The sequence below is a fragment of the Pseudomonas sp. R45(2017) genome (assembly GCF_002112305.1).
GTDB classification, from domain to species: Bacteria; Pseudomonadota; Gammaproteobacteria; order Pseudomonadales; family Pseudomonadaceae; genus Aquipseudomonas; species Aquipseudomonas paraglycinae.
On the sequence record NZ_NEHH01000016.1, the window covers coordinates 1 to 57,086 of the forward strand.

General features: G+C 60.0%; 53 protein-coding genes and 1 pseudogene (1 of these 54 running past the window's edge). 37 read left to right on the forward strand and 17 right to left on the reverse strand.

The features are described 5' to 3' along the window. The 10 genes and pseudogenes from CAF74_RS27350 to CAF74_RS27385 all read left to right on the forward strand — a co-directional run. Nucleotides 1-517, forward strand: a pseudogene (locus CAF74_RS27350) (DUF2345 domain-containing protein); the annotation flags it as partial. Next, nucleotides 507-1,250 carry a DUF4123 domain-containing protein gene (locus CAF74_RS27355; protein WP_085748417.1) on the forward strand — a complete coding sequence of 248 codons (744 nt, stop codon included), beginning with the start codon at nucleotides 507-509 and terminating at the stop codon, nucleotides 1,248-1,250. The pseudogene CAF74_RS27350 and the gene CAF74_RS27355, both read left to right, overlap by 11 nt. Beyond that, nucleotides 1,247-6,106, forward strand: a complete 4,860-nt coding sequence (locus tag CAF74_RS27360) for an RHS repeat-associated core domain-containing protein (protein ID WP_085748418.1) — start codon at nucleotides 1,247-1,249, stop codon at nucleotides 6,104-6,106. The genes CAF74_RS27355 and CAF74_RS27360 overlap by 4 nt, the downstream gene beginning before the upstream one ends. 2 nt (nucleotides 6,107-6,108) lie before the next feature. Further along, nucleotides 6,109-6,477, forward strand: coding sequence for a hypothetical protein (locus tag CAF74_RS29145; protein WP_134023982.1), 369 nt, complete (start codon nucleotides 6,109-6,111; stop codon nucleotides 6,475-6,477). Between the two features lie 159 nt (nucleotides 6,478-6,636). After that, on the forward strand, nucleotides 6,637-7,062 hold the full coding sequence (locus tag CAF74_RS27365; RefSeq protein ID WP_256578414.1) for an EndoU domain-containing protein: 426 nt from the start codon (nucleotides 6,637-6,639) through the stop codon (nucleotides 7,060-7,062). Nucleotides 7,063-7,075: 13 nt separating this feature from the next. After that, entirely contained in the window at nucleotides 7,076-7,498 is a 423-nt protein-coding gene (locus CAF74_RS27370) for a hypothetical protein (RefSeq protein ID WP_085748419.1), read from the forward strand. Between the two features lie 93 nt (nucleotides 7,499-7,591). Then, nucleotides 7,592-7,966 (forward strand): hypothetical protein, encoded by a 375-nt coding sequence (locus CAF74_RS27375; RefSeq protein WP_085748420.1) that lies wholly within the window; start codon nucleotides 7,592-7,594, stop codon nucleotides 7,964-7,966. Nucleotides 7,967-8,020: 54 nt separating this feature from the next. Continuing rightward, on the forward strand, nucleotides 8,021-8,641 hold the full coding sequence (locus tag CAF74_RS27380; protein WP_085748421.1) for a hypothetical protein: 621 nt from the start codon (nucleotides 8,021-8,023) through the stop codon (nucleotides 8,639-8,641). Between the two features lie 70 nt (nucleotides 8,642-8,711). Further along, nucleotides 8,712-9,134 (forward strand): hypothetical protein, encoded by a 423-nt coding sequence (locus CAF74_RS29150; RefSeq protein ID WP_139832936.1) that lies wholly within the window; start codon nucleotides 8,712-8,714, stop codon nucleotides 9,132-9,134. Further along, nucleotides 9,131-9,562: a hypothetical protein gene (locus CAF74_RS27385; protein ID WP_085748422.1), complete on the forward strand. Its 432-nt coding sequence runs from the start codon at nucleotides 9,131-9,133 to the stop codon at nucleotides 9,560-9,562. The genes CAF74_RS29150 and CAF74_RS27385 overlap by 4 nt, the downstream gene beginning before the upstream one ends. A gap of 48 nt (nucleotides 9,563-9,610) precedes the next feature. On the opposite strand, the gene CAF74_RS27390 is transcribed toward CAF74_RS27385, so the two are convergent. Further along, entirely contained in the window at nucleotides 9,611-10,432 is an 822-nt protein-coding gene (locus tag CAF74_RS27390; protein WP_085748423.1) for a VanW family protein, read from the reverse strand. Between the two features lie 244 nt (nucleotides 10,433-10,676). Between CAF74_RS27390 and CAF74_RS27395 the strand changes: the two genes are divergently transcribed. Next, the gene (locus tag CAF74_RS27395; RefSeq protein ID WP_085748424.1) at nucleotides 10,677-11,498 is read left to right on the forward strand and encodes a glycosyltransferase; all 822 of its coding nucleotides are present in this window, start codon (nucleotides 10,677-10,679) and stop codon (nucleotides 11,496-11,498) included. Nucleotides 11,499-11,824: 326 nt separating this feature from the next. On the opposite strand, the gene CAF74_RS27400 is transcribed toward CAF74_RS27395, so the two are convergent. The 7 genes from CAF74_RS27400 to CAF74_RS27430 all read right to left on the reverse strand — a co-directional run bounded on the left by CAF74_RS27400 (nucleotide 11,825) and on the right by CAF74_RS27430 (nucleotide 18,939). Next, entirely contained in the window at nucleotides 11,825-12,409 is a 585-nt protein-coding gene (locus tag CAF74_RS27400; protein WP_085748425.1) for a hypothetical protein, read from the reverse strand. 83 nt (nucleotides 12,410-12,492) lie between these two features. Beyond that, nucleotides 12,493-12,672, reverse strand: coding sequence for a hypothetical protein (locus tag CAF74_RS27405; protein WP_085748426.1), 180 nt, complete (start codon nucleotides 12,670-12,672; stop codon nucleotides 12,493-12,495). 11 nt (nucleotides 12,673-12,683) lie between these two features. After that, entirely contained in the window at nucleotides 12,684-12,926 is a 243-nt protein-coding gene (locus CAF74_RS27410) for a hypothetical protein (protein WP_085748427.1), read from the reverse strand. An 86-nt stretch (nucleotides 12,927-13,012) separates the two neighbouring features. Further along, a complete protein-coding gene (locus tag CAF74_RS27415) occupies nucleotides 13,013-14,080 on the reverse strand; it encodes a lipocalin-like domain-containing protein (protein ID WP_085748428.1) in 1,068 nt (355 codons plus the stop codon). Then, nucleotides 14,070-16,541: an FtsX-like permease family protein gene (locus tag CAF74_RS27420; protein WP_085748429.1), complete on the reverse strand. Its 2,472-nt coding sequence runs from the start codon at nucleotides 16,539-16,541 to the stop codon at nucleotides 14,070-14,072. The genes CAF74_RS27415 and CAF74_RS27420 overlap by 11 nt, the downstream gene beginning before the upstream one ends. Further along, nucleotides 16,538-17,191: an ABC transporter ATP-binding protein gene (locus tag CAF74_RS27425; RefSeq protein ID WP_085748430.1), complete on the reverse strand. Its 654-nt coding sequence runs from the start codon at nucleotides 17,189-17,191 to the stop codon at nucleotides 16,538-16,540. Before CAF74_RS27425 ends, CAF74_RS27420 begins: the two co-directional genes overlap by 4 nt. A gap of 50 nt (nucleotides 17,192-17,241) precedes the next feature. Beyond that, nucleotides 17,242-18,939, reverse strand: coding sequence for a sulfatase-like hydrolase/transferase (locus CAF74_RS27430; protein ID WP_085748431.1), 1,698 nt, complete (start codon nucleotides 18,937-18,939; stop codon nucleotides 17,242-17,244). Between the two features lie 382 nt (nucleotides 18,940-19,321). Here CAF74_RS27430 and CAF74_RS27435 point away from each other — a divergent pair, with 382 nt between their 5' ends. The 19 genes from CAF74_RS27435 (at nucleotide 19,322) to CAF74_RS27525 (ending at nucleotide 38,834) form a co-directional block, all read left to right on the forward strand. After that, a complete protein-coding gene (locus CAF74_RS27435) occupies nucleotides 19,322-20,674 on the forward strand; it encodes a UDP-glucose/GDP-mannose dehydrogenase family protein (RefSeq protein ID WP_085748432.1) in 1,353 nt (450 codons plus the stop codon). After that, a complete protein-coding gene (locus tag CAF74_RS27440; protein WP_085748433.1) occupies nucleotides 20,671-21,708 on the forward strand; it encodes an NAD-dependent epimerase/dehydratase family protein in 1,038 nt (345 codons plus the stop codon). The genes CAF74_RS27435 and CAF74_RS27440 overlap by 4 nt, the downstream gene beginning before the upstream one ends. Before the next feature lie 18 nt (nucleotides 21,709-21,726). Then, entirely contained in the window at nucleotides 21,727-22,473 is a 747-nt protein-coding gene (locus CAF74_RS27445; protein WP_085748434.1) for a sugar transferase, read from the forward strand. Further along, nucleotides 22,473-23,120, forward strand: coding sequence for a CpsD/CapB family tyrosine-protein kinase (locus tag CAF74_RS27450; RefSeq protein ID WP_011333467.1), 648 nt, complete (start codon nucleotides 22,473-22,475; stop codon nucleotides 23,118-23,120). The genes CAF74_RS27445 and CAF74_RS27450 overlap by 1 nt, the downstream gene beginning before the upstream one ends. A gap of 21 nt (nucleotides 23,121-23,141) precedes the next feature. Beyond that, nucleotides 23,142-24,167: a polysaccharide biosynthesis/export family protein gene (locus CAF74_RS27455; protein ID WP_085748435.1), complete on the forward strand. Its 1,026-nt coding sequence runs from the start codon at nucleotides 23,142-23,144 to the stop codon at nucleotides 24,165-24,167. 17 nt (nucleotides 24,168-24,184) lie between these two features. Next, entirely contained in the window at nucleotides 24,185-25,777 is a 1,593-nt protein-coding gene (locus CAF74_RS27460) for a Wzz/FepE/Etk N-terminal domain-containing protein (protein WP_085748436.1), read from the forward strand. Between the two features lie 35 nt (nucleotides 25,778-25,812). Beyond that, on the forward strand, nucleotides 25,813-26,865 hold the full coding sequence (locus CAF74_RS27465; RefSeq protein ID WP_371857365.1) for a glycosyltransferase family 4 protein: 1,053 nt from the start codon (nucleotides 25,813-25,815) through the stop codon (nucleotides 26,863-26,865). Continuing rightward, complete coding sequence (locus CAF74_RS27470; RefSeq protein ID WP_085748438.1) at nucleotides 26,862-28,232, forward strand: O-antigen ligase; 1,371 nt, start codon at nucleotides 26,862-26,864, stop codon at nucleotides 28,230-28,232. Before CAF74_RS27465 ends, CAF74_RS27470 begins: the two co-directional genes overlap by 4 nt. Further along, nucleotides 28,229-29,197 (forward strand): glycosyltransferase, encoded by a 969-nt coding sequence (locus tag CAF74_RS27475; protein WP_085748439.1) that lies wholly within the window; start codon nucleotides 28,229-28,231, stop codon nucleotides 29,195-29,197. Before CAF74_RS27470 ends, CAF74_RS27475 begins: the two co-directional genes overlap by 4 nt. Continuing rightward, entirely contained in the window at nucleotides 29,190-30,326 is a 1,137-nt protein-coding gene (locus CAF74_RS27480) for a glycosyltransferase (protein ID WP_085748440.1), read from the forward strand. Before CAF74_RS27475 ends, CAF74_RS27480 begins: the two co-directional genes overlap by 8 nt. A 13-nt stretch (nucleotides 30,327-30,339) precedes the next feature. Next, on the forward strand, nucleotides 30,340-31,341 hold the full coding sequence (locus CAF74_RS27485) for a polysaccharide deacetylase family protein (RefSeq protein WP_085748441.1): 1,002 nt from the start codon (nucleotides 30,340-30,342) through the stop codon (nucleotides 31,339-31,341). Continuing rightward, nucleotides 31,338-32,645 carry a lipopolysaccharide biosynthesis protein gene (locus CAF74_RS27490; protein WP_085748442.1) on the forward strand — a complete coding sequence of 436 codons (1,308 nt, stop codon included), beginning with the start codon at nucleotides 31,338-31,340 and terminating at the stop codon, nucleotides 32,643-32,645. Before CAF74_RS27485 ends, CAF74_RS27490 begins: the two co-directional genes overlap by 4 nt. Next, entirely contained in the window at nucleotides 32,642-34,561 is a 1,920-nt protein-coding gene (locus tag CAF74_RS27495) for a hypothetical protein (RefSeq protein ID WP_085748443.1), read from the forward strand. The genes CAF74_RS27490 and CAF74_RS27495 overlap by 4 nt, the downstream gene beginning before the upstream one ends. Nucleotides 34,562-34,629: 68 nt before the next feature. Beyond that, nucleotides 34,630-35,319, forward strand: coding sequence for a GNAT family N-acetyltransferase (locus CAF74_RS27500; RefSeq protein WP_085748444.1), 690 nt, complete (start codon nucleotides 34,630-34,632; stop codon nucleotides 35,317-35,319). 4 nt (nucleotides 35,320-35,323) lie between these two features. Then, nucleotides 35,324-36,511: a GNAT family N-acetyltransferase gene (locus tag CAF74_RS27505; protein WP_085748445.1), complete on the forward strand. Its 1,188-nt coding sequence runs from the start codon at nucleotides 35,324-35,326 to the stop codon at nucleotides 36,509-36,511. After that, on the forward strand, nucleotides 36,483-37,271 hold the full coding sequence (locus tag CAF74_RS27510) for a ChbG/HpnK family deacetylase (RefSeq protein WP_085748475.1): 789 nt from the start codon (nucleotides 36,483-36,485) through the stop codon (nucleotides 37,269-37,271). Before CAF74_RS27505 ends, CAF74_RS27510 begins: the two co-directional genes overlap by 29 nt. A 117-nt stretch (nucleotides 37,272-37,388) precedes the next feature. Next, nucleotides 37,389-38,081, forward strand: a complete 693-nt coding sequence (locus CAF74_RS27515) for a GNAT family N-acetyltransferase (protein WP_085748446.1) — start codon at nucleotides 37,389-37,391, stop codon at nucleotides 38,079-38,081. A gap of 148 nt (nucleotides 38,082-38,229) precedes the next feature. Next, nucleotides 38,230-38,523, forward strand: coding sequence for a type II toxin-antitoxin system RelE/ParE family toxin (locus CAF74_RS27520; protein WP_085748447.1), 294 nt, complete (start codon nucleotides 38,230-38,232; stop codon nucleotides 38,521-38,523). 2 nt (nucleotides 38,524-38,525) lie between these two features. Continuing rightward, nucleotides 38,526-38,834 carry an addiction module antidote protein gene (locus CAF74_RS27525; protein WP_085748448.1) on the forward strand — a complete coding sequence of 103 codons (309 nt, stop codon included), beginning with the start codon at nucleotides 38,526-38,528 and terminating at the stop codon, nucleotides 38,832-38,834. Between the two features lie 12 nt (nucleotides 38,835-38,846). Here the strand turns inward: CAF74_RS27525 and CAF74_RS27530 are convergent, their stop codons facing one another. Next, complete coding sequence (locus CAF74_RS27530; protein ID WP_085748449.1) at nucleotides 38,847-39,653, reverse strand: class I SAM-dependent methyltransferase; 807 nt, start codon at nucleotides 39,651-39,653, stop codon at nucleotides 38,847-38,849. 163 nt (nucleotides 39,654-39,816) lie between these two features. Here CAF74_RS27530 and CAF74_RS27535 point away from each other — a divergent pair, with 163 nt between their 5' ends. After that, nucleotides 39,817-40,185: a hypothetical protein gene (locus CAF74_RS27535; RefSeq protein ID WP_085748450.1), complete on the forward strand. Its 369-nt coding sequence runs from the start codon at nucleotides 39,817-39,819 to the stop codon at nucleotides 40,183-40,185. Here CAF74_RS27535 and CAF74_RS27540 read toward each other — a convergent pair. The 5 genes from CAF74_RS27540 to CAF74_RS27560 form a co-directional block, all read right to left on the reverse strand. Then, on the reverse strand, nucleotides 40,176-41,612 hold the full coding sequence (locus tag CAF74_RS27540) for a sigma-54 dependent transcriptional regulator (RefSeq protein ID WP_085748451.1): 1,437 nt from the start codon (nucleotides 41,610-41,612) through the stop codon (nucleotides 40,176-40,178). The two genes, CAF74_RS27535 and CAF74_RS27540, sit on opposite strands and share 10 nt — an antisense overlap. Then, nucleotides 41,581-43,074 (reverse strand): HAMP domain-containing sensor histidine kinase, encoded by a 1,494-nt coding sequence (locus CAF74_RS27545; protein ID WP_085748452.1) that lies wholly within the window; start codon nucleotides 43,072-43,074, stop codon nucleotides 41,581-41,583. Before CAF74_RS27545 ends, CAF74_RS27540 begins: the two co-directional genes overlap by 32 nt. Before the next feature lie 106 nt (nucleotides 43,075-43,180). After that, nucleotides 43,181-44,272: an SCO family protein gene (locus CAF74_RS27550; RefSeq protein WP_085748453.1), complete on the reverse strand. Its 1,092-nt coding sequence runs from the start codon at nucleotides 44,270-44,272 to the stop codon at nucleotides 43,181-43,183. Next, nucleotides 44,269-47,076 (reverse strand): multicopper oxidase domain-containing protein, encoded by a 2,808-nt coding sequence (locus tag CAF74_RS27555; protein WP_085748454.1) that lies wholly within the window; start codon nucleotides 47,074-47,076, stop codon nucleotides 44,269-44,271. The genes CAF74_RS27550 and CAF74_RS27555 overlap by 4 nt, the downstream gene beginning before the upstream one ends. 159 nt (nucleotides 47,077-47,235) lie before the next feature. Beyond that, nucleotides 47,236-48,684, reverse strand: coding sequence for an ATP-binding protein (locus CAF74_RS27560; RefSeq protein WP_085748455.1), 1,449 nt, complete (start codon nucleotides 48,682-48,684; stop codon nucleotides 47,236-47,238). Nucleotides 48,685-49,002: 318 nt separating this feature from the next. Between CAF74_RS27560 and CAF74_RS27565 the strand changes: the two genes are divergently transcribed. The 6 genes from CAF74_RS27565 (at nucleotide 49,003) to CAF74_RS27590 (ending at nucleotide 55,380) form a co-directional block, all read left to right on the forward strand. Next, complete coding sequence (locus CAF74_RS27565; RefSeq protein ID WP_085748456.1) at nucleotides 49,003-50,349, forward strand: hypothetical protein; 1,347 nt, start codon at nucleotides 49,003-49,005, stop codon at nucleotides 50,347-50,349. Nucleotides 50,350-50,384: 35 nt separating this feature from the next. Then, nucleotides 50,385-52,619 carry an Ig-like domain-containing protein gene (locus tag CAF74_RS27570; protein ID WP_085748457.1) on the forward strand — a complete coding sequence of 745 codons (2,235 nt, stop codon included), beginning with the start codon at nucleotides 50,385-50,387 and terminating at the stop codon, nucleotides 52,617-52,619. Nucleotides 52,620-52,689: 70 nt separating this feature from the next. Beyond that, nucleotides 52,690-53,154: a curlin gene (locus CAF74_RS27575; RefSeq protein ID WP_007956150.1), complete on the forward strand. Its 465-nt coding sequence runs from the start codon at nucleotides 52,690-52,692 to the stop codon at nucleotides 53,152-53,154. Nucleotides 53,155-53,180: 26 nt separating this feature from the next. Beyond that, entirely contained in the window at nucleotides 53,181-54,632 is a 1,452-nt protein-coding gene (locus CAF74_RS27580; RefSeq protein WP_085748458.1) for a curlin, read from the forward strand. Between the two features lie 267 nt (nucleotides 54,633-54,899). Next, on the forward strand, nucleotides 54,900-55,106 hold the full coding sequence (locus tag CAF74_RS27585; protein ID WP_085748459.1) for an antitoxin: 207 nt from the start codon (nucleotides 54,900-54,902) through the stop codon (nucleotides 55,104-55,106). Nucleotides 55,107-55,134: 28 nt separating this feature from the next. Continuing rightward, the gene (locus CAF74_RS27590; RefSeq protein WP_371857364.1) at nucleotides 55,135-55,380 is read left to right on the forward strand and encodes a type II toxin-antitoxin system RelE/ParE family toxin; all 246 of its coding nucleotides are present in this window, start codon (nucleotides 55,135-55,137) and stop codon (nucleotides 55,378-55,380) included. Nucleotides 55,381-55,460: 80 nt separating this feature from the next. Here the strand turns inward: CAF74_RS27590 and CAF74_RS27595 are convergent, their stop codons facing one another. From CAF74_RS27595 to CAF74_RS27605, 3 genes are all read right to left on the reverse strand, one after another. Further along, nucleotides 55,461-55,652: an antitoxin gene (locus CAF74_RS27595; protein ID WP_085748461.1), complete on the reverse strand. Its 192-nt coding sequence runs from the start codon at nucleotides 55,650-55,652 to the stop codon at nucleotides 55,461-55,463. Nucleotides 55,653-55,723: 71 nt separating this feature from the next. After that, nucleotides 55,724-56,104, reverse strand: a complete 381-nt coding sequence (locus CAF74_RS27600) for a DUF6124 family protein (RefSeq protein ID WP_085748462.1) — start codon at nucleotides 56,102-56,104, stop codon at nucleotides 55,724-55,726. Between the two features lie 838 nt (nucleotides 56,105-56,942). Then, on the reverse strand, nucleotides 56,943-57,086 hold the final stretch of the coding sequence (locus tag CAF74_RS27605; protein WP_085748463.1) for a CsgG/HfaB family protein. It continues 717 nt past the right edge of the window; only the last 144 of its 861 coding nucleotides appear in the window; its start codon lies off the right edge, out of view; its stop codon occupies nucleotides 56,943-56,945.

The following is a 57,086-nucleotide window of genomic DNA, read 5'->3' on the forward strand; positions in this document are numbered from 1 at the left end:
GAACATCGAACACGACCAGAAAATCCGCGTCGGCAACGAACGCCACGACGTCGTGGAAAAGAACAGCTACACGGAATTCAAGGCCGAAGAACACCACACGGTTTACGAAGACCGCAAAGTCGAAACGCGGGCCAACGACCACCTGACCGTGGGCGTGAACCAGCACATCAAGATCGGCACCGGGCAATTCATCGACGCCGGCCAGGAAATTCACCTGAGCAGCGGCATGAAAGTGGTGCTGGAGGCTGGGGCTGAACTGACGCTGGTCGGCGGTGGCAGCTTCATCAAGATCGATGGCGGCGGCGTGACCATGAGTGGGCCGGCGATCAACATCAACTCCGGCGGCGGACCAGGCAGCGGCACCGGCGCCGCCCCGTTGATGCCGGGCGTGTTGAAACAGGCGGATGCCGACAAGGCTGGTGCCGTACTGACCCCGGCGCAAATCAACACCCTCAAACGTAATGCACCGTTCTGCGAAGAGTGCGAAAAATGCAAGGCAGGTGCCTGTGCCATCTAATCGACTGACACCCAAGGATTGGCTGGCACAACAGCCGCTGCAAAAAGATGAGCGTCTGTATCTGGTCATCAGCGCCGCGAGCGATGCAGAAGCGCTCAAGGCCTTGTATCAGAGCGAACCGTCCGTGCAGGCCATTCCCGTCTGGGGCGGAACACCCTACTCCACCTGGCAACCGGTGATGCCATACGTCGCCGAACTCCAAGCCAGCTCGGCCTTCCTGCCCTGGATCACCGAAACCGACGCCCTCGACTGGGGCTGGCTGGCGGTCTCCCGCTCGGAGCCCAACGAAGTTTTCGAACACCTGCGCAGCTTGACCCAAGTGAAGATGCCGGACGGGACCGAAGTGTTTTTCCGGTTCTGGGATGGACGGCATATCTATCCGATTCTTGAGGGGTTGGGTGAGACGGCTGGGGAAGTGTTGCCGGTGTTTGAGCGGTACCTGATTAATGGGCGGAGCCTGGAAGTCGGACCGAGGGTGGTGCCGAAGGTGAGGGATTGGCCGTGGTGGGAGGTGCCGAAAGACCTGCTGGACAGCTTGATGGCCGAAAACCCGTCGACCGTGATCGGCAACATGATGCAGTGGCTGCTGGACGAACATGCCGACCTGTACTTCTCGTTCCCTGAATCGAACCTGCAAAAGAAAGTGGCGCGTTTCGTAAAACGCACGCCACTCACGGAAGAAAATTTTACCGGCCTGCTGAAGGCCCATCTGGAAAGTGAGGTGGCTGTATGAGCATTTTGATGGGTGAGATTGTTGCCAATCTCAATGCAAAACAGCCTGATGCTCAGGCCATCATCAGCGACTTCAAGAAGTGTCTGAAAGATTATCGCGAGCATGCCGAAGCCTGGTACGGCGGTATTCTGGACGCAGAGCAGCAGTTCAAGGTCGGTGACGAAGTCGGCACGGCGGACAAGGACAGCAAAAAGGAAAATACCCTTTATGCCAACTGCCCTGCCAACGGCAAACTCAAACTTGTACATAGTTTTGAGTCTGCGCGTTTTGTACCTATCGGCAATACGCCGGTGCGACTGGTGCCGGTGGAGAATGGCAAGCTCTACGGAAAGAACGAAGTCGGTCAACCGATCAACGTCAAAATCGGTCCAAGCGGGATTCTGGAGGTCACTGGCCTCAAACCGCATCAGCAATATGAAATCACTTTTTTCCCGAATCCCACCAAGGCTCAGATCGATAGCCTGTTCAACTCCTATCAAGGCGTAATCGGGGACCTTAGCGGCTGGCTGCAAACAGAGTGGACCACCGACTTTCTGCCACTTTGGCAAGCGCATACCAATGCATCCATGGCTGGACGGGCATTGCAGCAATTGGAGTCGGCGTGGAAGGGGTTCCTCAAGGCGATTATGGGGCTGTGGGGGGACATCAAAAGTCTGTACGACCTGGTTGCACACCCTCGGGAAAACTACGAAAAACTCAAAAAATTCTTCACCGAAGAACAGATAAAGAAGATCTATAACGCTTCAAAAGAAGCCATTCAAACAGCCCTGCTGATCGCCAGTGACGAGCCACTTATGTGGATCTACGTCGCAGCTATCGTAGCGTGGGTCAAAATGCTGCCTCCGCAGACCTGCACTGAAGTGCTGGCAGAACTGACTACGGAAGTACTGCTGAACATCCTGATCGGTATTGTTTTGACGGGCGGGATCGGTTTGGCCGTCCGTATTGGCACCAAGGGCCTTAATGCTGCAAGGAACAGCGGCAAGGTCATGACACTGATTGAAGACTTCACGTCGATGCTGATGAAGATCAGCAAGAAGAATGCGACAGCACACGCCGATACGGCGAAACCGTTGATGCTCAACGGCAATTCGCCACTGAACCAGGCGAGAAAGGCGAGCGTAGAAATTGCGCCTCCAAAACCCGCAGAGACCGCCACACCACCAAAGAAAAAACCACCCGTTTCCGGAGGTGCTGTAGAGACGGATGCGCAGATTCATGCACGCGGCAAGAAGGAAAACAGCACCCGCGCTCAACAACAGGAAAAAGTAGACAACGCGCCCAACCAGTCCAAAAACCCAGCGGATCAACCTGCTCAGTGCGCCGATAAGACCTGCACTAACGGTGAACCGGTATCGATGGTTACCGGCGAGGAATTGCTGACGCTCACTGACGGCGTATTGGGTGGGCTGCTACCCATTGAATGGACACGTCTCTATCGCAGCAGCGCGGTTGAAATCGACGGGCGTCTCGGCCATGGCTGGAGCCACTCCCTATCCCATCGCCTGCAAATCAACGATGAAGGCGTGTTGTGGACTGATAACGAAAACCGTCAGACCCGCTTCCCGATGCCGACCGAACAACGTCCAGCCATTACCAACAGTCTGGCTCAGGCGGCGATTTATCTGGGCAGCGCGCCGGGTGAACTGATCCTCACCCAAGCAGGAGCAAAACCACGCTTTTATCACTTCCGCGCAGACCGCCTGACGACGGTCAGTGACTCGTACGGAAATCAGGTGCATATCAGCTATGACCTCGTGGGGCGGATCCAGCGCATCGATAACGGTGCTGGCCGCGCGTTGCTGTTGCGCTACGACGATCGCCATATCGTTGCCGTGGATCAGCAACAACAGCGTTCCGAGTATGACGAGCGTGGTGAGCGCCAGGATCCGTGGCTGACCATTCAGACCCTCGTCACCTATCGCTACAACGCTAGCAATCAATTGGTCTCGGCCTCCAACGCTGCAGGCGAAACCGAGCATTACCGTTATAACGATCAGCACGTCATTCTTGAGCGGCAACTGGCCGGTGGCGCCAGTTTCTTCTGGGAATGGGAACGTGAAGGCAAACTCTCCCGCTGCGTACGTCATTGGGCCAACTACTCCCAACTGGAAGCTCGCTACGAGTGGGATGACAAGGGCACGGTAACGGTTCACAACGCCGATGGCAGTGAACAGGTTTACGTGCATGACGAAAATGCACGCCTGATCAGTGAAACCGCTGCCGATGGTGCTGAAACGCAAAACGCCTATGACGCTGAGGGGCGTCTTGTTGCTGTAAAAGATCCAATGGGGGCCATCACCGAGTATCAATACAGCGATGCCGGACGATTGATGGCTGTCATCCCGCCGGAAGAAGAACCGACCCACTACAACTATTTCGATGGTCAACTGATTGAAGTCAAACGTGGCAAGGCCCGTTGGCAGTACGACCGCAATCAACAAGGCGACATCACCCAGCAAATAGACCCACAGGGCAACGAAACCCGCTACAGCTACGACCGCCAGGGCCGCTTGCTAGAAATTCACCATCCTGATGGCAGCCGCCATCAACTGGGCTGGAACAACCTCGGCCAATTACTGGAGGAGCGCCTTCCGGACGGTGGTCAGCGCAAGTATCGCTATGACGCACTCGGACGCCAGATCACCCGGCAGGACGAATTCGGCGCCATTACCCATTACCAATGGGACGCCGTCGATCGCCTGACCCAGATCACCCTCCCCGGCGGTGCCACCCGGGCTTTCACCTACAATCCCTACGGACGCGTCACCGCTGAACGCGACGAGCTCGGCCGCATTACACGCTACGAATACGCCGACAACCTGCATCTGGTCAGCCGCCGCATCAATCCCGACGGCAGCCAGCTGCGCTATCGCTACGACAACGCGGGCCTACTGCTCACTGAAATCGAAAACGAACGCGGCGAGCACTACAAGCTCGACTACTACGCCAACGGCCTGATCCAGCAGGAAACCGGATTCGACGGCCGCCGCACCGCGTACGAATACGATCTCAATGGCCAGTTGCTGAAGAAGACCGAATTCGGCGATGACGGCAGCGAACTGGTTACCGAGTATCAGCGCGATGCTGCCGGTCGACTGCTGGTGAAAACCCTCGCCGATGGCGAAGAGATTCACTACAGCTACGATGCCCTGGGCCGTCTGGTGAATGTCAACGACGGGCACTGGCCGCTTGCCTACGAATACGACGTGCAGGATCGCCTGATCACCGAACACCAGGGTTGGGGCACCACACGTTACGAATACGACAGCGTCGGGCAACTGAGTCACTGCCGCCTCCCCGACGGCAGCACACTCGACTACCGCCATTTGTCAGGCGGACGTCTGAGTAGCATCGACCTCAACGGCTCACGCCTGACCAGCCACCAATTCAATGCCGGTCGCGAGCAGCAGCGCCAGCAAGGACTGTTGCTCAGCCAGTACCAGTACGACGAACAAGGTCGCCTGCAAGCGCACAGCGTCAGCCAGCGTGAAAAAAACCTGTTCCAGCGTCGCTATAACTACGACGCAAACGGCAACCTCGCCGGCATCGACGACAGCCGAAAAGGCAACCGCAGCTTCCACTACGACCCGCTGGACCGCTTGACCAGCGTACGTGGCGCGACACCTGAAACGTTCGCCCACGATCCGGCCGGCAACCTGCTCGGCCAGAACAACGAAGGCACAGCCAACCTCGCCAACGTCAAAGGCAATCGCCTGCTGATGCAGGGCGACCGCCACTACGACTACGACGCCTATGGCAACCTGATCCGCGAACGCCGTGGCACCGGACAGAAACTTGTCACCGAATACCGCTACGACTGCCAGCATCGACTGATCGGTGTCAGCCTGCCGGGCGGCAGCAATGCATCCTATAAGTACGACCCCTTCGGTCGCCGCATCGAGAAAACTGTCGATGGCCATACCACCGAATTCTTGTGGCAAGGCGAACGCCTGATCGCCGAAAGCGCGGACAACCGTTATCGCACTTACATCTACGAACCCGGCAGCTTCCGCCCGCTCGCGATGCTCGACGGCGAAGGCCCGCGTAAGGCAACGCCGTTCTACTATCAACTCGATCATCTGGGCACACCGCAGGAACTCACCGACTACAGTGGCGAGATCATGTGGTCGGCGAAGTACCGTGCGTACGGCAACCTCGCTGCGCTGGATGTCAGTGAAATCGACAACCCGTTGCGATTCCAAGGTCAGTACTTTGATGCCGAGACGGGCCTACACTACAACCGTCATCGCTACTACAATCCGGGTACTGGGCGGTTTTTGACACCGGATCCGATCAAGCTTGCGGGTGGGTTAAATAGCTACCAGTACGTGACTAACCCTACTGGCTGGATAGACCCGCTGGGGCAAACTGAGTGCCCAGGAGGAAACGAAGGTGGGTCTGGATCATCAAAGAAACCAGAGGATGTACCGAAGGTAAAAGAAGGGACGCCAACTCCGCCTATTGCTGACAGAAAATTTAAACCCGGAGAGGATGTACGTCACTTTGAGAAGCATGGAGAGGAAATTGGGCAAACGCTAGGCCACGACAACTACACACTCGAACAGTATGTGGCTGATGCCAACTCCGTTATTCGGAACGGGACGTTTACACCTGAGTTAAACGCTTACGTCGCAATTCCTGGAGGGGTTGGAAGTGCAAAAGGTTTGCTCGTTGGGGTCGATAGGGCTACTGGAGAAATTACTACGATGCACCTCAAACCCATTTCATTCTTTGAAAATAAAGCTCCGAGTTTAGGGTGGAAAGCACAACCGAAATCGGTAAAAACAGACACGATCGGAGCAAACCCTCAGATCGGATGGAAGTCTCCGTACGGATTAAAACCAGAGAAATAGAAATGTTAATAAAGGACATCAGTTGGATATCCAGAGATTCGGCTGAGGCGGAAGTTGAGATCAGCGACGGAAACTTTACCTGCGTTGCATTTTCTCAACCATGCAGCGCGAACATTGGAGAAACAATAAATGATCCATTGCATGTTTTTTCGTTGAAAGAAGCAATGATCTGCGAAAGCGAGTCACCAGTAGGGATCTGGAACACAGAAAAACCTGGACTATCTCGAAAAGTAATTGCCAGAGTAATAAATGCATCAGAGCATCTGGTGGCCGTGGGTGGAATCAAATTATTAATCGATGATTACTTACCCGGCGGCATAAATACTGGCGACCTAATCGAGTTCAAATGCGGCCGAATTGATCTCTGGTAAACAATCCAAAAGGGACAGATTTATTATTAGCTGAAGAAAATAAATCTGTCCCCTTATCGCTCCTAAAAGTCAGACGACTCTCAAAAATCTGAACATGACGAAGGAAAAGCTCCACCGGACCCGTACAATCGTCCATACACTGGCCCAATTCCAGCACAGATGCAGAACAAAATACTGTTCGGCACTCGCAGTCCAAATAGTAACAAACCAATTGGAGGCCACTCCTCTGAGGTACTGACATCTCCCGACCACCAAATGAACGTTTTGCTGACAAATCCGGACGGTACGATAAAAGTCGAAGACTTCAAAATGATTCTTGAACGAAAAGACGGCACTACTGGCATGTCCGCCAAAAAAGGTGGAAAGCATACACTCGCACCTAAAACCTGGAGCAACGAAAAGATACTTTGGGTGACCGACGAGGTAGCAGCAACACCTGGTGTTTTCATGCGAGAAGTTGATGGTATCACCACAACTTTGCATACAAAAACAGTTGACGGCGTGCAGTGGCAAGTACTCAAAGACGACGGCGTTATCACATCCTCCTTCCCAGCTGGCGACTCACCTATGTCGCCTCCTATTTGAATTGAGACAAATCATGGACAGCAAGGCCTTCGATGAATACAACTACTGGCTGGGACAAAGCGAGGATTCTAACTGGAATGAATACATTACAGAGCAGGTAGCCAAAGGAGTTCTAGGAAAATTCAGCGCTGAAGACTGGAACCGGCTTAATGACACGATCCTATCAAGGGAAGAGTATTGGCAGGAGCGAAGTGCTGCGGCACTTGGAGAGAATCGCTCCACCCAGGCAATTGAAATTCTAAAGAAACTTTTGGACTCTCCATTTACCGAAGTATTAATAGTCTCTGCCTCAGAACTGGACTGGAGTGAAGTCCCAATCGAGAATAAATACGCAAAAAAAATACAAGCTATTATTAACTCTCTAAACCACGAAGAACTCGAATCCTATCCAGAACTTGAAAACCTTCTAAAAAAAGCCAGCAGCGCGCAACTTTAAATAGAACCAAATTGAAGAGGGCAGATTTATTATTCGTTAAAGAAAATAAATCTTCCCCCGTCCCTTTTCCGCATTTCAAAACCAACAGGCAAAATGAAAATTTCTCTCAACATTGAACACCTGAAAAACTACAACTTCCCTAGTACATTTATAGAATTCGCGACTACGGAACCTGAACCGGACATTGAACCTTGGTGGCTACTAATATATCAAGAGGGAAAAATAAATTACTGGCACAACACGCTAAAAAATCTGTATCCCAACCGCACGTTAGTTCCTTTCGCAAAGTTCAACGCCAATGATGATATTGCTTGCTTTGACGGTGATGATTTATCCGGCAATCCAAAAGTGCTAATAATACATGCATATGCTTCAGAGGGGTGGGAGCTTCACGGAGAACATCCTGACTTTAGCGCGTGGCTAAAAATAGCCATTGAGACCCATGCGGAATGGAATAAAGAAGATTAAAAACATCCACCTCCAACATCTTATAGGTGTATTCAGTTCTCGCTGGAGAGCGCAATGATTTTCTCAATTGATATCACAGAGTGCTTTGGCGCAATCGACTCCGATAACGCAGGCGGGATTATAAGCTGTATCAGCATCCCACCCATCGAGAACCCTCAGGAAAAATTTCGCCTTAAGCTATCAAATTTTGTACTTAACCTGATCGACGAGCCCTTAATCGATTCGATCAACAGGCAGAACTCAACGTTTTTGGAGAACATGACCGAACACGGCTTCCTTATAATAAGACAAGCCTGTATTTCCTTTGAGTCAATAAAAGGCTACGAAAAACTACTGCGACTATCAAATCAAGATCACGGGTATTTAACCCACGAGCGCTACGGCAAAAAATTAAATACCGGAGACAAGATTTACGACATCAGCGGAAGAATTTTTTCGACCCCGGAGCTCTTGATTAACTTCGCATTCATTTCACCCAATACTATAACACTTGAATTTAACTCATCAGACTACACATACATAGAAAGCTACCCGGAGTTTCAAAAGGCTTTAGAAAAACTAAATTCAATAGAAAAACCTACTCAACCACCTCTCACAGGCCTATTCGACTCCACATATAGCAACACTCACACCACTAGCAACTTTGACGCTGGCTATCGAATTTACAATCAATAATTAAAACACTCCACAAAGGGAACAGACTCACTTCTATTTATGCTTCAAAAAAAACAACAGGAATATCTCGATGAGTTACTTGGAAAAAGAAATCACATCAGCACTTGAAACAAACAATCTAAAAAACCAGCAAATCAAAGACATTGAATTAGAAAAAATAATCTCAGACATAAAAACCTGCTTCTTTTACTCCAACACAAAAACCCTTGACCCCTTCAATCTAAAATCCGTAACAAAACAACACGACCCAAACTTTTGGAAAAAAGTCGATCTCCTATACCCTTCTGAGAAACCAAAATTAATCGTCCTCGACAACCAAATCCATGCCTGGACGCTTCAGTCATCATCCGATTTGAAAATATTGCTTTCAGAAACGACTGGCTTTCCATTCTGGATAACTAATACAGCCCTTAGCTTCTTAACTTATGTAGACGACCACGATTGCGTACATACAGCATCCCCTTCGTTTCCTCCCGCGATTAAAAAATCATGATCTTCAAATCAGAAAACAACATCATTGACCCAACCTCTGTAACCTACCGCAGCCTTGGCTTCGGTGAACCGCTCTCCAAAAATACCAAAAAATATACTTTATCAATAAAAACTCACGAACTGCCCGAGCAATTCCACGAGCTGACAAATGCATTCATCGCCGAATGCATACAAGACGATAACAAACAAGGCTACGCCGACATCCCCGCATTACGAGATTGCAATTACCCGCCACTTTCAACCCTGATAAGAAACCGCCCAGACGTAGCAGCAACCCTCATCAAAGACTATTTATTCTTTGAGCTGTTCTATTTGCTATTCCCATCAAAGGGAAAGCTAGAACTGGTAATAAACTCGATTTCCGGAGTTTATTATCTGGACGATACGTTTCACCTATGCGGCGAAACGTATCCCTACCTAAACCCGTAATTGCGTTATTTCCGTCACAGACTCAAAACCCTAAGGCAAAAACACAACCTACTGCTGCCTTTCAATGACTTGTTCCCCGACCTCATACTTAACCACCACCCGATTCCCATACAACCGCTCCCTCTCCACCAACGCCCCCACCTGCCCCTTCTCCCGCACCTCCCGCCAAATCTCATTCTCGCGATACACCCGCTCCCCCTCCCGCACAAACCGATGCCCCACTTCAAACACGTGATACCGATAAGCCCGCTCCCGGTCGCACAACAATTCCCCCTCCAACTGCGTCTCCCCCACTTTCAACTTCAGCTGAAAGCTGCGATCCGTCGGGTTGTGCAGTACCAGGTCGATGTAGTTGTAGAAGATCGCCGCGCCGGAGCCGAATGGCAGGACGCGGCCGTCGTCCGGGAAGGGGTCGAAGCTGTGGTTGGCGCGTTCGATGACGACCAGCGGTGAGTGAATGGCCATCCAGTGGATGAGGTTGCTGAGTTGGCAGATGCCGCCGCCGATGCCGGTGCGAGCTTCGCCGAATGAGAGTTCCATGCCTTCGACATAGCCGCGTTGGCGGGTCGGGCGGCCGACGAGGCGGCAGAAGGAGAAATATTCGCCGGGGGCGATGGTGACGCCGTCGATGGCGGCGACGGCGAGTTTGAGGTTGATGACTTTGTTGTGTTGCAGCGCGAGGTTGGAGTCGCCGAGTTTGCGGATCAGTTTTGAGGTGTGTTTGAGGTAGCGGTAAGGCAGGCGCTCGAACGTCGTGGCAGGCCGCGCGTAGCGTTTGCTCGAGCAATGCCAGGCGATGTGGCGGAACAGTCTTTTTTGCCACACGCGCAGCCAGTAAAGGGCCGGGTGGTAGAGGGAAAGTGGTTTCATCCTTGGCGAACGGCGCGGGCCGTTGTCTTCCTTGAACTTGAAAGGGCGGCGCATCTTACCGTGGAACCGCGCTTGATCGCCAAGCGCCTCGCCGGTGTCGCAAGCCGTAACAAGTCGCCCGGCCCGGGCGCTTAGCAATTAAGCTTGAACTAAGGTTGCGTCCCTACCATCCGGGCCACAAAGCAGCGGTTCTGTGTGCTGATTGCCGTCAGCAGAACCCTTCAACTTGAAGTGAGCCCGGACCATGAGTGCGATCGATTCCACCTCAAAACAACTGCCCGCCTTCAGCCTTGTATTGGTCAATTACAAGACGCCGGAAATAACCCGGATGTGCCTGGAGTTTCTCCAGCAGTACGTCAAGGAGAATCAAATTCCGGTGTGGGTGGTGGACAACGATTCCGCCGATGAAAGCCTGATTTACTTGCGGTCTCTGGACTGGATCAACTTGATCGAGCGCCCTTCACCCGGCAAGGAAGCGGGGCATATTGCTCATGGCAAGGCACTTGATCTGGCACTTGCGAAAGTTGAAACCGATTACCTGTTTTTGCTGCACACCGACACTTTCGTTTTTGACAGTACTGTCTTTTCGATGATGATGAATGAGTGCATGCAATCTTTGGATACCGCGGCGGTCGGTTGCGTCGAACAATTGGATCGCGGCGTCCTTAGAGACACCTGGCGTTTGTCTTCTCGTTATTTCAAACACTATTTCCGCCGGGCAAAACAGCATTTCGGGTTGCCGTCCCGGGATCCAAAACCCTACCGGGAAACTCACCTGAAAAGCTTCTGCACCTTGTGGAATGCACGGCTGATCAAGGCTCACGGGCTGCATTTTTCGATGGACGACCGGGTCCCGGGATACACGCTGCAGGATCGTTTAAGCAACCTTGGCTACGGCATCAAATGCCTCTCGCCGCGGACGATTTTCCGCTACCTCGATCACATTCAGGCCGGCACCGTGGCCGCGATCGGTGGATACGGCAAACAGCACCGCCGCACCACCATGTATCAGGAAACGCTCAAGCGCCTTCAGTTACAACAGCGCATGCGACCCGCCAAATCGTAAGACAATAAAAAAGGGCGACTTCAAAGTCGCCCTTTCTGCATCTGAATTCTTTGGCTTCCACTCCGAGGAGGTGTTCGCCCAGTGTAATGGCCTGGCAATCCATGCACCGGTAAAGAGCCCTGACACTGGGCGAACGGGAGGGATTTTAATGGAAGTTGGCGGATATGTCGTGCTAATTGAAGATGAAATTTATGTACTGAAAAGTTAAAGGACATTGCTTACCGATTTTTCCCGACAAACTTTCTGACATCATCACCTCGAATACTCCATATGACTGTTCTCATACAATTACTTGTACAAGAACAGCCATTCTGTAGAGTCAATACTCAACTTTCATGCTGACTGGTCACTTTTAATACATCGGTGTAAGTGACCACGACGCTTTGCCCGACTTTCAAATCTTTCAGTTTGGCCTGAATCTCAGGCTTTTCGACGTTGAGGGTTTTCGACTGGCCCGACGGGTTTTCCAGGGTGACCTGGTTTGTCGCCAAATCAATTTTGGTGATTTTCAGTTGCACCTGAACCTGGCGGAAGGCCTCGCCACCGGGGTTGCTGCTGCCCACGGCGTTGCGCAGTTCACCCGTGCGCTCGGTAGAGCCTGGCAGACCTTTATCCACGTCGGTGTCCAGATAAGCGGCCACAGAGCGGGTCACTTCGATCTGTACCAGATCGCCCACTTTCAAATTACCGAGGTTTTTCGCCTTGTCGCTGAGCTGAATGTGCACCTGGCGACCTTCCGCGCCTTCCAGGACCAATTGATGATTGGCCGGGTCAACCGCCAGCACTTTGGTGGTGACCCGGTCGGCCTCGACAGCGGCCGAAAGCGGTATATCGGCGGCCACCGCCGAAAAGCTGGCAGTAGAAAGGACAGTGGCAAGTGCAATCGCGTGCGTCAGTGCTTGGAGCTTCATAAGCGGTACTTTCCCTGTGATGGATGGCAACACCCGGCGCCAACGTGGTCAGCGACGGATGTGCCAGTGAGCATAGACGCGCTTCAGGGTCTGTTCCGCGATCGTTGCGCAGTGTCCTGCGCCGTGGACTCGCCACTGGGGGTGCCTTTACCGGAGCTCTGCCGCTGTTTGGGATCGGTGGGGCGCAGCGCGTCGTTGTCGCGCTCGGTTTCACCCGGCGGACGAGGTTCGTCGGGGTGCTCGCTATCAGGAACAGTCTTCATGTCGTACCTCCTCAGGCATCCGGGTCATCGAGTTCCCGCGCAACATTCTTGGCGGGTGAGTCCTTGTGCAGGTCATCGGCCTTGGCTCTGAGGATCTGCCACTGCTCAAGATCGATGGCACCTTGACCAAGCAAATCGTCAGCAATGCGCTGCAGATCGAAGTAATGGGCATCCGGGGATTGTTGCCAGTACGTCTGATCGTCAAACATCTGCTGCCAGGTCGTCAGGTCTGGAGATTTCAGTTCCTCGCTCATTGATCGGATCCTCGGCCATGTTCCTCGGTAGAGGGGGCATCCCGGACAGAGTTCCAATCGATTCCTTCGCGGCACGGCGCGTGGAATCAATACCCGGTCATCTCCAGATAGCCCTGCCCGCCCCGGTTGCCGCTCAGGCGCACCGGCCCTTCCCAATACGGAATGCGCAGGTTCATCCAGGCGTCGGGGTTGATTGCATCGAGGGTGATCTGCAGATTCCTTGTCGGGATCTCGATCGACCAGCGCACCGGCATCGAACGGCCCGAGACTTTTGCAGTGTCCTGCGGGGTCAGCTTGATCTGCTCGGCGTGCAGGGTTTCGGTCTGGCCATCGGCGGCAATCCACGTGCCGGTCAGGTACGGCGCCCCTTCCTTCTGGCGCATGCGGTACAGCATGACGTGTTCGCCGCCGTCCAGATGCAGGGAGAACCAGTCCCAGCCCGTCTGGTTGGCGGTCAGCGGCTGGCTGCTCCATTCGCGGTCGAGCCAGGCCGGGCCGTTGACGGTGTAGGTCTGGCCGTCGATCTGCAGGGTGCCGCTGGCCTGGAAAAACGGCTGGCTGTAGTAATACGACGCCTGGCCCTGTTCGGATTTCTGGCTGAAACCCTTGTCGCCTTGCAGCACCAGCGGGCGGCTGGAGGTCAGGCGCAGTTGATAGCTGAAGTTTTTATCCCGGGCGCTGAGTTGCAGGTCGGCCAGCGGATCGCTCGCCTGACTGACGAAACGCCAGTCATCGATCCACGCCTCGAACGGCGCTGCACGCACCCCCGCCTGCCCGACGCCGCCACGGGCATAACGCTCGGCGGCGTGGTGGACGCTGGCGGAGGTCACCGCCGCATGCCCGAGCCAGATCGTCTGGTTGGCCCAGCCCGGCTGCGGCGGCGAGGCGTTCAGAGCGCTGCGAAACAACGTCCACTGCACGCCGAAATCGTTGCCCTGCGCATCCTTGAGATTGGCCGTCACGTACCACCATTCGATACGAAAACCGTCATGGGCGCCGTGATCCGCCGGGAAGCTGAACACCCGACCCGGCACCACCGGCGTAAACGCCTGCGCCTGAGCGCCCATCCCGGCAAAGCCCTTCTGCTCCGGTGCGGAGTTATCGCAACCACTGAGCAACAACGCCAAAAACACCAGCGCAAACCTAGTCTTCATGAGCAAACGTCCTCAGCAGGTCCGCCGGTTGCGTGCGGTACAGCGAATACAGCGGCCACGCCGAGGCCAGCAACGTCGCCAGCAGCGCCAGCCCCATCAGTTGCAGCAACTGCAATGGAAACACCCGCAGCGGCAGACGCCAGCCGAAGGCCTGAACGTTGATCACCGCGTCCAGACTCCACGCCAGGCCGATGCCCAACGGCAAGGCCAGCACCAGCGTCAGCAGCGCCAACAGCCACGTTTGCCCGAGGTTGAGCAGCATCAATTGCCGCCGCGTCACACCCAACGCCCACAACGGTGCGAGCTGGCCGAGACGGCTCTGGCTCTGGGTCAGCAGGCTGATGAACAGCGCCACACCGGCGACAGCCAACGTCAGGCTATTCAGCGCAGCGGTCGCGGCGAAGGTGCGTTCAAAGACTTGCACCGACCAGCCCTTGAGCCGCGCCTGATCGACGATCCGGCTGTCATCAAGCTGGAAGCGTGCCTGCAAGGCCGTGAGCAACGCCGGGATGTTCGGCGGGTCGATGCGCAGGTTGAAGCGGTTTGGCGTCAGCTGTGGCCAGCCGCGCAACAGGTGATTGCTGTTGACCAGCACATGGCCCTTGGGATTGCCGTAGTCGGCGTAGATGCCGACGATGCGCGGCGACCACGACCCGCCCGGCGTGGGAATCGACAGGTGATCGCCCGGCGTCACTTTCAAGCGCCGCGCCAGTTGTTCGCTGAGCATCACCGCATCGTCCTTGGCCAGCGCCGCCCACGGGTCGTCTCCTCGAGATTCGAGCAACGGCCAGTGCTGGCGATAGTGCGGATGATCGATGATCCCGAACACGTCCGCCGGCCAGCCTTGCAGCGTCACAGAGACCTGCCAGTTGGGCATGATCGCGGTGACATTCGCTTGCTGTTTGAGCCAGGTGTACAGCTCCCGCGCCTGCGCCGGGTTGCTCGGGTTCAGATAAAGCTCGGCGGTGAGCCGTTGTTCGAGCCAGTCGTTGAAGGTCTGGCGGAAACCGGCGGTCATGCTGCCGGCACCGATGTTCGCCGCCATCGCCAGCAGCAGCGCCATCAACGCCAGGCTCAGCGCCGGCAATTGCTGGCGGCAATCGGCGAGAAACCACTGCCCGAGCACCGAGCGGCTACGCCTGAGCAACCCGTTGAGCAACGCACTGAGCAACACCGGCAACGCCAGTGCGGCGCCGAGCAACAGCCCCGCCATCAACACAAAACCGCTAGCCAGGCTGTTGCCCCACACCAGCGCCGCCAGCGCGATAACTGCACAGATACCCGCGACCCAACCCTGACGCCGCAACCAGCGCGCATGTTGCTGATGCCAGGCCTGCGGATCCGCCACCGCCAGCAACGGCAGACGCGCCGCCCGCAGCAGGCTATTGGCCCCGGCCAGTAACGCACCGAGCAGACTCAAGCCGATGCCGCTGAACCACCACCACGGACTCAGACGCAACTGCCCCGCCACTTCCGCGCCGTACAGACCGCGCAGGCTGGCGGCGACATCCGGCAACAGCACGCTCGCCAGCCAATAACCGCTGACTACGCCGAACAATCCGCCGATCAACGCCAGCGCGCCGAGTTCGACGATCAGGCAAGCGATCAGCATCCGCGCGCTGACCCCGCAGGCCCTCAAGGTGCGCAGCAGTCCCCGACGTTGCTCCAGCGCCAGACCGATAGCCGCGTGGACGATGAACAAACCGACAATGAACGAGAGAAACCCGAGCGCATCGAGGTTGAGGTGGAAGCTCTCGGTCAGTCGCGCAAGGTTGTTTTCCTCGCCACTGCTCTTGAGCTGCAACTGGCCTTTGTACGCGGCCGGGATGTCAGCGTGAAAATCCTTTGGCAGCAGCAGGCGTGACAGTTGCTCGGGTTGTTCGAGCACGCGCTGAGCGACGCCGATGTCCACCAACAGCACACCGGGGGCCATGTCGGTTTGCGCTCGCAGCGGCGGCAGCGTCTGGTCGGATTCGGTGGTTGGCGTCGCGCCCTCGGCGAGGTTCAGCGCCCGCAAGGTTTCGGGAGAAATCCAGGTGCTGCCCGGCGGGCTGAAGAACTCGACGACGCGCTCGATCGGCATCGCCTGCCCGGCCACAGCGCTGTCGCCGGGCAACGACACCGGTTCGATGCCCATCAACTGCAGGCGCTGGTTTTCGTGGCCCTTGAGACTCAGGCGTCCTTGCAGCATCGGCGACACCGGCCAGCCCAGACGCCGCAGATCAACGAACCATTGTTGCGGGAACGTCGCGCCGTTCGGCGTACTGAGGCTGGCCTGGGGTTCGCCGCCAATCAACTGGCTGGCCCGGGCGTAACTGTCCCGCGCATGACTGTTGAGCGCTTCGACCCCGGTCAACAGGCTGGTGGCCAGCCACAAACCGGTCAGCACGCTGAAAAACTGCACCGGATGGCGCCGCCAGTGACTGAGCAGCGCCATCAACGCGTGGCGGAAAACCTTCACGTCAACCGACCGCTGGACAGCACCACGCGCTCCGCCAGCCGCGCCGCCACGCGCTGACTGTGGGTGACCATCAGCAAAGTGGTCGGGGTGTCGTCGAGCAATTCCAGCAACAGCCGCAGTACTTCGTCGCTGGTGGCTTCGTCGAGGCTGCCGGTGGGCTCGTCGGCCAGCAGCAGCTTCGGTTGCGCGGCCAGCGCCCGGCCGAGCGCGACCCGCTGTTGCTGGCCGCCGGAGAGTTGTTCTGGATAGCGCTTGAGCAACTCGCCCAGCCCCAGACGCTGAACCAGATGATGCTGCCAGCGCGGGTCATGCCGCCCGGCCAGGCGCGCCTGAAACGCCAGGTTGTCTTCGATCCGCAGGCTGCCGATCAGGTTGTACTGCTGGAACACCAGACCGATTTCGGTGCGCCGCCAGTTGGCCAGTTGCGCCTCGTTCATGCGGTCCAGCCGATGTTCGCCGCTGCTGATGCTGCCGCTGTCGACTTTGTCGAGCCCGGCAATCAGATGCAGCAGCGTGCTCTTGCCGCTGCCCGACTCGCCCATCAGCGCCAGACTGCTGCCGGGCCTGAGCGCCAGGTCGATGCCTTGCAGCACCGGCAACGGGCCTTGTGGGGTGAGGTAGCTTTTGAAGACGTTTTGAACCTGGAGCATGCCGCCATCCGATCGATCCGTGTCGGCCAAGGATAGCGGATACCGACGCGTTACTGCCCCACCGCCACACTCGTCGGCGCTTCACCCGGCGTGACGATGCTGTTCAGGTCGATGTGTTTCCACTCGGGCTTGGCGCCCAGCCGCGCGTTGAAGCGATAGTTGAAAGTGAATTCGTCCGCCGTCGCCACGCTCAGCGGTTTGCCGTACACCGCTTCGATTCCCGGCAGGTCGTAGCCCATCAACTGCAACAGGGTCGGGAAGATGTTGTAGTGACTGGAGCGATCCTTGTTCGCCGCCAGTTGCGCCGACCAGTCGAGTGTCTGCAACTGATCGCCCTGAATCACTACCAGCGGCACCAGCCCTTCTTCCTCCACCGGGTCGCCGCCGCAGTGGGTGTTCAGTCCCGGATTACCGCGCTCGTGCAAATCCTGGCCGTGATCCGAGGTGTAGATCAGCAGCGCGTTGTTCAGATTGGCCTGGGCAAACACCCGCGAGAAGAACTCGCCGACATTCCACAGCACGGTGTTCTTGTAGGCGTTGCGATACAGCACCCAGTCATCCGGCTGGCCGTTGAAACCGGTGCGCTCGCCGGTGTCGGCGACTTCCGTGAACTGCCCGCGCGGCAAGGTCGGGCGGTAGGCCATGAAGGCGTCGGGGTATTTGTCGTGCACCGGGAAATGCGCGCCGACCTTGTTGATCAGCACCAGCTCCGGCTTGCCGTCGTTGAGCAGTTCGATGAGCTTGGCGGCGGCAGCCATGTCGCGGTCGCGCACGCTGGTCTGGTCGAATTGCACGAATTCGTCGATGTCCTTCTTCTCGGTGTCGGTCATCAGGTTCTGCAGATTGCCGCCGGTGCGCTGAGCGTCGATATAGACCGTGCGCAGGCCGGCCTTTTTCGCGTACTGCCAGATCGATGGCAGCGTGCTGTTGATCCGCATGTAGTCGGCGCGGGTGCCGCCGTAGCGAAGGGTGATGTTGGTGTCGGCACTGCAATTGGCGATGGACGCCGCGTAGCCGTAATTGAAGATCTCGACACCCGCATGGGCCTGTTTGAGGTTGCTGTGCACACCGAATGGCGCGTTGATGTCCAGGTAATTGCCGGAAATGCTTTCGTCGATGATCAGCACGATGTCGTGACCAACCGCCGGGCCATTGCGCGCCAGGGTCACCGGTTCACGCGGGCCGACGGTGTTGTGCAGCGCTTCGTAGCCGAACAGGTTCAGATAGGCCAGCGGCGTGTACATGATCGGCAACCCGCGAGCACCCTCGCCGGCGCGCACGAACAACACGGCGCTGAGCAGCAACACACCGCACAACGGCGCAGCGATCCGCAAGGCATTGGGTACCGGGATCGCGTGCCGAGGCTTGAGACCGATTCCGAACAACAGCAGCAAGCCGTTGAGCAGTCCGTGGATGATCGCCCCCCGGTACTGATACGCCGCTTCCTGAATGAAGCCGCCGGAATACACCAGCGAGACGAAACTGCTGTAGGTCAGGTAATCGGCGGTCACCCTCGTATAAACATCGAAAAACACCGCCGAAATAAACAGGGTTAATGCGAACAAATGCCGAATGAAAGTCTGACGTATATAGGCTGTTAGTAATAATGCGAAAGTCAGCGTCAAAAACATCGCGCCAAAAAGAAGTACTGCCAGACCAATACCCATCGCATTTAAGCGGTCAAGGTAATATTCGAAATAAAGCAACAGATAAATAATTAAAAGCAGTTCTTTCAGATATCGAAACATGGCGATTCCGGGGCGCGTCCGACGAGAGGTTGTCAAGGGTTTGTCGGTCAAAATCTGACACTAGCACCGGGCCATTAAAGCGCAAGAAATGTCGGACATAATCAAAAAGCGTCAAAAAACCGTTGACTCAAATCTGACACACCCAAGTCGTTAAAACCCTTGAAATTCGTGGCCTACGACCGTTTATCGTTTTCTTCGAACGCGTCAAGAACGGGACAAATCCATCTACAGCAAGCACTTGATGGCCTTTCGCCCCCAAAAATGGGGGTGTTATACCCTTGCAACATGTCATTTTGCTGACACGCTTTTCCCACGCTGCGCTATACCCCTTTTGACAGTTCCATTTTCGATCTTCCATCACCGTCTTACGAGGCACGCCAATATGGACGTGAGCGTATTTGGTACGGGCTATGTTGGCCTGATACAAGCAGCCGCACTTGCCGATGTCGGACATCGCGTATTGTGCGTCGATATTGACCCGAACAAGATTAAACAACTGCAACAGGCGGTACCGCCTATTAGCGAACCGGGTCTTTCGGCAACTTTGGAAGAAAACATCAAGGCCGGGCGTTTATTGTTCAGCACCCAGGCCAGCGATGCGGTGGAACATGCCGCACTGATCTTCATCGCCGTGGGCACGCCGGCCGACGAAGACGGCTCCGCCGACCTCAGCCATGTGCTCAACGTGGCGCGGCAGATCGCCAGCTTCATGGAAGACGATCGCACGTTGATCATCAAATCCACAGTGCCGGTCGGCACGGCGGATCAGGTGCTGCACACCGCTGAAGAAGAACTGCAACGGCGTGGCAAAAGCGCTCTGGCAGTGCGGGTGGTGTCCAACCCCGAATTTCTCAAGGAAGGCAGCGCCCTCGCCGACTGCATGCGGCCGGACCGGATCATCGTCGGCACCCACGATGACCTGGCCCGCGAGCAGATGAGCGAGCTGTACGCGCCGTTCTGCCGCAACCACGAAAAACTGATGTTCATGGACAACCGCAGCGCCGAGCTGACCAAGTACGCAGCCAACGCCATGCTCGCCACCCGCATCAGCTTCATGAACGAGCTGGCCAACCTCACCGAACTGCTCGGCGCCGACATCGAAGCGGTGCGCAAGGGCATCGGCTCCGACCCGCGCATCGGCTATCACTTCATCTACCCAGGCTGCGGCTTCGGTGGCTCGTGCTTTCCCAAGGACCTGCGCGCCCTGCTGCACACCGCCGAACACAACGGCATGCCATTGAAACTGCTGCGCAGCGTCACCGACGTCAATGACGCGCAACGGCACATTCTGTTCAGCAAACTCAGGGCGCAATTTCCTCAAGGCCTGGCCGGCAAGTCGATCGCGATCTGGGGTTTGGCGTTCAAGCCGAACACCGATGACATGCGTGAAGCCCCGAGTCGTTACCTGATGGAGGCGCTGTGGGCCGAAGGCGCCAGCGTGCAGGCCTACGATCCGGAAGCGATGTCCGAATGCCGGCGCATTTACGGATACCGCAATGACCTGCACCTGTGCGCCACCCGCGACGACACCCTGGAAGACGCCGACGCACTGGTGATCTGCACCGAGTGGAAGAATTTCCGCGTGGTGGATTTCGAGCTGCTGGCCAGCAAGCTGCGCTCGAAAGTCATCATCGACGGACGCAATCTCTACAACCCGGAACAAGTGGCAGCCGCCGGCCTGCACTACAGCGGCATCGGTCTGCGCCACATCGCGCCTGACGGGTTGCGGCCATGAAAATCCTCGTCACCGGTGCGGCCGGGTTCATTGGTGCTCATGGCGTGCTGCGGCTGGTGCGCGACGGGCATCAGGTGATCGGCCTGGACAACTTCAACAGCTACTACGACCCGCAGCTCAAGCACGATCGGGTGGACTGGGTGCGCGGGCAAATTGGCGATTTCCAGCTCGCCACGGTTGATCTGGCAGATGCTGCGGCGCTGGAAGCATTGTTCGCGAGCGAGCGGCCGCAAGTCGTGGTCCATCTCGCCGCGCAGGCCGGGGTGCGCTATTCGCTGGAGAATCCACGGGCCTATCTGGACAGCAACCTCGACGGTTTCCTGAACATTCTGGAGTGCTGCCGCCGGCACCCGGTCGAGCACCTGATTTACGCCTCGTCCAGTTCGGTGTACGGCGCCAACCAGCGCACGCCCTACTCGGTGCAGGACGGCGTCAATCACCCGCTGTCACTGTACGCCGCGACCAAGAAAGCCAATGAATTGATGGCCCACAGCTACAGCCACCTGTTCGGCATCCCTTGCACCGGGCTGCGCTTTTTCACGGTCTACGGACCGTGGGGCCGGCCGGACATGTCGCCGATCCAGTTCGCCAAGGCGATCAGCGAAGGCTCGCCACTGAAGCTGTTCAACTACGGCGAGCATCAGCGCGATTTCACCTACATCGACGACATCATCGAAAGCATCGCGCGCCTGATCGAGCGGGCGCCCCGGGCCAATCCCGAGTGGAACCGCGAACAACCCGACCCGGCCAGCAGCATGGCGCCGTGGCGCTTGTTCAACATCGGCGGCCAGCACCCGGTGGCGCTGAAAACCTACCTCGCCCTACTGGAAAAACACCTCGGCCAGAAAGCCGTGGTCGAGCTGCTGCCGCTGCAGCCGGGCGACGTACTCAATACCTGCGCCGAGGCCAGCGACCTGGCCCAGGCCACCGGGTTTCAGCCCCGGATAGAGCTGGATGAGGGACTGGGGCGGTTCATCGCCTGGTTCCGCGATTACTACCCCACTGCCTATCGCCCACGCGCCGTTCGCGGCTGAACATCAGCGGAGGACTCCATGACTGGACTTGAGAAAGGTGTACCGATCCAACAACTGGTGCGTGACAAACGCATGGATCCGGAACAGCGAATGCGCCTGGACGCGGCAATCCACCGCCAGGGCCAGGGCTGGATGACCGGTCGCGAGGGCGGTCGGCCGTGGCAACTGTCGCGCACCAATCGGGTGGTCGCCTGCCTCGGTGCGCTGACGATTCTGCTGATGATTTCGCCGCTGCTGATCGGTCTGGCGCTGGCCATCAAATTCACCAGCAAGGGCCCGGTGATGTTCGTGCAGAAACGCACCGGTTATCGCGGGCGCAAGTTCGGTATGTACAAGTTCCGGACCATGGTCGCCAACGCCGAAGAGCTCAAGGAGTCGCTGCGTCACCTGAACAAGCACGGTGCCGACGCCATCGACTTCAAGATCGACCAGGATCCGCGCATTACCGGGATCGGTGGCTTCCTGCGGCGCACCAGCCTCGACGAACTGCCCAACCTGATCAACGTAGTGACCGGCGACATGCGCCTGGTCGGCCCTCGCCCGACCTCGTTCAACGCCTATCGCTACAAGGACAGTCACCTCGCCCGTCTGGCGATCTACCCCGGCATGACCGGCCTGTGGCAGATCTCAGGACGCAGCAACATCGACTTCGACCAGCGCGTTGAGTTGGACCTCAGCTATATCGCCGAGCAGAGCCTTCTGCTTGATCTGAAGATTCTGTTGAAAACCCCCTTCAAAGTATTCAGCGGCCACGGAGCAAGCTAATGGACGGTTCAACCAACAAAAGCCTGAGCATTGCCAGCCCCAGCGAGTCGAACCTGACTTCGACCGTGCTGGACCTGGATCTGCGGATCCTGTTTCTGACCGCCGCCAACCCCGGCGCCGGCACCACCACCAGCGCCCTGGCGCTGGCCAGTCAACTGGCGCAGATGAGCAGCGGCCAGGTGCTGTACGTCGACGCCAGCCAGTCGGCGAGCAACCTGACCCAGCAACTGAACCTGAGCAAGGAGCGCGGCCTGCGCGACCTGCTGTTCAACCCGGACAACCCGCCGCTGCTGCAGGACTGCGTGGTGCAGGTGTCGAGCCTGCCGTTTCATGTGCTGCCCAATGGCCGGCCGATCCGCACTACTGAACACCTGACTGCCGAGCGCCTGAGCCCGCTGCTGGATCAACTGGGCGCTCAGTACCGCTTTGTGGTGATCGATGGCGACGCGGTGTATTCGGCCGCCGACACGTTGGTCATCAGCACCCAGGTCGACGGCGTGGTGTTCGTGGTACGCGCCGAAGACACCCGCTGGGAAGTCGCCCAGGCGGCAGTGCAGCGCTTGACCCAGGCCGGGGCCAAAGTGGTCGGCAGCGTGTTCAACCGGCGCAAGTACTACATGCCTAAATGGCTCTACAAAAACCTGTAAGCAACCGCAAAGGATGACGCCATGAACGCCAGGATTCTTGTGCTGCTGATGCTGCCGCTTGCAGGCTGCTCGAGCACCTCCGAAACCCAGAACATGCCGGTGAACATTCTCACCGCCACCCCGGCCAACTCCCAGGCCACCGACATGCCGAAGATCGAGCAGACCCTGCGCCCGCAGGATGTGCTGGACGTGATCTTCCACATCAGCACCAGCGGCTCGGACGCTTACCGCGTGCAGTCGGGTGACCAGATCGGCCTGAACTTCACCGCCGCCAGCCAGCTCAATGGCAACCAGTTGGTACTGCCGGACGGCACCATCGAACTGCCGGGCGCCAACACGTCGGTGAAAATCGCCGGGCTGACCAGCGAAGAAGCGCGCCAGGAAATCCAGCGCGCCTATCAACGCAAACAGTTGTTCCAGCCCAACCGCAATCAGTTGACGGTGCAGATCATCAGCCCGCTGACCAACGAGCAGAACCTGAAAAGCGCCCTCAACCACCCGGCCACCGGCATGAGCCGCGAGATCACCGTCGGCACCGACGGCTACGCGAGCTTCCCGGAAATCGGCGCGGTGCCGCTGCAAGGCATGACCGTCAACCAGCTCGAAGCCTTCCTCAACAAAAAGTACGCACAACTGCCGGGCCGCATGACCGTGGACGTGCTGCTCAAGTCCACCGCAGGCAACGAAATCTATGTGCTGGGTGAAGTCGGCCAGCCGGGTTCCTACCCGATCCGCCGGCCGGTGTCGGTGCTGGAGGCGCTGACCCTGGCGCGCGGCACCAACGTCAAGGCGCGGCTCGATTCGGTGGTGATCATGCGCCGCAACGGCAATCAGGTGCAGGCCGTGCGTTACGACGTCGAGAAAGCGTTGTCGGGCGAGGCGCCGCAAATCGCCTACCTGCAACCGGACGACATGCTGTACGTGCCGAAAACCAAACTGGCCAGCGCCGGCGAACTCGCCCGGCAACTGGCCGACGTGGTGCTGTTCCAGGGCGTGGGCTTCAGCTTCGGCTACCGCGTCGACAACAAAGACAGCAACAACAACTGACTCTCAGGTGACCGACCATGAATCCAAAGGAAAACTACCTGCATGAGTTCTTCAGGATCTTCTTCGCCAACAAGCAATTGGTGAAACGGGTCTTCCTGGTCTTTGCAGTGATCGCGCTGGTGCTGCCGCTGCTGCTCAAACAGAGCTTCGATATCACCGCTCAGGTAATCGTGCAGTCGAAAAAACTTTCACAGGGCGACGCCACCACGTCGCTGACCGTGGACAACGCCACCTTCATCCCGCCATCGCTGGCGGACATGGAAACCGAGAGCAACATCCTGCGCTCGCCGGCGCTGATCCGTCAGACCATCAGCGAACTGCGCGACAAGGGCGAATACACCCCTTCGCCCGGCATGTTCAGCAAACTGGTGGGCGAACCGTTCAAGCGCTACATCAGTTCGCCGCTGCGCCAGTACGTGATCAACCCCGTGCGCAACACCCTGGGGCTTGAAACCGATCCGGTGCGCGACACCGCGCTCGACGCGCTGACCCAGGATGCGATAGACAGCCTGAAAATCGAGACCCTGCCTGGCTCCAACGTGATCTCGATCGTCTACAGCTTCCCCGATCCGCACCAAGGCACGACCTTCGTCTCTGCCCTGCTGCAAAACTACCTGGTGAGCCGTCAGGCGCTGCAATCGATCGATTTGCCGCAATCGTTCTACGAAACCAAGAAACACCTGTATCAGGTGCGCCTTGATGGACTGGAAGGCAATCGCCAGGCGTTGCTGGAAAGTGTCGGCGCGTCGGATCCGAAGGAGGAAATCACCTTCCGCCTCAACGCGATCAACACCGAAGAGCAGGCGCTGAACCTGTATCGCGACCGCCTGCTGCAAAGCCAGCGCTGGCTCGAGTACCTGAAGACCGCGCTGGCTGCCGCCAGTAACAGCAAACTCAACGACTACACCTTCCCCTACACCTTCACCACCACGGTCGACAACGTGGCGTTCGAGGATCGGGAAATCAAACAGATGGGCGAGCAACTGACCACCCAGGTCAGCCGTTACATGAATGATCTGGCGGTGTTCCAGCCGGGCAGTGAACCGATGTTGCTGACCCGCGAGCAGATTGCCCGCACTCGCCAGCAGTTCCTCAAGGTGGTGAGCAATCGTATTCAGGAACGCACCAACGATCTGGCGGTGGTCCAGCAGGTGATCGATCAGAAAACCGCGCGCATTGCCGAGTTCAAGAACCGCATCCACGAGTTGCAGCAAACCCAGAGCAAACTGCGGCAGATGGACACCGAGATCGACGCGCTGCACGCCGCGTTCTCGACCTACGCCCAGCGTTTTGCCGAAAGTAGCACCACCCGTTCGCTGAGCGACGACCTGTCCAACGCCCGGGTCTTGAGCCCACCGTTCGAACCGACCGAACCGGCGTTTCCCAAGCCGATGCTGATCATTCCGTTCGGGCTGTTCACCGGTCTGTTGCTGGCGATTGCACTGGTCTACGTGCGTGAGTTCTTCGATCACCGCTTCAAACATCCGGCGCAAATCAGCCACGAGCTGGGCCTGCCGGTGCTGCTGGTGATCAACGACCAGAACGCGCAACCGAGCAACCCGCACAAGAACTGGACCGTGCCGAGCTTCGTGCACTGGGTGCGCAATTGAACACGTCCGCCACCCCGAACGCCGCCCTGCCGATCATGCATTTGCTCAGCAGCGGTGGCTTCTATGGGGCCGAGCGGATGTTGCTCGATCATTGCCTGGCGACGCCGGGGCAGCACCAGGTGCTGTTCCTCGATGCGCCGCCGGAATTGATCGCGCGCTTTCGCGAGGCCGGCGTCGATGCACAAGGCTGCGCAGGGCTCGGTGCCCTGCTGCGGCACTTGGGTCAGCGGCGCGGTGAACGTCCGTTGATCAATACCCACAATTTCAAAGGCCTGTTGTTCGGCTGGGTCGGCGCCACGCTGTTGCGCCTGCCGCTGGTGATCACTCAACACGGCTTCACCCCGCGCAGCCGCAAGCAGAAGTTCTACACCTGGCTGAGCCTGCAACTGTGCCGCACGGCGTCGGTGGATCGGGTGGTGTGTGTCGCCGAAAGCATCGCGGTGTTGCACCGTCAGGCCAGCGTCCGCGCGGAGAAATTGCAGGTGATTCCCAACGGATTGCCGGCAGCCGCCGCGCTGCTTTCCGATGCGCCAAGACAACGCTGGCTCGCCGGTTACGTCGGGCGTTTGAGCAGTGAGAAAGGCCCGGATCTGTTTCTCGACGCGCTGATCCCGCTGTGTCACCAGCACCCGCAACTCGACGCGGTGATGCTCGGCGACGGCCCGGAACGCGAAGACTTGCAGGCACGGATCGACGCCGCCGGTTTGCAGCAGCGCATCCGCTTGCCGGGTTACCAGACCGACATGCGGCACTGGTGGCAGCAACTCGATGCGCTGGTGATCAGCTCGCGCACCGAAGGTACGCCAATGATTCTGCTGGAAGCGATGCAGGCCGGGGTGCCGGTGGTGGCATTTGGCGTCGGCGGGATTCCCGACGTGCTGGAGAACCGTCACAACGGTTTGCTTGCGGCCCCCACCGACAGCGCCGCCCTCGCCCGCCAGCTCGACACCTTGCTGTCCGAGCCTGGCCTGGCACGGCAACTGCGCGACAACGCAAAACGCACGCAACAGGATCGCTACGACCTCAAGGCCCTGGCCGAACGCTGGTCGCAGCTGTACATCCGCACGGCACGGGAGGCACGCGCATGATTTTCCCGCTCTCGATCGTCAGTCTGCTTGGGCTGGCCTGCATCGCTCTGCTGGCCAGCCCCTGGCCCTACCTCGCGCCAGGCGCAGTGCTCGGTCTGGTGGGGTTCGCGGTGTTGTACCGCAAACCGACCTGGGGCCTGCTCGGCATCGTCGCCCTGGTGCCGTTCGAGGGTTTCTTCAAGGACAGTTCACTGTCCGGAAGCAAACTGATCGGCGCTTCGCTGGCGGTGATCCTGATGCTGCAACTGGCGATGCACCAGATTCCCTCGGATCGCCTGCGCAGCAATATCTGGCGCTTTCTGATCGCCTTCATGACCCTGTACTTTCTGAGCCTGCTCAACACTGATGACATGGGCATGTCGCTCGGTCACCTGCGGGAAATCAGCGTCGGCCTGATTCTGTTTGTCATCACCCTGCTGATCGGCCGCGAGCTGAACCTCGACCTGTTTGCCCGACTGGTGACCCTGGCCGTCAGCACCACCTGCGCCATGGCCATGTTCTCCACCAAATTCCAGGATCAGGGCCGCGCCGCCGGCCTGCTCGAAGACCCCAACGCCTTCGCCCTGCTGATTGCGTTTGCCATTCCGCTGGCGCTGCTGCTGGTGATCCGCAGCCCGAACCTGTTGCATCGGCTGTTCTGGGGCGGTTGCTGCCTGCTGTTGCTCGGCGGCATGACCAAGACCGAATCGCGCTCCGGGCTGGTGGTGCTGGCCTTGAGTCTGGTGATTGGTTGCTGGCACTACCGCGCGCAACTGGCGCGGATTCGCCCGCGTCATCTGGGCTTTGCCATGCTCGGCGCAGCGATCGTGATTCCGCTGGCGATCTACGCGATGCCTGCCGGCTACATCGCGCGCATCCAGTCCCTCAGCGTGTTGAGCGCCGGGGCCAAGGGGCACAACGACGAGTCCCTTGGCCGCCGCGCATCGTACATCGTGGTCGGCAGCCAGATGATCCGCGAGAACCCGTTGCTTGGCTCCGGCCCCGGCACCTTCCCGCTGCACTACGCCACCACCGGCTACGCCAAGGCGTTTTCCGCCAACCGCAAAATCGGCGACCTGTACCGCCGGGCGCATAACACTTACCTGGAAATCTTCAGTGAGCTGGGGGTTCCTGCCGGCCTGATGTTCGTCGGTATGCTCGCGCTGGGTCTGTACAACCTGGCGCGGGCACGCACGGCGTGGATGTTACGGCGTGACTGGCAACAGGCGGATCTGATGACCCATCTGGGGGTGAGTTTTCTTTCGCTGACGCTGTTCCTGATGTTCCTCAGCGCGCCGAATCAGAAATACGTATGGATCATGCTCGCCATGACCAGCGTCTTGCGCCTCAAAGCCGAGCAGGCACCGCTGACGGAGAGCAGGACATGAGCCGGATCAGTATCGTCATCCCGATGTACAACGAGGCCCGGCACATTGGCCGCACCTTGCTGGCCGCGCAAAAAGCGGCGCACGCGGCGGATGTCGAGTGTGAACTGATCGTGGTCGACAACGGATCGAGTGACGAAGGGCCGCAGATCGCCCGGCAGTTCGGCGCCCACGTACTGGTGATGCCAGGCCTGCTGATCGGCGCGTTGCGCAATCGTGGGACCGCCATCGCCACCGGGGAATGGCTGGCGTTCATCGATGCCGATATCGAGATGCCGGAAGACTGGTTGCACCCATTGTTCGACATCGAAGCCAGTGGCCAGGCTGATGTCTTCGGTCTCGACCTGCACACCCCCGCCGCCGCGCCGTGGTACGCCACTGCATGGCAGCGCCGGACCTTGCGCCCGACCACTCACACCAGCCATGTCGTCGACTGGCTGCCCAGTGCCAACCTGCTGATGCGTCGGCGCTGGTTCGACAAGGTCGGCGGTTTCAACGAAACCCTGCGCACCGGCGAGGACAAGGAGTTCACCTTGCGCCTGAGAGAACACGGCGCGCGGCTGCTCTCGATCAATGAAAGCGTGGCCCTGCACTGGGGTTACGAAATGAACTGGCGCGAGTGGATGGGCAAGGAACTGTGGCGTCAGGGCAGTCATCTGCAATTGCTGCGCAGCCACGGTTTCAGCCTGCGCCTGTTGCGGTTCCCGATGCTGTCGATCTTCGTCTGGATTCTGGATTTCCTGGCGATATCCGCGCTGCTTGACGGGTTTCCCCATCACGCCGCGATCATGGTGATGCTGACGCTGGTGCCGGGGCTGGTGCTCAGCGTGCGCCAGAGCGCCAAGCACCACAACGTCTGCCTGACCCTGCAACTGTGGGGCCTGCACTGGCTGCGCCTGCACCTGGCGGGCGCCGCGTTCATTCTCAGTCTGTGTCATTGGAACGCCAGGAGGCCTGCCCGTGGCTGAATTCATTTTCTGGATGTGCCTGCTGCTGCCGGCGTACGCCTATGTCGGCTATCCACTGCTGCTGACGCTGCTCGCGCCGCTGTTCCCGGCGTGGCGTCACAGCCCGGCACCGCCGCTGAACGTCAGCATCGTGATCGCCGCCCACAACGAGGCGCGGCACATCGAACACAAGCTGCGCTCGCTGCTGTCCCAGGATTATCAGCCGGCGACCTTGCAAATCATTCTGGCCAGCGACGGTTCCACCGACGATACCGTGGCCTGCGCGCACAAGGTCGTCGACCCGCGAATCACCGTGCTCGACCTGCCCCGCCAGGGCAAGGCCGCCACGTTGAATGCAGGTACGGCGCTGGCTACGGGCGACATTCTGGTGTTCACCGACGCTGACAACCAATGGTCGCGGGAAACCCTCGGCTACCTGCTGGCGCCGCTGAGCGATCCGCAGGTCGGCGCCTGCGCCGGGCACATGGTGATCCCGGTCACCGGTGGCGGACTGAGCATTGGCGACAGCCTTTATCGGCACTACGAGGGCTGGTTGCGCCGGGTCGAGAACCGTACCGGCTGCATGGTCTCCGCCGACGGCGCCCTGCTCGCCCTGCGCCGCGAACTGTTCGAGAACGTGCCGGCCGAGGTCAACGACGACTTCTTCATAAGCACCTGTGCACCAGTGAAATTCAAACGCATCGTCTACGTGCCCGAAGCGCAAGTGATCGACCACGGCGTGGACGAAGCGGACAAGCAATTCCGTCGGCGCCAGCGGGTCACCGTCGGCGGCCTGCAAAGTCTGGCGCAACGCAGTGCACTGCTCAATCCGTTGAAGCATGGGCTGTATTCGATTGCGTTGATCAGCCACAAGTTGATCCGTCGCCTGGCGCCGATCCTGTTGCTGCCGCTGCTGCTGAGCAATTTCTGGCTGTGGGAAGAGCACGATTTCTATCGCCTGAGCCTGATCGCGCAATTGATCGGCTACGCCATCGCGATTGCCGGCCTGCTGGATTCACAACACCGCTTGCCCAAGCCGTTCCGCCTTGCGGCATTCCTGCTGGTGACACTGGCGGGCATGAGCATCGGCTTGTGGCAGTTCCTGCGCGGCCAGCGTTATGCCCAATGGAACCCTGACCAAAACCGTTGAGAGGGATCGAGCCATGGCGATCAAGCAACTGATTAAACGCACCAGCGGCTGGCTCTATCTCAACTCGTCCGTGGGGCGAAACCAGCTGCACGGCGCCGGCGTGATACTGATGCTCCACCGGGTGCTGTCCAACGACCGCGCCGCCGACCTGCCGCACCGCAACGAACTGTGCGTCGGGCCCAAGGCCTTCGATCACTTGCTGGTGTGGCTGCGCAAGCATTTCGATTGCGTGCCGCTGATGGAGATCCTGCAACCCAATGCCTTGCGCACCGAGCGTCCGCAAGTGGCATTGACCTTCGACGACGGCTGGCGCGACAACGCCGCCAATGCCTTTCCGTTGCTGCAGAAACATCAGGTGCCGGCGAGCATTTTTCTTTCCACCGATTTCATCGGCAGCCGTCAGCGTTTCTGGTGGGAAAGCATCGGTGAAACCCTGTGGGGCAGCCACGGTGAAAAACCACGCATGCACCTGATCGAATATCTGCAGTCGATCCACCATCCCGTGCCGGTTTTGCTGGACGACATCGACGTGGACCGGCGCAGTCTGACCCTGTTGCATTACCTGCAAGGGCTTAAAGCGCTCGATCCGAAGATACTCGAACGCCTGACCGACGAGTGTCCGCAGGAGTCGTTGCCACAAGCGCTGGACTGGCATCAGGTGCGGGCGATGGAAGCGTCGGGGCTGGTGCGTTTCGGCCCCCACGGCGCCAGTCACGCCATCCTCACCGGCCTTGACGATGTGCGCCTGGGCGAAGAAATCAGCCGCAGCCGCGATGCCCTGCTCAATGGCTGCAACCGGCCGCTGCCGGTGTATTGCTACCCCAACGGCGACAACGACGAGCGGGTGCGCGAGCAGATCGCCAATCACGATTACCCCTTCGCGCTCGGCACCGGCAGTGGCATCTATCGCGGCACCGGCGATCCGCTGAACCTGCCGCGTTTCGGTGTCAGCCAGCGCACCGCGCGCAATCCGCAACTGCTGTCGTGGCGGATCTATCGCGGGGCGCGGCCATGAGTCGAGGCAGTTACCTCAAGCATCTGGCGCTGAGCATGGGCACCAAACTGGCGATGATCGCCCTGCGCCTGCTGAGGAATGTGCTGCTGGCGCGGATTCTCGGCCCCAGCGAACGGGGCCTGTTCGCCCTGCTCAGCACCCTGCCGGACCTGATCAGCGCCGCCACCAGCGGCGGCCTCAATTCGGCGGTAGGTTATCAGGCCGCCAAGCAACGACCGATGGGCTTGTTGCTCGCGCAAGTGCTGGTGTTCGGCTGTCTGCTGGCGGGTTTGTTGACTTTGCTGGTGGTGGCGCTGGTGCGCGAGTTCGGCAGTGAACTGGACGTAACGATGCAACTCGGTCTGCTGGCGTGGCTGTTGCTGCTGGCGGTGCCGTTGACCGTACTGAAAAGCGGCTTGCTGACCTTGCACAATGCGTCCGGCGGTGTGGTCGCGTTCAATGCCTTGCGGCTGGTGGAATCTTTCGCGCCGCTGCTGCTGTTTCTCGCGCTGTTCTGGATGTGGAAAGAAGCAGCCCTCGAAGCCGCACTGATCAGTTGGCTGGCCGGCATCAGTCTGGTGGTGCTGGTCGGCTGGCTGTGGCTCAAACGCGCGCAGCCGTTGCAGCTGCAGTGGGATCGCGCCAGCCAGAACGAACTGCTGCGCTTCAGTGCCCGCAGCCATCCGGATCTGCTGTTCCAGCAAGTGATCCTGCGTTCCGATTACCTGTTCATCGGCGCCCTGCTCGGCAGCACCGCCCTCGGGCATTACGCGATGGCCAGCGCCGCCGCCGAATTGCTGCTGATCGTTCCGGAAGCGGTGACCACGCCGCTGATGAAACGCCTGCTGCAACAGGATGAAGGCATGGACAAGGTCACGCCACTGGCGCTGCGCCTGACCGCCACGGTGATGCTCGGCGCCTGCCTGACCATGGCCGTGATCGGCGAATGGCTGATCGTCACCCTGTTCGGCGTCGCCTACCAGCCGGCGTATCCGGCGCTGCTCGCATTGCTGCCGGGGCTGCTGGGCCTGTGTTACGCGAGCATCCTGCGCCTGGACCTGATCGGCAAGAATCGCCCCGGCACGGTGTCGCTGCTGATGGGGATCGGCGCGCTGCTCAATCTTGCGCTGAACCTGCTGCTGATTCCGGCCTACGGCATCGTCGGTGCAGCGGCAGCGTCGTCGATTGCCTATCTGGCGGTGACCGTGGCGATGCTGGTGTTGTACTGCCGGTTGAGCGGCGTGGCGTTCTGGCAAACCCTGATCATTCTGCCCAGCGACCTCACGCCGATGTGGCTGATGTTGCAGCGTCGGAAGGCAGCATGAAAGGCCTGGCCCTGCTGCTCGGTCTCGGCCTGTCGCTGGACGCCTTCGCGGCGTCGATGCGTTGGGGCGACATTCGCGACGGCAGTCTGTACCTGCAAGCGGATCGCCCCGACACGGTGACCGTGCGCTGGGCGCCGGCGTGGCAGGCGGAGGCCAACGAAGAGCACATTTACCTGCTCGACGGCCGCGGCCAGTTACAGGGCGAGCGCTTCATCAAGGCCAGTGAAACCCGTGGCAGCCAGAGCTGGCCGTTGGCGCCGGGGGCCGCGAGTTATCAGCTGGAAATCCCCGGCTACAGCTTCCGCAGTTACCGGGTCGAGCACGACGAAACCACCGTGGCGCTGTTCGCCCCGGCCAAGGTGCATTTCAGTGCGGAAACCCGTAACGGCGATGAACTGTATTTCAAGGTCGCCGCGGGTGAGCGCGCGATATTGGCGGGCAAGTTCCACGGCGGAGTCAGCGCCCTGCAAGCGCAGCGGGTCGGTGACGGTCAGCCCCTGACACTGGCGCTGAAACCCTATCGCGCCTATTGGCAGTTCGATCAGGTGGCGTTGCCGGTCAGCGAGCGCGAACAGGTCTGGCGCCTGCGTCTGCAAGGCAGCGGCAAAGCGGCGTTCTGGCTCGACGGTACGGCCAATCTGTTCGCGCAGACCCCGCAACAGCTCAAACCGCTGCACGAAGACGACGGCCAGACGCGCCTGACCCTGCACGACAAAGTCCTCGGCCGCACCCCGGATCTGGGCATCGCCCTGCCCTACGTGATGCCGCCGCCCGCCAGTCATCCGCTGCTCGATGCGCTGAAACCGACGGCCGCCAGTTACTACAGTTTCGTCGACGTGACGGCGAAGAAGCCGCACTTCGAAGATGCGTTTCGCCAGGTCTATCAGGATCGTTTCGGCATTCGTCAGGACATCACCTTGCTCGCCGGCAGTCAGCGTCAGGCCGATCTGCGCGCCGACGTGCAAAGCAACAGCGGACTCGATGCCTGGCTCGCCGGCACCCGTGCGCTGGGCGGCAAAGGCACGCACTACATCGGGTTCGCCGACGAGCCTAACCTGAATTATTCGAGTTACGAGCAATACCGTTCGATCTTCACCAGCATGGCCCGGCAGGTGCGCAGCGATCCGGCGAATGGCAAGGCCGGTGTGCGCATTGCGATGCCGGCCAGTTCGCGATTGGTCAACGGCCCGTTCGCCGACAACGCAGCGAACAAGCGTGGCATCGACTGGGCGCGACGCCTGCTGAGCGAATCCGCCGATCAGGTCGATGCGCTGGCCTGGCACGAGTGGATGATTCGCGACCTGCTCGCCACCCGCGTCTACCGCGACAGCGTGCGCCGGGCGGCCGATCTGGTCGGCCTCGACGCCAAGGGCCAGCCGCGCAAGGCCTTGTTGCTGGACCAGACCAACCTGTCCAGCGGCTCGAGCCTGAGCCCCTACGATCAGGAAACCCATTTCACCTCGCTGTGGTGGGCCTCGGTGGTGATCAACGCCTCCCAGGACGGTTTGCTGACGATGCTCAACTGGTTCCAGGCCGCCGATGAGCCGCAATACCCCAAAGGCATGTTGCGGGTGCTGAGCGATGACCGCTTCGAGTTGAAACCGGTGGGCATGGCCCAGCAGTTCATCCAGCAACACTGGCTGCACAACGTGCTGTGGCTGGAGAACGACGCGTTCGAAGTCGATGTGCTGGCGATGGCCGGCGACGATCAGCGCGGGCTGCTCGGCGTGAACAAAGGCACGCGTTTGCAGCATGTCGATCTGGCGGGCGCGAAATGTCCATTGAACAACGGCGCGCTGCGCTACTTCGGCGCCGACAACCGCAGCCGCGACGCGCCTTTTCGCTGTCAGGACGGCCGCGTGCGCTTCGAACTGCCGGGACAGACCCTGTTTGCCCTGCGCTGGAGCGCCTCATGACCGCCCCGTTGATGTCCGGCCGCGCTGGCCTCTGGCCGCGCGATGACTCGTCATCAGGAGCAACGACCATGAACATGCTGCGCAAACTGACTGAAAACCTACGGCAGAAAGGACTCACTGCCACCGTGAAAAAGGTCTGGAAACACTACGTCTTTTCTCATCAGGAACTGCTGTGGATGGAGCGCGACCTTGTCAGTCCGGTGCCACCCCACAGCCTCAAACCCTATCCGCCGCTGCGGGTGGTGAAGATCACCCCGGACAACGTCAGCGCCTTCGCCCGCCACTTCGGTGACCGGATCGGCACCATGGCCGAGCTGGCCCGGGAGAATCACACCGGGCACATGCACCTGGACGATCAGGGCCATGCGGTGGCGTTCATCTGGGGCAGCGCCCGGGACTACTTCGACCGTCACTACTACGGCTGCCTGTTCCCGGTGAAACCCGGCGAGTTCTTCGAGTTCGGCGGCGAACTGACCCGCTCGTACTGGGGCACCGAGCTGTCGGTGGATCTGCAACTGGAACTGTGGAAAGCCATGGCCGCCCAGGGCTGTGACAAGGTCGTGGACGTCTGCGAGTTCCACAACATCCCGGCGCTCAAGCTGCACTTGCGCATGGGCTATACCGAACAGGGCCGGATCATGAACATCTACAAACTGTTCGGTCGCTGGCGCTTCTACCGCGAAACCCGCTACAGCGGCTCGCGCCTGGAGGCGCTGCGCAAACCTTCCCGTCCACCTGTCACAGCAACGGCGACCTGAGCCTATGGCGCGATTCGAATGGCGCACCTCGTTGTGCGCACCTGACTTCCCGGCGGCGGCCTATGAAGCGCTGCGCCTGCGGGTGACGGATCACACGCCGTTCAACAGCCTCGACTGGCTGTGTGCGGCAGAGCAGGCGCTCGATGCGCACGAGCGGCTGCATGTATTGCTGGGTTGGGAAGCAGACGAATTGCGCCTGTGCCTGCCGCTGGTGGCGATCCGTGAACAATTTTTCGGATTGCCGTTTCGGGTGGTGCATCACCTGGGTTATCCGCTGGCCGATCGCCTGGCGTTGTTATCACAGCTGAACGCCGACGACATGCGCCAAGCCCTGCGGCTGATTCGCCAGCGAGTGCCCCACGCCCTTTTGCAATTTAACGAAATCTCCGAGCCGGTCGGCGACGAAAGCGTGCTCACCGAATGGATGGCCCACAGTTCCACCGGCGAACGTCGCTTGAGCTGTCGGGTGCCGGTGCACCTGATCAGCGAGGCTGACCGCCAGGAAGTCTCGGGCGACCCGCGCTACAAACTACGCCGGGCGCGCAAGCGGATTGCCGCGTGCGGTGCCGAGGTCCGGCGGATCACGCCCGACGCAACCAGCATGGGCCCGTTGTTGCAGGCTATCAGCGAAGTCGAAGCGGTCAGTTGGAAAGGCGACGAAGGCGTCGGAATCTTTGCCAGCGACCGCAGCCGCCGCTGCATGGAAAACGCCTTCAACGCCCTCGCCGCTTCGGATCGGGTGCGCGTGGTGATGCTGGAACTGGACGGACGTTGCATCAGCTATCGGCTCGGCCTGTTCGAACAGGGCCGGCTCTACGATTACAACCTCGCCTTCCTGCCGCAATACGCCGACCTTGGCAGCGGCCGGGTGTTGCTGGAGGAATGGATTCGCTGGGGGCTGGACGACAACTGGCGCTGGATCGATGCCTCGCGGGTCAGCCTGGAAAATTCCAGCCATCAATTGCACGAACGCATGACCGGGCAACTGGAACACTGGCGCTGGAGCTTCTACTCGTGGCGCCCGAGCGGCCTGTTGCTTGGGCTGGGGCTGCGCGTCTGGCACCGGCTCAAGCCTGCGTTGCAACAATGGCGGGCGAAGCGTGCGGCGGCCAAAGCGGCGGTCATTGCGACACCTGTGATCAACCCCACCACGGAGGGCGAACATGCCTCGCCAAGTCATAGTCAACGCTGACGATTTCGGCCTGAGCCCGAACGAAAACGCGGTGATCCTCGGTGCGTTCCAGGCCGGGGTCATCAGTTCCGCCACCGCCATGGCCAACATGCCGGCGTTCGAAGCGGCCTGCGCCATGGCCCGGCTGCCGTTGCTGGAAGGCCGGATCGGCCTGCACTTCAACCTGACCTACGGTCGGCCCTTGAGCCGGGCCATTCTCGAACGTCGCACCTTCTGCGACAGCCACGGCGTGTTCGACCTCAGCCTGGCGCGCCACAGCCTGTGGCTGGGCCGGGAAGATCGCGAAGCGGTGCAGGAAGAATTGCAGGCGCAGTGGCAGCGCTGCGTCGATCACGGCGTGCGTCCCAGCCACCTCGATTCGCATCAGCACGTGCACAACATCTGGCCGATCGGCGAGATCGTCGCGCGCTTCGCTGCCCATCAAGGTGTGCCGGTGCGCCTGGCGCGCAACCTGGGGCAAAACCTCAGCCTGCCCAAACGCGTGTTCAAGGGTTTGCTCAATCGCCGATTGCAGGGATTGGCCGGGGTCACGGCCGATTACGTTTGCACCCCGGTGGACCTGCGCAACGCTGCTGCGCCGACCGACGGCGTGCTGGAAATCGTCGCTCATCCGAACCAGCTCGGGGCGGATTTCGGTGATGCCTATCTGCAACCCGGAGAGTCCCTGAGCCGCGTGCTAGAGCTGCGGCTGGCGGGGGTTCCACGGGTTTCCTATGCCGATCTGAACAAGGAATTTCTACGCGGTGCCGAGGCACTCTGAACCGTTACACAACTTGCAATACATTCAAAGCTGGCGCTTTGACATGAACTTGCAGGGCTGATCTATACCCACAAAAGCGTCATCCACAACACCCGGGCTCCGGCCTCGGAGGGCATCATGAGCGTCATTGAAAAGCTGCGTGAACGTATCAAGCAAAAAGGCCTGGGCCGCACCTTCGGCACGTTGTGGAAACGCTACGTGTTCTTCCATTGGGAACTGTTGTGGATGGAGCGCGACCTGGTCAGCCCGGTACCGCCGCACAAGCTGCGCCCCTACGACGGCCTGCGCAAAGTCGACATCACCGCCGAGAATGCCGGCGCGTTCGCCAAACACTTCGGTGACCGGGTGCAGACCATGGCCGAACTGGCCAACGAAGGCCACACCGGGCACATGTACCTGGATGCCGACGGCCATGCGGTGGGATTTATCTGGGGCAGCACTCGTGACTACCACGACCGCCACTATTACGGCTGCACCTTCCCGGTCAAACCCGGCGAGTTCTTCGAGTTCGGCGGTGAAATGATCCGCGCCTACTTCGGCAGCAGCCTGTCGGTGGACGTGCAGGTCGCCCTCTGGGAAGCCATGGCCGCCCAGGGTTGCAACAAGGTGGTGGACGTCTGCGAAACCCACAACATCCCGGCGCTGAAACTGCACATCCGCATGGGCTACCACGAACAGGGCCGCGTCACCCACGTCTATTGCCTGTTCGGCAAATGGCGGTTCTTCCGCGAAACGCGCTATGAGGGTTCACGCCTCGATCCGCTGCGCAAACCGGGACGGCCGGTGGTGACGGCGGCTGCGCAGGCTTGAAGGTCCAAAGCAGCACTGTGGGAGCTATCGGAGACGCTAGCTCCTACATAATCTGAGACTACTTGCCTACACCTGCAGACGACACATCCAAGGCCGATAACAGAACCGGCTGACTGCTCGACCGTATCCAAATGGATACAGTCGAGCCATGAACTATTTCGTGCAACAGACATCCGTGTTCGTGACCTGGCATGCCTCTATTCGAGATCTCCGTGCCAAGGTAGCTATTGCCCGTCGCATAGATCGTGCATCAGCAGGTAATCTAGGCGACATTAAACCCGTAGGTGATGGTGTGTCGGAAATGCGCGTTGATGTCGGCGCCGGGTATCGGGTCTACTTCACGATGCGTAACGGTGTAGTTATCGTTTTGCTGGCCGGCGGCGACAAATCCACACAAAGCGCGGACATCAGACGTGCAAAAAAAATGGCAAAGGAGGTTTAACCATGAGCCAGACTTTGACAGCTTTTGATATGGCAGCACTGCTGGACAGTGATGAAGCCATCAGTGAATACCTATCCCAAGTGTTGGCCGACGGTGACAACGAAGAGTTTCTTCGTGCAATCGGTTATGTCGTCAAGGCGCGTGGCATGACGCAGATTGCGAAGGATTCGGGCATGGGGCGCGAAAGTCTGTACAAGGCTTTCGCACCAGGAGCCAAGCCTCGCTTCGACACGGTTCTTAAAGTCATTCATGCCCTTGGCATCGATCTGTGTGCACAACCGGGACATGTGCTGAATCACTCCACGTCCTGAAAGCTGCGCTACTCAGCGCTTCACCCCCACCCACGTAAAACACATCGGCATCTGCGCCTCGCGGTTCTGGTACTGGTCATACACTTCTTCCCGGTTCGAGTGCGGGTATTCCTTGAAGTGCGAGATGTTCAGGCCGGCCTCGAGGGCGGCGGTGAAGATCGCGCCGAGGCTGTGCACGAACCAGTAGGACTTGGCCGCCGGCTGTTCGACCTTGCCGACGTAGACGATCGGTTTTTCAAGCACGAACGGTTCTTTACGGAAATACGAGCTGGCGAAACGAAACGGGTCCTCGGCCTCGGGGTCGACCATTTCCAGGAACGGGTGGGTTTCGTAGATCACCAGTTGTCCCCCCGGTTTGAGAGTCGAGGCGACGTGGCGGAAGAATTCGCCGATGTCGGGCATCCAGTTAAGGACGCCGATGGTGATCAGTGCAACGTCAAAACGGCCGCGCAGCGATTCAGGCAAATGATGAATATCGGCTTCGATGAATTCGGCGTTGTGCGGCGAACGTTTGTTCAGTTCGCGGGCCTGTTCGAGAAACGCGCTCGACTGATCGATACCGACCACGTTCCGTGCGCCGAGGGCGAACAGTGACAGGCTTTCGCGGCCGTTGTTGCAACACAGCTGCACGACGTCTTTGCCATCGACACCGACCTGCTCGAGCAAGCCGCGTAGGGTGTCGTCGAGGCAGGAAAAATCAGCCTGCGCGACGTCGGTCAGCAAGGCCTGCCACTCGGGGGAGTCCTGGTGATGACGGGCGGAATCGTTCCACGCCTGACGATTGCTCTCGACGGCGTTTTTATTGTTTGGCACTTCCATGGCGCACTCCGGGCGATGCTCACAATTGAGCGGCCCGAGTCTAGATCAGCCTCGCGCAGCAGGTTGTTGCGAACTTGTAAGCCGACAACACCTGCACCAACGCCTGCACCACGGACAGCTATAGTTAATAGCCTTGGGGAAATCCGCTTCCACAGGTGCTGCCATGGGAATGTTCAATCGACTGCTTTTGTCCGCCTGTCTGCTCGCCGCCACCCAGGCGCAGGCGCTGGACAGCAACTTCGACTACTACGGGTCGGACCAGCCTTTTGCCCACCCTGCTCCGCCGTCGCTGTCCGCTCAGCCGCCCCGGCCGTTCGATGACACGCCGCCACAGGACTTCATCGTCATCCCGGATCGCCGTGTTTTCCAGGACTCGCAACTGCCGACCGTGGCCGATGCGACGGTGCGGGTGTTTATCCGCACCTACGATGCCGAGCGCGGCATTTACGTCAACGACGAAGTGCTGGACCCGACGTGCGTGCTCGAATGCCTCGGCACGCCCAGCCCACGCAGCAACGCGGTCTACCACTGACGCTTGTCCGGGCGTGCCAGGCCGAGTTTTTCGATGCGGTAGCGCAGCATGTCGCGGCTCAGGCCCAGCAGGCGCGCCGATTTGGTGACGTTCCAGTCGGTCTTGTCGAGCATCTTGCGCACCATGTCGCGTTCGACTTCCGGCAGGTTCATCGATTCGGTATTGCTCGCCGGGCGCGGTTCGAAGTGCGGGTGCGGCACCTCGTGCTGATGCTGCGGTGGCAGGTCATCGCACAGGCTCATGCACACGTTCAACTGGTGCGCGGCGATGGTATCGCCCTGCGCCAGCAGCACGGTCTGTTCGAGCATGTTGCGCAGTTCGCGCACGTTGCCCGGCCAGGTGTAACTGAGCAGCAGCTCTTCGGCCTGATCGCTGAAATGCAGGTTCGGTTTGCCATAGCGCTTGCCGTGGCTGGCGAGGAAGTGCCGGGCCAGCAGCAGGATGTCTTCGCCACGGGCGTACAAGCGCGGGACCTTGATCGAGATGATCCGCAGGCGGAAAAACAGATCGCGGCGGAACTTGCCCTGCTGGACCATCTGCTCAAGGTTGCAATTGGTGGCGCTGATCACCCGCAGGTTGACCTTGCGCTCCTTCACCGAGCCGACCCGGCGAATGGTGCGATCCTCCAGCAATTTCAGCAGCTTGGCCTGGAGCACCAGATCCATTTCACCGATTTCATCGAGAAACAGCGTGCCGCCATCTGCGGCTTCCACCAGCCCGACCCGGCGGTCCTTGGCATCGGTGAACGCGCCTTTTTCATGCCCGAACAGCTCTGACTCCACCAGGTTGGCCGGAATCGACGCGCAGTTGAATTCAATGAACGGGCCTTTGCTGCGCGCGCCGTCGAAATGCAGCGCGCGGGCGACCAGTTCCTTGCCGGTACCGGTTTCGCCCTCCACCAGAACCGGCGGCAGATCGCCGTTGGCCATGCGCCGCTCGGCGTCGAGCAACTGACCGATGGTGTTCTTCAGGTGCAGCATAGGCGCCGATTCGCCGATCAGCGCCTGCACTCCGGATTTCTGCGCCTCGCGCTCCTGGTAGAACGACAGCGTGCGCTCCATCCGTTCGGTGGCCAGGGCCTTGTCCAGCAGCAGTTTGAGTTCTGGCAGCGCGACCGGTTTGGTGACGTAATGAAAGGCGCCCTCCTTCATTGCGACCACCGCGTCTTCGACGTTGCCGTAACCGGTCATCATGATCACTTTCAGGTCCGGCGCGCTGATGCGCAGCTTCTGGATCAGATCGTGACCGCTCATGCCCGGCAGCGAGTTGTCGGTCAGGACGATGTCCGGCATGAAGCTTTCCAGTTGCCCCAGCGCGTCCTCGGCCGAGTGGCAGACCGTCACCTCGAAGTCTTTGCGCTCCAGGTAGGTCTGAATATTTTCGGCCAGCAGTTCGTCATCCTCGACCAGCAGAATGCTGTGTTCCATATTCCCCTCCCGATGCCACTCTAAAGTTGAGACTGACGCGGGTTCCTTCCTGCTCGCGGCTGGTCAGCATGACCGAACCCTGAAACCGCTCCATGATTCGCTTGACCAGCGCCAGGCCGACCCCGAGGCCGCCCTGCTTGGTGGTGAAAAACGGTTTGAACACCAGTTGTTGCTGCTGCGCGCTCATGCCTTTGCCGGTGTCGCTCAGGGTCATGCGCACCTGACCGGCCTGCGCCGTTTCAATCTCGACACTGAGTACGCCGCCTCTGGGCATCGCTTCCAGGGCATTGGCAAACAGGCTATTGAGAATTTGCGTGAGCAGCACCTGTTGACTGACCACCGGCGGGCAATCTTGTGGTGCGAATCGCACTTCGACGCCGTTGCGCCGGATCAGCGCATCAAACGCCCCCAGGGTGTCCTCGACCGCCGCCAGCAGGTCCACCGCCTCGCCGTCGTCACTCATCGGGCGCAACGACACCAGCAGTTCGCGAACCCAGCGCGACATGCGGTCGACCTGGCTGATGATGTCGCCGATGTTGCGTTGCGCGCCGGGGCTGGCGATTTCCTGGGCCAGCTCGGCGCTGGAACGAATGGTCGCCAGCGGGTTGCGCAGGCTGTGGGCCACCGCCGAGGACATCTCGCCCAGAGCGACAAAGGTTTCATTGCTGATCAGTTGCTGCTGCTGGCTCTGCAGCAGCGTCGAGGCGCGCCGCACGATCCAGAACAAGCCGAGGTAAATCGCCGCGCCGCCGAGGATCGTCGCAGCCCAGATCGAGGCGAACCCTCGGTCGATACGGTCGACCAGATCGGCCGGCTCCTTGTAAATCTCGACCATGGCGACCACTTTGCTTTTGTCGGCGTTGAACATCGGAATGTAGTTTTCGATGAACAGGTATTTCGGTTCGCGGGACAGCCGCTGCTCGGGTTTTTCATCGTCGATCTTGTGATAACTGGAAGACACCGGGACTTTCATCTCGAACGACTCATCCAGCTCGTCGTCGTCTTCAAACTTGACGTTGATCAGTTCGGGGTTGGTCGACCAGATGACCGTGCGGTCCAGGGCGTAAACCGTGGCCAGCAGAACATCCGGCAAATGTTCGACATGATCGAGAAACTCGGCACGGGCCATTGCATGGGACAGCGGATCGACGTCGGGGTAGTTCCCGTCCTGGCGCGAGTCGAGCATCTCGCCCATGGTCCGTTGCGGCGTGATGTTGGCATGGCGCATTTCTGCATCGCCGATGGCCTGCACGAATTGCGCGGTGAGCAGCGCATCGCGCTCCACGCTTTCGGTGACCACGAAGCGCGTGGAGATATACCCCAGCCCCAGCGCCACGGCCGCGATGATGAAAAAACTGGCCAGCGAAAACCAGCGCAGCAGATTGAACTGCCCGCCCCAGCTCTTGATGGCCGCCAGCGCGAGGTTCGGTGCCGATGTTTTCTGTTCTTCCAGTCGTTGCATGGGGATGCCCTGGCGTTCTGGTATCGAGCCGGTTACAGCCGCCCTCTCTCGAATGAGTGTAGGTGGCAATGACCGTGACACACGGTTCAATGATGCTATTTAGCCGCTACTGCATTCGACTCACCGTTTCGCTGACAGAAGCCGGTTTTACTGGCGTCAATGCCCCGTCGGCCAAGGGCTGCACGGACGGATGCTGACGCTCGGTTTCGGCACTCAGAAAGTCGATGATCGACTGCGCCGAGGCCTCGTCCAGGCGCAGATTGGGCATCGGGATACGCTCGTATTGCTCGAACAGTTGCAGTGCGACCGGATCTTTCTCCGCCAGCACGCGATCCGGTTCGCGGATCCAGCGATTGAGCCAGGCCGGATCACGCTGGTGGGTCACGCCGATCAGGTCCGGGCCGATGTTGCGCATGCCGATGCCTTCGCCGTCCTGCGGGCCGAGGCTGTGACACGAAGCGCAGCGGGTGCGGAACAGTTCTTCGCCATTGCTCGGCGGACGAATCTGCGGAGCGTCGGCGTAGCTTTCTTCGGTGCTGGCCTGTTTCCAGTTCTGCAGCGTGTTGGCGAGCTGGTCGGCGAGGATCCACGGGTTCTCGAACGGCGAGGCTTTCATCCAGCGCCCGGTGCTCTGGTTGCCGACGATCAGGCTCAGGTTGTGGTCCTTGGTGCGGCCGTTGTCGACGCCTTCGATAAACAGCCCGAGCTTCTTGCGCAACTCGGTGACGTCTTCGAACTCGCCGGTGAGGAATTTCCAGCCGGGGCCGACCTTGAAGCGTTGCGCATAGGCCTTGAGCACTGCGGGGGTGTCGCTCAGCGGATCGATAGTGATCGAGTAGAAGAAGATGTCTTTCCCGACCCGGTCCCCCAGCAGTTTCTGCACCTGGCGCAAGCGTGCGGTTTCCAGTGGGCAGGAGTCGCTGCACGAAGTGAAGATGAAGTTGATCACCACCACCTTGTCTTTGATCAGGTCATCGAAAAAGCGCACCTGCCGACCGTCCTGGTCGGTCAGCAGGGTGTTGGGGAAATAGTCGCCACCCCACGGGGTGGCGGACTCACTGGCGCCTTCGGGCTGCGCCTGATGGGCGATGAGCACCTGGCTGCCGAGCAGGCAGGTGACCAGCACCAGAATCAGGTGCATGCCCAGGGCGCGGGAGCGCGGCGTTGGCTGGGTCGTGTCGGCTCCCTCCCTTTTCATGGTTTCACGGTCACTTGCGGGCCGAAGCCGTCGCCGGTGCGGAAGGTTGGCAGCGCGGCGGAGTTGACGTAGCGCACGCCATCCCAGCTCGGCAGCGGTGTCGGCATCAACTGCAGTTGCCCGGGTTTCTCGAGGTCCCAACGCAGCAGCATCGAGTTGTCCTCATGCTGGGTGTTGTGACAGTGCTCCATGTAAGTCCCGGCGAACTCGCGGAAGTTGATCGCCATCTCGACGCTGTCCAGCCCGTCGGCCTCCGAACCGATGCGATAGACGTCCTTGCGCGCCCATTTTTCCCATTCAGGCGGGGCCTTGCCGCCACGGCTGAGGATGATCCCCTCCTCGAAGTGCACGTGCACCGGATGACTCCAGCCCGTGCCGCCGGCCTTGATGTTCCACACTTCCAGGGTGCCGATGCCGCTGACTCCGGCGTCGGTCGGGCCGCTGGCCAGTTTGGTCGAGGCATTCAACCGGCGTGGGTCCATGTGGAAGCCGAAACCGCTATCGGTCTTGATCGTCCACGGCGCTTCATCGGTGCCGTCGGCGCGACCGAAGGTGAAGGTCCGGTGCAGCGCCTTGGCCAGCAGCGCCTTGTCGGCAGCGTTGTCACGGTGGATCTTCAGCGGAATCATCACCAGGCCTTCCGCCTTGCCCGGTTTGGCCGGTTCGTAGGCCGCCGGGTTCATCGACAGATCCTGGCCGGTATAAGCCTTGACGTTGAGTTGCAGGACCTTGCCTACCACCGGGTCACCCCGATCCCATTGCGGGCCCTTGCTGGTCTGTTTGATGACTGCCAGGTATTTCTCCGACAGCACGTCGGCCAGCGGGATCACTTCTTTCGGGCCCTTGCCGTCGTCTTGGGCCTGCAGGTTGACGAAGAACAGCTTGTCGCCCGGTTTGATGCCGTTTTTCGCAAAGTTGACGATGATGTCGAACCGCTCGGCGATGCCCTGAGTCGGCAGGATCGCGTTGTGGTTCTGCTTGTCGCCGTCGGCATCCAGGTCCATCGAGCCGTCGAACGGCACGCTGTGTTCCATGATGTTGCCGTCGTTGGCGATCATGTGGAACGGCACGCGGCTGTACGACACACCGGAGTTTCTCGGCCCCTGGAATTCGCCGCCGGTGCCTTTGACTTCACGCACCAGCGCGAGCTTGAAGTAGCGCGACACCGAACCATTGAGGAGGCGGAAGCGATAACTGCGCGCCCGCACGTCGAGGGTCGGTTTCCATTGCCAGTTGACCAGCACCTGATCGCCGATGAAGCCATCGGTGTTGAACGGGTTGAACCACAGCTGACCCTGCTGATCCCAGGCTTTGTCGGCGAACACCAGGTTGACGTCATAGTCGCGGTTGCCCCACGGCAAGGCGCTGCCGCTGGGGAAACGCAGGTTGACGCCGTCGTTCACCGATTCGTTGCCACGGTCCAGGGCGCTGTAGTAGTTCATCATCGCCGCGTTGCCCTTGTAGACGTTCTGCGCGGTGAAATCGAGCATGTGGTCGTGGAACCAGTGGGTGCTCATGGTTTCGCGCCAGTCGCCGCGAATCCTGATGGTGCCGTGGTCGCAGGTCTTTTTCGCAGGCTGCAGGTCGTTGACCCACAGGGTTTCCCCCGGTGCGCACGGGAATGCGGCGCGTGGATCTTCAGCCTTGGTGTTAATGCTGTCATAACCGGCGAGCTGGATCGGCCAGCGATAGTCGTAAAACTGGCCGGGGAAGAAGAACGCGTTGGCATAACCGTCGCTTTCCGCTGGCGCGTGGCCGTTGTGCTCGTGGGTGGTGATGGTGTGCAGGCCGAAACCGCGGTTGGCCGATGGGTCGATCGGCAAACCGTTGTAGTGCCGCATCAGCACCGGTTGGCCGTAGCGCACCATCAACAGTTTCGGCGGCAGCGTACCGTCGAAGGTCCACACCGAGTTGTGGTCCTGAACCGGCATCGCCGGGTGGAACCGTGGATCGACACCCTTGGCCGTGCCATCCGTCGCCGGCACGCCCGCGACGTTGTGGTACAGACCGCCGGGGCCGAATTCGCCCACCGCATAACCGTGCATCTGCCGACTGTCACGCAGGCCGCCGTTCAGCCGCGCACCGGTTTGCACGGTCTTGTAGGCGACTTGCGGGTAGAACTCGTTCCAGCGCTGATGAGCCCAACCTTTTCCCGGTGGCCGGCCTTCGGCGGAGGAACCGATGTGACGGTTGAGGAACAGTTCGATCTGCGCCTGCCAAGGGTTGCGGTCAACCGTGTTGGCATACTGGCTCGGAAATGGCGTGAGCCCCGGTTGACGCAGGAATGCATCCAGCGCGGTGCCGGGTGGCGCGCTGCGGGCGATGTTGTTCGGGTCTTGCGCCGGTGCCGGGCCGATGGCCGCAGGCGGGAAGCTCAACGGCGCGGCCGGTGTGGTCGGGTCGAGTTTTTCCGGGCCGAACTCTTCGAACAGCACCAGTTGCTGAGTGAACGGCTGGGCACCGTACAGCGGGCTTGGCTTGCCGTTGGTGGGGTAATTGAAACTGGTCTGGACGGTGGGCGGCAGGATGTTTTCCGTGCGCGTCGTGTTGCGCGTGCCTTTGACCCCGTCAGGCAGATCGAAGGAGTCTACGTTGGCCTCGGGCATCGTCAGGATTGCATTGAGCGCGCCAGCGCGGTCTTCGGGCTCGTCGTAATAGGCCGACGGGTCGGACGCTTCCGGCTGATTCTCGTCGTCGATCGGGCTCGCTCGGACCGCGGACATCTGGCCCAGGGTCAACATCAGAAAGACGCTCAGTGGCGTCAACAGGAAAAGCTTTTTGGGGTCACGCATTGCTCTGTCCATCACCAGCCGCCTCATCTAAGGAAGGGGTGATGGTGTTTTGCAATTACCTCGCCAAAAAATCATTTCCAGTTGTTACAGGGACTTGCACGCGCTGTTGCATTCCCCACTCCCCGGTGACCGGGGCCTGACACCCACTGCTGGGGGAAAGTTCACCCCAATTTACTGAATGAGCTGAAACGCCAGACGAACGGTGGTGCCCTCGCCTTCACGGCTGTCCAGGCTCACGCCCCCGCCGAAGCGTTCCATGATCCGTTTGACCAGTACCAGCCCCACGCCGAGGCCGCCCTGCTTGGTGGTGAAGAACGGCCGGAACGCCATGCTGCGCTGTTCCTCGTTCATGCCTTTGCCGGTGTCGCTGAGTACAACGCTTACGCCACGGCTGTCGCTCGGTTCGAGGGTGATGGTCAGTGTGCCGCCCTTGTCCATCGCTTCCAGCGCATTGGCCAGCAGGCTGTTGAGGATTTGTGTGAGCTGCACCGGCTGGCTCAGCACCATCGGCGTCTGCTGAGGTTGAAACACCACGTGCACGCCAGCCTTGGCAATCTGCTGCTCGAACGCCATCAGGCTGTCGTGCAGCGCCGCCACCAGGTTCACCGGTTCCGGGTCGTCATTGAGCGGTCGCAACGATTGCAGCAGTTCGCGCACCCACTTCGACATGCGGTCGACCTGGCCGATGATGTCCTTGATGTTCTTCTGTGCCGGCCCCGCGTCGAACTCCAGCGCCAGCTCGGCGCTGGAGCGAATGGTCGCCAGCGGGTTGCGCAGACTGTGGGCCACTGCCGAAGACATCTCGCCCAGCGCGACAAAGGTTTCGTTGGCGATCAGTTGTTTTTGCTGGGCCGCCAGCAGAATCGCCGCCCGCCGCACGATCCAGTACAACCCCAGGTAAATCAGCCCGCCGCCCAGCGCGGTGGCCAGCCAGATCAGCGCCAGACCGCGCTCCATGCGGGCGATCAGGTCCTTGGGCTCCTTATAGATCTCGACCATCGCCGTGACGTTCTTGCCCTCGGCGTCGAACAGTGGAATGTAGTTTTCAATGAAGATGTATTCCGGCGGCACCACGAACTTCTGTTCTTCACGGCCCTTGTCTACGTTGTGGTAACTCGCCGACACCGGGATCTTTTCATCGAAGGCCCGGTCGAGGTCTTCGTCGGCATGAATGCGGGTGTTGACCAGCGCCGGGTTGGTCGACCAGATCACGGTACGGTCCGGCGCATAAATGTTGGCGAGGATCACATCCGGCAAATGCTCGATGTGATCAAGAAACTCACCTCTGGCGCTGGCCCGGGCTTGCGGGTCGACATCGGGAAAATCGTTGTCCTGACGAGGGTCGAGCAACTCCCCCATGGTGCGGATATTGGGGATCGAAACGTGGCGCACTTCCGCCGACGCGATGGCCTGAATGAACTGCGCAGTGAGCAAGGCATCGCGCTGCACGCTTTCTTCGATCACGAACCGTGTCGACACCGCCCCGAGCGCCACCGCCACGGTGCCGATCACCGCCATGCTGATCAATGAAAACCAGCGCAACAGGTTGAACGGCTGCTTGCGCGAGTTCAGCCGCTGGCTGCCCTCCTCGACCGGTAGCGTTTTTGACTGCATGTTCATGGCGGCGACTTCCCGATACGTCCCTATAGGGTTATAGCCCACGGTTGGGTGTTTGCCCGGATGCGGGGGGTGAACGGCCCCACGTTCGGCCGATTTCCCGGTCAGGCGAAAACCGCCAGGCGTTCATGCCCCCACAATCCCCAATGCTGGGGACAGTCGCCCTATCCGGACGTGCGTCCTTTTCCCCCACGACAAGCCGCGAACCCTTGCGCCACGGGCGTTTGCCGCCGTTTGGCCCGTCGTTGGTATGGAAGTTGTAAAGCCCTCTGCAACTGACCCATCCCCAAGGGGCAGGTACTTTGATAGAGGGATTAACTCATGCACCCTTTACTGTCCAAAACCGCGACCGTCCTGGTCGTGAGCGCCTTGGCCCAGGGCATTGCCCAGGCCGCTCTGTTCGCCGTCGATCCGGGTCCCTACACACCGGCCAATGGCGGTTTCGCCAGCTGGTATCAGGACAGCCACGGTCGCACCCTGGATCTGTGCCTGTCCAAAGCGCTCAGCTCCCGCGTGCCGAGCACACCCGGCGCCCCGTCGTACATGTGCTCGCTGCTGCCGACCCCCGGCGTGTTCGATGACGCGCAACCGCTCGTATTCCCCACCAACTTCCCCGATGAAGCCTTCTGGTTCACCGGAGAAACCACCGTCGTCGATGCAGCACGCGGCATCGACCTGACTTACGTCAGCGCCATCGAAGCCGCGTTCGGCGGCGGCGACCCCGCAGAGGGCGACCAGATCAGCTTCGCCCGAATCCGCATCCGGGTCGATGTGCCCACTGCCGGCACCTACGTCATCACCCACCCCTACGGCGTCGATGTATTCACCGTCGATACCCCCGGCCGGCGCGCGATCAACATGACCCGCGACATCGGCATCGGCACCCCGCAAACCTACGACGGCGCGCTCAAGGGTGACATCGGTCCGTTCCTGCGCAGCGTCAACGGGCCGTACACCGAGACCAATCCGTTGACCGGCGCGGCCGAACAGTTTGTTGGCGATCCGAACCTCAACGAAGCGGTCACCGGCAGCCCGTTCAACACCAACTACGTACGCATCGAAGGCCCGGGCGGCATCGACCTGCGCAGCACGACTTTCGCCGTGTCCGGCAAGTTGTCGACAGTAGTGCGGCCAACGCCTCTGATCACCGAGCGCAGCACCTACTCGCGCAAGCCCGGCGAAAGCGCACCAGTGGCCCAACAAGACGTGTTCGTCAAAGCCCCGCCCGCGCCGGGTACCGCCGCCATCACCAGCAGCACGCCCGTGGTGAACATGACAGAAGCCGACAGCACCGGCAGCTGGTACGCGCAATCGGCGGTCAACCCGACTTTGCCCTCCGTGCTGCAGGTGACCGCCGACAACCACCTGGCGATCGCCACCAGTTCGCCGACCACCCTGCCCATGAACCTGACCGACCTGGTGGTGATCCAGCGCGCCGAGTACAGCCTCACTTCCGGGCAATTGACCGTGGTGGCCTCGACCAGTGACGAAACCTCGCCACCGGTGCTCACCGCCACCTCCGGCACCGGCGCCACCATCGGTGCGCTGGGCGGTGATGGCGCGGTGAAAACCCTGGCCACCGGGATCACGCCGATTCCACCGGCCAAGGTTCGGGTGACGTCGTCCAACGGCGGCAGCGATACCGAAGAAGTGGTCATCGTGCAATGAACGCTCACATGCCCAGATCCGCATCAGGAGGCATCATGAACAAGTGGCCACGCTTCGCGCTCAACGCGCTCGGGCTGACAATCTCGCTGACCGGCAGTGCGTTCGCGCAACTGGCCGCCGTCGATCCCGGCCCCTACACCTTCGCCACCGGGAAATTCCCGATGTGGTATCAGGACAACAATCAACTGTCGATGGAGCTCTGCCAGTCGCGCGCCGCCAGTTCGCGGGTGCCGGTCAGCACCCCGCCGGCGTACATGTGCACTTTGCTGCCGGAACCGGGCGTGTTCGATGACAGCCTGCCGATGGTGTTCCCCGACAACTGGCCGCCGGAAGCGTTCTGGTTCCTGGCGGAAACCGCGATCCCCAACAACGGTGCCGGTTTCGGCGTGGATGCCTACGTGGCCGGGATCGAAGCGGCATTCGCTGCAGAAAACCCGGTGGACGGCGATCAGCAAAGCTTCGCGCGGATCCGCATCCGGGTGAACGTCCCGGTGGCCGGCACCTACACCATCACCCACCCGTATGGTGTTGAAACGGTCAACGTCACCACACCGGGTCGACGAGCAATCAACATCACCAAGGACGTCGGCATCGGCGCGCCGGGCAACTTCAGCGGTGCGCTCGACGGCGCCATCGGCCCATTCCTGCGCAGCATCAACGGCCCTTATACCGAAGTGAACCCGGACACCGGCGGCATCGAAACCTTCGTCGGCGACCCGAATCTCACCGAAGCGGTGACCGGCAGCCCGTTCAACACCAACTTCCTGCGGATCGATGGTCCGTCGGGCGCCGGCTCGATTCAGACCAACCTGTTCACCGTCGCCGGCAAGGTCCTCGACAATCGTCAGCAAACCCAAGTCGCCATCGACCGCGCCACCTATCGCCGGACCTCGGCCGGTGTGCGCGCCGAGGTGTTCGCCAAGGCTGACAGCAGCTCGACCCTGTGCTTCCGCGAAACCGTGGCGTTGCTGCCCGGCCCACCACCGACGCCGTGCCAGACCAGTCTGCTGGGCGACAACAACGGGTTGTTCTTCGGCCAGCGCCTGGGCACCGGCACCCTGCCGTCGGTGGTGGTCGTGACCGCGACCAACCCGGCCGGCACTACCCGTCCGACCGCCGTTTCGGCCAAGCTCACCGACGTGGTGAAAATCCAGACCGCCCGCTACAGCTGGGCCAACCACAGCCTGCTGATCGAAGCCACCTCGACAGATGAAGTCGCGGTGCCGGATATGGTTGCCCAAGGCTACGGACGTCTGTCGAAAACCGGCACGCTGCAAAAAATCACCGTGGCCGACCTGACCCAGCCTCCGGCGACCGTCACGGTCAAATCCGCCGCCGGCGGCAGCGATACCGAGCCAGTCGTAGTGGTCGGTGCAGCACCGGACACCGGTGAGAACCAGGCGCCACTGGCCAACGCCGACACCGGCAGCACCAGCTTCGGCGTGCCGATCACCCTCAGCCTGCTGACCAACGACAGCGACCCGGACAACAACGTGCCGCTGACCATCACCGCGCTGACTCAACCGGCCGCCGGCCAAGGCACCGTCGCGCTGAGCGGCACCACCTCGGTGGTCTACACCCCGCCAGCCGTGGTGACGACACCGTTGACCACGACCTTCACCTACAAGGCGCAAGACAGCAAAGGCCTGGCCTCGGCCAACCCGGCGACCGTGACGGTGACCGTCGCGCCTAACCGGCCACCGACCGCGGTCGCCGACAGCGTCGCCACCCTGGGTGTCGCGATCCCGATCAACGTCCTGGCCAACGACACCGATCCGGAAGGCAACACGCCGCTGGGCGTCGCCAGCCTGACCCAACCGCCGGCAGGACGCGGCACGGTCAGCACCGACGGCACGGTGATCACCTACACCCCACCGGCCACCGTGACCACGGCTTTCACCACGACCTTCACCTACATCGCCCGGGACAGCTTCAACGCCCAGTCGACGCCGGCAACGGTCACGGTGCAAGTGTCGCCACGGCCAGCGGCGGAAACCTTCACGATCACCACTTCGACCGTGCAGGCCCGCTCCGGCGGCCGCTTCAACTGGGACTTCGCCGGCACCTCGTCGGTGACCACCGGCAACACCATCACCGTGCAGGTCACCACCCCGACCGGGCTGGTAACGCTGGGTACCACCACGGTACCGGTGACCGGACGCTGGCGACTGACGCTGAACAACACGCTGGTCGTGCCATCAGCCAACCCGACCGCCACCATCCGCTCGTCCCAAGGCACCGTGCGGACGGTGTCGGTGACCACGCTCTGAGCCAGTGCCCCGCCTGCTTTCGGGCAGGCGGGGCAACGCTCAACGGTTAACGCCCCACAGGATATTTGCCATGAACACGCCGACCGCCGCCCTGCTTTGCCTGCTCGCCCTGTGCGTCAGTGCGGGCGTGCGCGCCGACGACCTGATGGAAAACGACGACCTGGCGCCCAACAGCGCCGATCTCGGCGAACTGCCGCCCCCCGTGGGCCAGCAAGCCCTGATCGACCAGAACGGCCAGGTCAACCTCGCGCTGCTGTCGCAAAACGGTCAGTCGCTGCTGGGCAAGATCGTGCAGTCGGGCAGCAATCAGGAGGCGTACATCCTGCAACAAGGCAGCGACCTGATGGCCTTGATCACGCAAAACGGCTCCGGCAACGCCGCTTCCATTACGCAAACCGGCAGCCACAACCGCGCGCAGATTTCGCAAAACGGCAACAACAACGACGCCAGCATCGAGCAGGCCGGCACGGGGCTGCAAAGCGCCGTGACCCAGTCGGGCAACGGCATGAGCGTTTCGGTCAAGCAATATCGCTAAGCACTGCAATCATCGGAGAGTTCATCATGTTCAAACTGACGCCCCTCACCGCCGCCATCCTGGTCATGATCAGTGCCCAGGCCATGGCCGACGACAGCCTTTCCACCCAGAGCCAGTTCGGTACGGCCAACATCGCTGATGTGAAGCAGACCCAGGCGCCGTTCAGCACCGCGACCCAAACCCAACTCGGCCAGGGCAACGACGCCGCCGCCGTGCAAGACACCGCCACCAGCGTCATCACCCAGGACGCGGTCGGTGACTACAACGCCGGTTACGCAGAGCAGCTTTTCGAAGACAACAGCACCATCACCCAACAACAGACCGGTGCCTTCAACACCGCCCACGCCAGCCAGTCCCTCGGCTTCGGCGCCGGCAACCAGGCCCTGCAACAACAGCAAGGCACCGGCAATTTCTCGTTCGTCTACCAGGACTCGCAGAACGGCAGCGAAGGCAAGACCTTCCAGTTCGGCGACAGCAACGAAGCCAACATCGAGCAACTGTACGAAGGCACCGGCAACAGCTCGGTGATCACCCAGTACGGCACCGCCAACTACGGCACCGCCGAACAGGTCCTGCACAACGGCGGCCAGATCGGCATCAACCAGGCCGGCGAAGGCAACTACGCCTACGGCGACCAGCGCAACGGCACCGGCGGCAACATCACCATCAACCAGTTCGGCAACCTCAACGGCACCGAAATCTGGCAGGACTCGCAACTGGCCAGCCAGGCCACCGTCAACCAGTACGGCGACAGCAACGAAACCGTGGTCGACCAAAGCTTCGGCGAAAACAACACCGCCGCCGTCACCCAGGTCGGCAACACCAACGCCATCTATGCCGACCAGTTCGAATCGGTCAACTCGACCCTGGCCCTGTATCAAGTCGGCAACGGCAACGTGCATTTCACCTACCAGAACGGCGACAGCCACACCCTCAACGCTACCTCGGTGGGCAACGACAACAAGGTCTACGCCAGTAACTGGAAAGGCCCGCAACATGGCGGCCAGTTCGGCAGCAACCAGCGCGCCACGGTCAATCAGACCGGCAACGGCAACATCGCCAGCTTCACCCAGGACGGCATCGGCCAGATCATGACCACCAATCAGACCGGCACTGGCAACAAAACCACGGTCAGCCAGGCGGATTCCTACAACGAGCTGTACTTCGATCAGAACGGCAGCGACAACATCCTCATCGCCGACCAACGCGGCACCACCAACCTGGTTCAAGGCTCATCGAACGGCTCGGGCAACAGCGCCGAATTCGACCAGTCCGGCACCGGCAACCAGGCGTACACCGCGCAGCTGTATGGCAGCGACAACATGATCACCGTGAAACAGGCGGACACCATGAACGTGGCATATGTAACCCAGGGCGGCACCGGGAACATTGCCAATGTGGATCAGAGCGGGATGACGCAGACCGCGAATATTCAGCAGTTCGGGTCGGCTAACCAGGCGACGGTTTTGCAGCAGTAAGTGTTGGGTGTTGGAAAACCGCGATCTTGAGGTCGCGGTTTTTTTTGCGCTGACGCTTGAGTGGCGTCCTACGGAAAACGGAACGTTTTCAGAAATTCGGGGAGTTTTCTGACGAATTCTGGCGGTTGGCCGTCGGAAGTGCAGGCTCTAGGATTTGCCGGGACAACTTGATCCCCATGGAGCTTGGCCCACATGCAATTCATCCAGACAGCGACGACAGCGATACCGTTACCGAATAGACTTCCAGGCACCAAACCCGGAGGTTCCATGATCGACCCGTCCTTGATCGACCCACTGTGCCCGGTTGTTTCGGATCTTGATCCTGAGGAACAGGCTGCGAGTTATGACCGTTGGTTTCGGGCCGAAGTACAGGCCTCTCTCGATGATCCGCGTCCGAATATTTCGCATGACCAGGTGATGGCTGAGATACATGCCTTGCTCAAGGCAAAAGACAATGGTTTCGAGGTCGATTGAGTGGAGGCCCGAAGCACGGGCCAAGCTGATGCTAATTATCGACTTCATAACAGAAAGACATCCGAGAGCAGCCAGAGAGCTCGTCAGGGCGATTGGAAAAGCTGCATCCAACCTTCTGGAACATCGTCGCCTCTATCGAACCGGTCGGATCCCGGGCACTCGAGAAGCTGTTGTACATTCGAGTTATCTAATCATCTATCGGGTAACTGATCGAATAGAAATCGTGAACGTACTGCACACGCGTCAGGAGTACCCGCGACGTCGTTTTTTCTAGTACGTTGCTCGCTCCGTTCCAAACAAAAACCGCGCTCCTGTCAGGGATCGCGGTTTTTTCGTATTGCCGCTGCGAGAGCCTCACCCCGCCTCATGCTTTCTTCGTTTGTCCTCCATCAGGGCCGACATATCAGCCATCACCTGCTCATTCGGAATGCTGGGTCGTGGGTCATCGATTGAAGCCTGTATTTTGGCAATCAACCAGCGGTCGTAGCTGGCGGCCTGCTCTTCGCTTTCGAAGTCTGAAATGATTGGGGAGATCAGGGGATCCATGGTGGCTCCGGATTGAGAGTGAAAAACGCGACCCGTTTTTGGGTCGCGTTTTTTATTGGGGATGTGCTGGATCAGCCCTTCAGTTCGACGTGATCCAAGGCCTGATTCACGGCCAGTTCACCCAGCATGAGGATCTGCGCGATGCCCAGGGCGGTCTTGCGGTGGGCGGGGTCGAGGGTGGCGGCGAAGTTGTTGAGCATTTCGCTGGCCGAGCCCAGGGACTCGCTGGCGTTGGCGAGCAGGGATTCGGTGTTGTAGGCCGGGTTGGCGAGGTACATCGGGGCGGGTTCGTTGACGCTGCCCATGATGTGGGCGCCGGGGCAGAGGTAATGATCGAGGGCGCGTTCGGCGGCTTCGTGGAGTTTTTTCGAGTTGACGGAGGTGTATGGGGAGGTTGGGTCGGTTTCGGGGTTGGCTTGGGTTTCGGGTGGGTTGGGTGTTGGTTTGAACATGGTGAATCTCCGATCCTGAAATGAAGCTGGCCCATTCGGTTTCCGAACGAAGGGGTGGCAGCTGTACGCAGGCTGGAAACCCGGGGAACGGAGAACCCGGTTGACCCGAAGGTCTCCCGCGCACAGCCGCCATAACGGAGTGCACACTTTTCAAGGTGCGCAAGCATACGTTATGAAAAGCGCTTGTGCGCTCGGTTCTAGTCGGGGTTTCCAATCCCGATCGCTGAATTGGCAGCGACCGAAACAGGCTAGAGCCCGCGCTTCCGACGGACAACCTGAAAACCTTGTGGGAAGGTTCGGTGTATTCAGACACGTTTTTAAACAGACTTCAGGACGCTGGCCCTCACCCCAGCCCTCTCCCGGGGGGAGAGGGAGCCGACCGAGTTGTTCATTCGAGTTACATCGACCTCAACCATCGAGTTGAACTCAAGCTTTCAAAACAAAAAATCAAAACCAAACCCACCTACACAATCTGCGCCCTCACCAAACCAAACAATGAGCGTTAGCTCGAGTACCGCTCTTGACGTGCCGGCCCCATCGGAAGGCTGAGTGGAGGGATTCATCCGGGGGTGGGAGCGAAGCGACCGTTTGGCGAAGCCAAACACATCGAGAGGAGGTGCAGCGAAGCAAACCGGAGGCGATGCCCCCGGATGAATCCCGGAGCGAAGGAACCCCGAGCCCCAGCGAGGGGCCGAACGCCGGGGCCAAGCCTTTTGCTTACTTTTTGGCGTTTGAAAAAGTGAGCCGCTGTAAGAGCGGAACCGCCAGCGGCAACACCCGAAGAAACGGATATTCACCCAACCCAACAAGAACCTGGTCGGCCCGAAGGCCGCCACGTTCACTCCGCATCCGGATCAATCTTGTTCTGAGTCAGGTACCGATTCAAAACATCATCCTGACCCGGGGTAGAAGCATCCCCCGCCACCTGCCACAACCGCCGCTCAATCCCCTGCGCCACCATATGCCCCACCGCCGCCTCAAT

What these genes read in the sequence shown, in the direction of transcription:
- CAF74_RS27360 (WP_085748418.1), top strand. Translation starts at nt 1,247, where the DNA reads ATGAGCATTTTGATGGGTGAGATTGTTGCCAATCTCAATGCAAAACAG.
- CAF74_RS29145 (WP_134023982.1), top strand. Translation starts at nt 6,109, where the DNA reads ATGTTAATAAAGGACATCAGTTGGATATCCAGAGATTCGGCTGAGGCG.
- CAF74_RS27365 (WP_256578414.1), top strand. Translation starts at nt 6,637, where the DNA reads ATGCAGAACAAAATACTGTTCGGCACTCGCAGTCCAAATAGTAACAAA.
- CAF74_RS27370 (WP_085748419.1), top strand. Translation starts at nt 7,076, where the DNA reads ATGGACAGCAAGGCCTTCGATGAATACAACTACTGGCTGGGACAAAGC.
- CAF74_RS27375 (WP_085748420.1), top strand. Translation starts at nt 7,592, where the DNA reads ATGAAAATTTCTCTCAACATTGAACACCTGAAAAACTACAACTTCCCT.
- CAF74_RS27380 (WP_085748421.1), top strand. Translation starts at nt 8,021, where the DNA reads ATGATTTTCTCAATTGATATCACAGAGTGCTTTGGCGCAATCGACTCC.
- CAF74_RS29150 (WP_139832936.1), top strand. Translation starts at nt 8,712, where the DNA reads ATGAGTTACTTGGAAAAAGAAATCACATCAGCACTTGAAACAAACAAT.
- CAF74_RS27385 (WP_085748422.1), top strand. Translation starts at nt 9,131, where the DNA reads ATGATCTTCAAATCAGAAAACAACATCATTGACCCAACCTCTGTAACC.
- CAF74_RS27390 (WP_085748423.1), bottom strand. Translation starts at nt 10,432, where the DNA reads ATGAAACCACTTTCCCTCTACCACCCGGCCCTTTACTGGCTGCGCGTG.
- CAF74_RS27395 (WP_085748424.1), top strand. Translation starts at nt 10,677, where the DNA reads ATGAGTGCGATCGATTCCACCTCAAAACAACTGCCCGCCTTCAGCCTT.
- CAF74_RS27400 (WP_085748425.1), bottom strand. Translation starts at nt 12,409, where the DNA reads ATGAAGCTCCAAGCACTGACGCACGCGATTGCACTTGCCACTGTCCTT.
- CAF74_RS27405 (WP_085748426.1), bottom strand. Translation starts at nt 12,672, where the DNA reads ATGAAGACTGTTCCTGATAGCGAGCACCCCGACGAACCTCGTCCGCCG.
- CAF74_RS27410 (WP_085748427.1), bottom strand. Translation starts at nt 12,926, where the DNA reads ATGAGCGAGGAACTGAAATCTCCAGACCTGACGACCTGGCAGCAGATG.
- CAF74_RS27415 (WP_085748428.1), bottom strand. Translation starts at nt 14,080, where the DNA reads ATGAAGACTAGGTTTGCGCTGGTGTTTTTGGCGTTGTTGCTCAGTGGT.
- CAF74_RS27425 (WP_085748430.1), bottom strand. Translation starts at nt 17,191, where the DNA reads ATGCTCCAGGTTCAAAACGTCTTCAAAAGCTACCTCACCCCACAAGGC.
- CAF74_RS27430 (WP_085748431.1), bottom strand. Translation starts at nt 18,939, where the DNA reads ATGTTTCGATATCTGAAAGAACTGCTTTTAATTATTTATCTGTTGCTT.
- CAF74_RS27435 (WP_085748432.1), top strand. Translation starts at nt 19,322, where the DNA reads ATGGACGTGAGCGTATTTGGTACGGGCTATGTTGGCCTGATACAAGCA.
- CAF74_RS27440 (WP_085748433.1), top strand. Translation starts at nt 20,671, where the DNA reads ATGAAAATCCTCGTCACCGGTGCGGCCGGGTTCATTGGTGCTCATGGC.
- CAF74_RS27445 (WP_085748434.1), top strand. Translation starts at nt 21,727, where the DNA reads ATGACTGGACTTGAGAAAGGTGTACCGATCCAACAACTGGTGCGTGAC.
- CAF74_RS27450 (WP_011333467.1), top strand. Translation starts at nt 22,473, where the DNA reads ATGGACGGTTCAACCAACAAAAGCCTGAGCATTGCCAGCCCCAGCGAG.
- CAF74_RS27455 (WP_085748435.1), top strand. Translation starts at nt 23,142, where the DNA reads ATGAACGCCAGGATTCTTGTGCTGCTGATGCTGCCGCTTGCAGGCTGC.
- CAF74_RS27460 (WP_085748436.1), top strand. Translation starts at nt 24,185, where the DNA reads ATGAATCCAAAGGAAAACTACCTGCATGAGTTCTTCAGGATCTTCTTC.
- CAF74_RS27465 (WP_371857365.1), top strand. Translation starts at nt 25,813, where the DNA reads ATGCATTTGCTCAGCAGCGGTGGCTTCTATGGGGCCGAGCGGATGTTG.
- CAF74_RS27470 (WP_085748438.1), top strand. Translation starts at nt 26,862, where the DNA reads ATGATTTTCCCGCTCTCGATCGTCAGTCTGCTTGGGCTGGCCTGCATC.
- CAF74_RS27475 (WP_085748439.1), top strand. Translation starts at nt 28,229, where the DNA reads ATGAGCCGGATCAGTATCGTCATCCCGATGTACAACGAGGCCCGGCAC.
- CAF74_RS27485 (WP_085748441.1), top strand. Translation starts at nt 30,340, where the DNA reads ATGGCGATCAAGCAACTGATTAAACGCACCAGCGGCTGGCTCTATCTC.
- CAF74_RS27490 (WP_085748442.1), top strand. Translation starts at nt 31,338, where the DNA reads ATGAGTCGAGGCAGTTACCTCAAGCATCTGGCGCTGAGCATGGGCACC.
- CAF74_RS27495 (WP_085748443.1), top strand. Translation starts at nt 32,642, where the DNA reads ATGAAAGGCCTGGCCCTGCTGCTCGGTCTCGGCCTGTCGCTGGACGCC.
- CAF74_RS27500 (WP_085748444.1), top strand. Translation starts at nt 34,630, where the DNA reads ATGAACATGCTGCGCAAACTGACTGAAAACCTACGGCAGAAAGGACTC.
- CAF74_RS27505 (WP_085748445.1), top strand. Translation starts at nt 35,324, where the DNA reads ATGGCGCGATTCGAATGGCGCACCTCGTTGTGCGCACCTGACTTCCCG.
- CAF74_RS27510 (WP_085748475.1), top strand. Translation starts at nt 36,483, where the DNA reads ATGCCTCGCCAAGTCATAGTCAACGCTGACGATTTCGGCCTGAGCCCG.
- CAF74_RS27515 (WP_085748446.1), top strand. Translation starts at nt 37,389, where the DNA reads ATGAGCGTCATTGAAAAGCTGCGTGAACGTATCAAGCAAAAAGGCCTG.
- CAF74_RS27520 (WP_085748447.1), top strand. Translation starts at nt 38,230, where the DNA reads ATGAACTATTTCGTGCAACAGACATCCGTGTTCGTGACCTGGCATGCC.
- CAF74_RS27525 (WP_085748448.1), top strand. Translation starts at nt 38,526, where the DNA reads ATGAGCCAGACTTTGACAGCTTTTGATATGGCAGCACTGCTGGACAGT.
- CAF74_RS27530 (WP_085748449.1), bottom strand. Translation starts at nt 39,653, where the DNA reads ATGGAAGTGCCAAACAATAAAAACGCCGTCGAGAGCAATCGTCAGGCG.
- CAF74_RS27535 (WP_085748450.1), top strand. Translation starts at nt 39,817, where the DNA reads ATGGGAATGTTCAATCGACTGCTTTTGTCCGCCTGTCTGCTCGCCGCC.
- CAF74_RS27540 (WP_085748451.1), bottom strand. Translation starts at nt 41,612, where the DNA reads ATGGAACACAGCATTCTGCTGGTCGAGGATGACGAACTGCTGGCCGAA.
- CAF74_RS27545 (WP_085748452.1), bottom strand. Translation starts at nt 43,074, where the DNA reads ATGCAACGACTGGAAGAACAGAAAACATCGGCACCGAACCTCGCGCTG.
- CAF74_RS27550 (WP_085748453.1), bottom strand. Translation starts at nt 44,272, where the DNA reads ATGAAAAGGGAGGGAGCCGACACGACCCAGCCAACGCCGCGCTCCCGC.
- CAF74_RS27555 (WP_085748454.1), bottom strand. Translation starts at nt 47,076, where the DNA reads ATGGACAGAGCAATGCGTGACCCCAAAAAGCTTTTCCTGTTGACGCCA.
- CAF74_RS27560 (WP_085748455.1), bottom strand. Translation starts at nt 48,684, where the DNA reads ATGAACATGCAGTCAAAAACGCTACCGGTCGAGGAGGGCAGCCAGCGG.
- CAF74_RS27565 (WP_085748456.1), top strand. Translation starts at nt 49,003, where the DNA reads ATGCACCCTTTACTGTCCAAAACCGCGACCGTCCTGGTCGTGAGCGCC.
- CAF74_RS27570 (WP_085748457.1), top strand. Translation starts at nt 50,385, where the DNA reads ATGAACAAGTGGCCACGCTTCGCGCTCAACGCGCTCGGGCTGACAATC.
- CAF74_RS27575 (WP_007956150.1), top strand. Translation starts at nt 52,690, where the DNA reads ATGAACACGCCGACCGCCGCCCTGCTTTGCCTGCTCGCCCTGTGCGTC.
- CAF74_RS27580 (WP_085748458.1), top strand. Translation starts at nt 53,181, where the DNA reads ATGTTCAAACTGACGCCCCTCACCGCCGCCATCCTGGTCATGATCAGT.
- CAF74_RS27585 (WP_085748459.1), top strand. Translation starts at nt 54,900, where the DNA reads ATGATCGACCCGTCCTTGATCGACCCACTGTGCCCGGTTGTTTCGGAT.
- CAF74_RS27590 (WP_371857364.1), top strand. Translation starts at nt 55,135, where the DNA reads ATGCTAATTATCGACTTCATAACAGAAAGACATCCGAGAGCAGCCAGA.
- CAF74_RS27595 (WP_085748461.1), bottom strand. Translation starts at nt 55,652, where the DNA reads ATGGATCCCCTGATCTCCCCAATCATTTCAGACTTCGAAAGCGAAGAG.
- CAF74_RS27600 (WP_085748462.1), bottom strand. Translation starts at nt 56,104, where the DNA reads ATGTTCAAACCAACACCCAACCCACCCGAAACCCAAGCCAACCCCGAA.